Raw genomic sequence first — 57,413 nt, forward strand, 5'->3', positions numbered from 1 at the left:
GCTCTCATAACCTGAAGGCCGCAGGTTCAAATCCTGCCCCCGCAACCAATCCAGCTTCCTTCCACACAACAAAGCCGCCAAAGATCACACACAAAGCCCCACACGGGGCTTTCTGCGTTTTTAGGATGCCGTCGCGGCGACGATATCAAATGGCCCTCGCCAACATAAAGACGCGCCCGCAGCACAGACACCCAGCGTCCAATGGCGCCGCTCCGAACAGGCACAAGTAACGGTCAGCGCCGCAGCCCGGCGTTACCGCATCCAGCCGAACCATCGTCCGACACACAGATCTAGCAACAACATTTCTCACAAATGTCATTGCGAGGAAACATTCAGACATTCTCGACTGCCGGCAATCATCTAAACATCGAGGCTCCATTCAGAGCGGGGACCGCTCAATCGCTTTAGTCAATTCTGACGGACAAAAACATTTATTGCGGAGCCTGATTGCCGATGTTTTTCCCAAATCTGTGGCGGCGAGAACAGCTAAGGCATGTTGTCGTGACGACCTTTCACGAAAAGGGTTATCGCGACTATGGGAAAAGATGCATTGAGACCTTTCTCAAGCATTGGCCCGAGGACATTACGCTCTTGGTCTATGCTGAGGATGTTGATGTCGAAGAGAAGGATTGCAGGCTTCAGATCTTGGATCATAGTGAAGCTCTCCCGCGGCTGCTCGAATTCCGCCAGGCGTTTGCCGACAATCCGCTAGCCAACGGAATTTGTTTATCCGGGTCCAGTCTGCAACGTGATTATCGGTGGGATGCCGTCCGCTTTTCCAACAAGGTCTTCGCCGTCACCGATGCGATCCGGCGATACCGGAAGACGGTTGATCAGTTGATATGGCTGGATGCCGATACGGTCACCCATAGGGACGTTCCGCGAAGCCTAGTCGACAGAATTGCGCCGAGAGGGGAGCAGCTTGCCGCCTACCTTAATCGTCGGATTTACCCCGAATGCGGATGGGTGGGGTACAATTTGCACCATCGGGAAATATTGACCTTCGCGGACCGTTTCGAACGCATCTACTCGTCCGGCTATTTTCTGGCGATGAAAGAAAGCCACGACAGCTTTGTCTTCTGGAAGATCGCCCAGCAAATGGAGCAGGACAAGGAAGCAAGGTTTAAGCTGCTGGGTTCGAACCGCGCAAAATCTCATGTTTTCATCAACAGCGTCCTGGGTGGCTACATGGATCACCTGAAGGGTGACAGGAAAGCGGCGGGCAAAAGTCACAAGAGCGATTTGACACGGCGAAGGCGGGAAGACTGGTGGCGGTAATCAACCGCTTCCAAGAACGCCAAAGACGCTTCGTCTCATGAAATTGAACTGCCAAAACAGTTAGATCGCCTGATCTCGTCATTTTACGAACGACTGAACCACTGCTCTGTCGCTGCGGTAGGGCCGCCTCTGCAGCCATCAATCCGGGCTGTCGAACGATCCTGCAAATTAACTCGGAGAACCGGAGTTGCCCGTCCTCAAAGGAAATTGTCGTAACATATTCCTTTCGGTGATGATGGCGTCCCTGTTCTTATCGAGCTGTGTTGCAACCACGCGCCCGCAATATGACCAGGTGCAATCGACCCTTGCCGAGATACCGGGATTCCCGAACGTCAGGTCCTATCTTGATCAGGATACCAAGTCGCTTGAGGATGCGTTTGATCTGCAGCCGGCTGCGGCGCAGCGAAACTATCTGATGATTTCCGGCGGTGGCGCTGCGGGGGCTTTCAGCGCTGGTGTGCTATCGGCCTGGACGAAAAAGGGATCGCGACCGGAATTCGATGTCGTCAGCGGCGTCAGCACAGGTGCGCTTATTGCGCCCTTCGCATATCTCGGCTCATCCTATGACGACCTGCTGAAAGACCTGTACACCAGCGGCGTGGCCAAGAGCCTTGTCGACCGGAGATTGTTTCCAAACAAAATGCTCAGCGAAAGCCTTCTCAGAGGAGAGGTGCTTCGCAACATGATACGACGCTACGTTACAGCGGATATCCTGCAGCAGGTTGCGAAGGAACATATGAAGGGCAGGCGGCTATTTGTGCTGACCTCGAATTTGGATTCCCAGCGCGCAGTGATCTGGAATATGGGCGCCATTGCGGCCAGCCATCAGCCGGGTGCGCTCCAGCTCTTCCAAGATGTGCTCATCGCATCGGCAAGCATTCCAGGCGTCTATCCGGCCGTCTTGATAAAAGTGCATGCAAATGGTCACGACTTCCAGGAGCTCCATTCGGACGGAGGCTCCTCGTCGCAGATTCTTACATTGCCGTACGCGGTCCTTGCGTCGGCAAACCATCCGCCTCGGCAGAAGCGAGATCAATTCAACCTATATGTCATCGTCAATAACGCTCTGATCCCCGAATTTTCGAATACGAACGGCAGCACCTTGAATGTGATGGCAAGGGCATATTCCACCTTGGTCAAGGCGCAGGAACGAGATTCTCTAATGGCCCTGTACGGCTATACTCGTCGGACTGAAGCCAACCTCCATGTGGCGTCGATAGATTGCCAGCTTCCCTACGATATGACCGATCCGTTCAACGAACCCTATATGCGTTCAGTGTTCGATCTCGGCACACGGGAAATGTTGTCGGACGCCTTATGGAAAGACGAGCCCTTGTTTACGGTCGCTGCATCTCCACACGCTGGTCGCTGTTCACAGTAACGTCTGAGCTAGTCCCCGAGGCAGACACATCTGGCCGCGCTATATGGATTGCCTATCAAATTTGTTGGTGCAGGCGCAGGCAGGGAGAATGCTATAGATTTTGAAATTCCCATTGAGTGAGTGATTACCGCCAAAGGACTATACGTTGCTAGACTACCTCTTCGCGAATATCTCTGGTATGGTAACTCAGGAGTAGTCGCGATGCCTCTGCATATCGGCCGCACGTAGCTTCCATTTCATCCTTTTTTCGATCTCGTTACTTCGGCTGACAGGTTTTGCGATAAGCGCGAAAGTTTTTCTTTTGTGGGGGAGACAATGGGGAAATCTGCGTCTTTTCTGGCGGCCGCCCCGTGTGGACGGCAATACGCTCTGTCGGCATATACGATGCTTTGCGCCTTGCTATGGGTGTTCTGCCTTTCTGCCGGCGTCGCTCATGCGCAACAACCGACCGATGCGCAGCGCAGTGCTATCAAATCGGCATGCCGTTCCGATTTCATAGCACAATGTTCAGGCGTGACGCCGGGCGGCAAGGAAGCGCTGACCTGCCTGCAACAGCATAGCGCGACGCTTTCTCCCGCCTGCCGTAGCGCCGTATCGGCTTTGGACGGGACCAAAAAGAAGTCCAGTGCTGCTACGCCCGCCGAAACGCCGGCAACGGCGCCGGCGCAATCCAGTGCGGCCGCCGCTGGTACGCCAGCGGCCCAGCCGACACAGGCGCAGCGCAATGCGGTGAAATCGGCCTGCCGGTCTGATTTCATGGCGCAGTGCTCGGGTGTGACGCCGGGCGGTTCCCAGGCGCTTGCCTGCCTACAGCAGCACAGTGCAACTCTTTCCCCATCTTGTCAGCAGGCAGTTGCGGCTCTGGGAGGCGCTTCGGCGCCCGCGGGTGCTGCACAGGCGCCGGCAGGGGGTGGCGCGGCGGCGATGCCCGGTGCGCGTGCAGGGATGCCATCTTTCTCACCGCGCGAAGAATTAATCGTCCTGCATCGGACGTGCGGGCCGGACTTCCGCGCTTTTTGCCGCTCCGTGCCGCTCGGCGGGGGCAGGGGTATTGCCTGCCTGCGGAACAATATGCAGCGGCTGTCTCCCGTATGCCAGAGGGTGTTGACCAGCGGGTTATAGAGTGTCGCTTCTCTCCGAGTGTCCCGCTTCAGGCGAATTCACCTTCAAGCGGATAGGATTTTTGTGCGTTCAAAGGAACGCGTGTAGCTCCAACGTCGCGGTCCACGGTCTTCAGAAATCGCAGACCGACATTTCATGGGAACTTGAGCGATACGGGCCTGCCGAGACTGGCAGCCTGCACATTCGATGGATCAACGATGACCCAAACGAAAGGTGTTGCCATGTCATCGATTTCGTACCTTCAGAAATTCAAACGACTGCTGATTTTAAGTTCTTTCGGCCTCTGCTGCGCCTTGCCCACGGCGGCATGGGCGGATGACGCCAAGGATCTTCTGAAAGCCATGTCCGACTATCTGGCGGCGCAGAGGACGATGTCATTTCATTATCAATCCTCGCTCGAGGCAGTGACGCCGGATTTTGAGAAGCTGCAGTTCGTCAGTTCCGGCACTGCCAGCCTGACGCGTCCCGACAAGCTCAGGATCACGAGGACCGGCGGGTTTGCCGATGTGGATGTAAGCTTCGATGGTTCGACACTGACTGTGCATGGCAAGAATCTCGATGCTTATGCCAAGATCGATGCCAAGGGGTCGGTGGACGACCTGCTTGACCGGCTGGTGGGTGCCGGTGTCGAGGCGCCGGGCGCGGACTTGCTGTCAACGGATGTCTACGGTCTGCTGATGTCGGATGTGACCGTCGCCAAACATATTTCCAGCGCCTTCGTCGACGGTGTCGAGTGTGAATATCTCACCTTCCGGACGCCTGAAATCGACTGGCAGATCTGGATACAAACCGGAGAAATACCGATACCGCGGCGCTACGTCATCACCAGCAAGCACGTCGCCCAAGCACCGCAATACACGTTGGAGATCAGCGACTTCAAGAGCGGCTCCGATGTGGCTGCCGTTTCCTACAACATCGATATTCCGACCAGCGCGAAGAAGGTCGATCTCAGCGAACTCCAGTCGCTCGATGAGCTTCCTGCGCCTGCCGATGCGGGAGAAAGCAAATGAGATTTCCAAGATTATTGCTCACTGCGGGCTTGGCGGGCGCTTTCCTTTTCGCCGATGTCAATGTCGAGCCGGGCGCATTGATGCCGCTGTCGTTAGATTTCGCCACACCCGCCGGCGCCGTCATCGGCCGGCCCTTGACCCCGCTTTCCTATGCCGGTGTCGCCCGCAGAACGACGCGCCGCGTTATCGTGGGAACGCCGTCGACCACCGTCATTGCGGTATTGCCGCCGGGCTGCGTTTATGGAGCCTATTATGGCGGCTATTACTACCGTTGCGGATCTGGCTATTATGCCAAGAGCGGCGGCGCCTATGTTCGAGTGGTCGTGCCGTAGAGCGTGGCGCATAGCGCTGGCTGATCGGATAGTTACATCCGCATCCAGACAGCATCTGCCCTCAGTCCGCGGCTTGCGAAACCGGCTGCGTGACTGTTCGGCGTTTCCTATGTTCTTCGATACGCTGCAACACGACATAAAACGAGGGAACGAAAAGCACGGCAAGACAGGTCGAGGCGATCATGCCGCTGAAGACGGATATGCCGATCGACTTGCGGGCGGATGCGCCGGCGCCTGTCGCAAGTACCAGCGGCACGACACCGAGGATAAAAGCGAAGGATGTCATCAGGATCGGCCGGAAGCGCAAGCGTGCCGCCTCGACCGCCGCATCCAGAATTTCCATGCCTTGTTCGCGTTTCTCCCGCGCATATTCGACGATGAGAATAGCGTTTTTCGAGGCAAGTGCGATCAGCAGGATGAGGCCGATCTGCGTGTAGAGGTTATTGGCGACGCCGGCAGCGCTCAAAGCTGCCACCGTCCCAAGCAGGGCGAGCGGCACCGCCAGCAGCACCGCCAATGGCAGGATCCAGCTTTCATATTGGCCGGCGAGCACGAAATAGACGAGAAGCATGGCAAGGGCGAAGATGAAATAGATCTGACCGCCGACAGCCTTTTCCTGATAGGACAGGGCAGTCCATTCGAAGCCAGATCCGGGCGACAGCGTGCGGTCGGCGATCTGTTCCATGACATCGAGCGCCTGTCCGGAACTGAAGCCTTTGGCGGCTCCGCCGACGATCGTGGCGGTCGGATAGAGGTTATAGAGGCTGATGAGGGATGGGCCTTGCATGCTGGTGACATCTATCACCGTGCCGAGCGGCACCATGGTGCCGTCGCCGGCCCTGACCTTCAGGTTGCGGATATCGTCGGGGCGAACACGAAAATCGGGAGATGCCTGCACATAGACCTGGAAGGTGCGCCCGAATTTGTTGAATTGCGTCACGTAGCTTGATCCCACGTAACCCGAAAGCGCTGAGAAGACTTGTCCGACGGTCACGCCGAGCGTCTCCGCCTTGATGCGATCGACGGTAACGGAGAGCTGTGGAACATCAGCCCGGAAGGATGTGCTCAGCCGCTGCAGCGCCGACTGCGCATTGCCGTTCTTGACGATGGTATCGGCCAGACCCTGCAGCAGTGGAAAGTCGAAATTGCCGTTCCGGATCTCGACTTGCATGGTGAAGCCATTGGCATTGCCGATGCCCTGGATCGGCGGGGGCACGACCACCAGCGTCTTTGCCGTCAATATATTCTGCAGGGCGCCGTTCAGATGTTCGTAGATCGACAGCAGGTCCTGTCCCTTTTCCTTGCCGCGGATACCCCAATCCTTGAGGATGACATAGGCGACGCCGGCATTCGGCAGGCTCGCGCTGTTGTCGAGAATGGAAATGCCGCTGATGGTCAGCACCTGGTCGACGCCGGGCGTCTGTTGCGCAATCTTGCCGACCTGTTCCATGACTGCATCGGTGCGCTCCTTCGAGGCGCCGTCGGGAAGCTGGGCGTTGATCAGCACGTAGCCTTGATCCTCGACCGGCAGGAAGGCGGTCGGCAGGCGCGTGAGCCCCCACACGGCAACGCCAATCAGCGCCAAGGCAACGAGGACGGCAATGCCGCTATGATGAACCATGCCGCTGATTAGCCTGGCATAGGCATGTTCTGCCCGATCGTAGACCCTGTTGAAGCCGCGGTAGAAAAAGTTGCGCCTGTCGGGCGGCACAGGCGGGCGCAGCCAGAGTGCGCATTGCGTCGGCTTGAGCGTCATTGCATTGATGGCGCTGATGAAAGCGGTCGCGGCAATGACGAGTGCGAATTGCTTGTAAAGCTGGCCCGTCAGACCGGGGAGGAAGGCGGCTGGAATGAACACCGCCATCAGGACGAGTGTGATGCCGATAACGGGGCCGAACAGCTCGTCCATCGCTTTTTCGGCGGCCAGTCTGCCCGGCATTCCTCCCTCGATATGGCGGGTGACACCCTCCACGATGACGATGGCGTCGTCGACGACGATGCCGATGGCAAGAACAATGGCAAACAGCGTCGAGAGGTTGACGGTGAAGCCGAGCGCCGCCATTGCCGCAAAGGCGCCGATGATCGTCACCGGAACGGTTGTCGCCGGCACGAGCATTGCGCGCCAATCCTGAAGAAAGACGAGGATGACGACGAGCACTAGGATGCCGGCTTCCACCAGCGTTGTGTAAACTTCGTCGATCGAGGCCGTCACGAACTTGGTCGTGTCGAACGGAACTTGATAGGTAAGGCCTGGCGGGAAGCTCTTCGAGAGCTCTGCCATCTTGGCGGCGACGCTTTTCGCGACGGCAATGGCGTTTGCTTCCGGTAATTGGAAAATGCCGATGCCGGCTGCAGGGTGCCCGTTCTGCATGAAGGACTGGCTGTAAGTCTGGGCGCCGAGCTCGACGCGACCGATGTCGCGAATGCGCGTGATGCGTCCGCCATTCTGCTGGTCGACCTTGACGATGATATTCTCATAATCGATGGCGTCGTTCAGGCGCCCGCTGACGTTGAGCGTATATTGGAAATCCTGGCCGGGCGGCACGGGCGGTATGCCCACCTGACCGGCCGTCACTTCCTGGCTCTGTTGTTGCACGACGTTGATGATGTCCTGCGGCGTCAGGCCGCGCGCTTGCAGGAGGTCCGGGTTCATCCAGATGCGCATGGCATATTGGCCGGCGCCAAACACCGAGACATTGCCGACGCCGGGCAGGCGGGCCAGCTCGTTCTGCAGGTTGATCACGGCGTAGTTGGACAGGAAAAGGCTGTCATACCGGCTGTCCGGCGAGGTGAGGCTGACGAATTCGAGAATGGACGTCGATTTCTTCTGTGTCGTGACGCCCTGTAGCTGAACGGCTTGCGGCAGCGAAGGCATGGCTATGGCGACACGGTTCTGCACGAGGACCTGCGCCTGGTCGGCGTTCGTGCCGATTGCGAAGGTCACTATCAGGGAATAGGTGCCGTCGCTGGCGCTCGTCGACTGCATGTACAGCATATTCTGCACGCCGTTGACCTGTTGTTCGATCGGCAGTGCCACCGTATCGATGAGGGTCTTCGCGCTCGCGCCGGGATAACGCGTTGTCACCTGTACCGTCGGCGGGACGACATTTGGATATTGCGCGACCGGCAATTGGAAGAGCGCGACCGCGCCGATGAGGACGAAGACAAGCGCCAGAACGTTCGCGAGCACCGGCCGCTCGATGAAGAAGCGCGAAATCATGCTGTCCTCCTCGGATATTGGCGTGAGAACGAAAGCGAGTTCATGGCGTGTCGGACTTGGCCGTATCAGACTTTGTTGCGTCAGATTGGGTTGTGTCGGCCTTCTGCGCATCGGGCTTGGGCACATCGATTGCGAGCGCGCCATTGTTCGACGTGCTTGCTGCTGCGACCGCGTCCAGTGCGACTTTCTCCGGTGCGACCTTGTTGCCGGGGATGGCCTGTTGAATGCCTTCCGTCACCACCCAATCACCGGCGTCAAGCCCGGATTCGATGACGCGCAGAGGCCCTTCGCGCTGGCCGGTCTTCACCAGCTTCTGCTCGACGGCGTCATCTTTTCCGACGACCAGCACGTAGCTGCCCTGCTGGTTGGTGCCGATTGCATCGTCCCGCACCAGCAGCGCCTTGTCGTCGTGCCCGACGGGAACGCGCACACGTACGAAAAGACCCGGGAGAAGGGCGCGTTCCTTGTTGTCGACGATGCCTCTCACGGACAGAGTGCCGGTGGAGGAATCGACCTGCGGCGCGGCATAATCGAGGTGACCCTTGAAGGGATAACCGGTCTCACTCTGCAGGCCGATTTCAAAGGGAATGGTCGGAAGGTCGGTTTGCCTGAAGGTGTGACCTTCTTTTGCCATGGCCTGCTTGATCATCAGCACCTGCGGCTCGCTGACGTTGAAGTTCACGTAGAGCGGGTCGGTTTGGACGATGGTCGCGAGCTTGGTCGGGCCGGACACGCCGACGAGCGCGCCGACATCGACGAGATGGGCGGTTACGATGCCATCAAAGGGTGCCAGCACCTTCGTATATCCGAGATTGATCACCGCAAGATCGAGACTCGCCTGGGCATTGAGGATGGTTGCGTTTGCCTGATCAAGCGTCGCCTTGGCGCTGTCGAGGGCCGTCTGCGTCGTGACGCTCTGCTTGCTGAGATTGAGCTGCCGCTGGTATTCCTGATTGGCACCGACCTGCGAGGCCTGGGCAGAGGCAAGGGTTGCTTGCGCCTGATCGACCTGGGCTTGGTAGGTATTGCGCTGAAGGCCGAAGAGCTGGGTATCCTTTGTCACCGGCATGCCATCCCGATAGTCGATCGACTCGACGAAGCCCTGGACGCGCGCTTCGATATCGACGGAATTGATTGCCGCGGTATTGCCCGTCAGTTCGAAATATCGGGTGACGGTCTGCTGCAATGGAAGCGCTACGCGCACCTTCGGCGGCGGCGGGGCAACATATGTATTGTTACTGCCGTCGCATGCTTGAAGGGAAATCGTGCTGAGAAGCACGACGCAAAATTGTAGACCTTGAGAAAATCCTCCACGCATTCCTGACACCCCCCATACTTGCGAGTTCCAGTCTTCATGCGCACCTCGCCGGCGGCCAAAAGGCGCCGATGGATCAAGGTATGTGACACTATGAAGCGGCATTGCTGAAAATTGCAATAGCCCCTTGATCTGCAATTCGTATGAGCTTCACCGGTGAAGGCCGACGCTGATTATGCAGGCCGGCGGCTCTTTCGGAATGTCATCATGATAAGAAGCAGGACGACAATGATCCCGGCGGCAATCAGGACGTGGTGGTGAAGCGGCAGATGGCCGAACGTCTGCTCGATGCCCTGTCCGAAGAGATAGCCTATTCCAGTGAAGAGCGATGCCCACACCAAGGCTGCGACGGCGTTGATCATGACGAATTTTATCGCTGAAACGCCGGACATTCCGATGGCGATGGGACTGATCGCTCTCAAACCATAGATGAACCGGAAGGAAAAGATGAAGCCGGTGGGATGGCGCTCCAGAAGATGCGTGACGCGTGCGAATGCCGGTTTCGCGATGATTTTCTGGACGCGCGGATAGTGCCGGGCATAGCGGCCGATGAAGAAGAGCGTCTGGTCCGCGATAAAGGAACCGGCGCAGGCGGCCCCGGCAGCGTCCCAATAGGTCATGAGGTGGCGATGCGAAAACACACCGCCCAGGATCACCATGGTCTCCCCTTCGATGGCGGCTCCCAGGAAAATTGCCAGCAGGCCATATCTTGCGATCAGAAGCTCGATGGTCATGTGGGTGGCCCTGGACCAGGATGATGTCAACCTTACTGCTGAAAGATGAGCAGCACGTAAGACAGGAAAAGGACGAGGTGAACGGCACCCTGCATGACATGGGTCCGGCCGCTGGAGAAGGTGATGATGCTGACGGCAAGCGTCAGGATGAGCATAACGAGATCGCCGCCTTCAAGTCCCAATGTCACGGGATGCGCATAGAGATGACTGACGGCGAGCATGGCTGGGACGGTTATCCCGATCGTCGAGAGGACCGAACCCAGGAAGATATTGATCGAACGCTGCAAGTGGTTGGCGGCGGCGGCGCGCACGGCGCTGATGGCTTCCGGTGTGGCGACCAGCACGGCCATGACGACACCTCCGAAGGCGACAGGGGCGCGCAAGGTTTCAATCACGTAATCGATCGGCTTGGCGAGTTCTTCGACCAGGAAGACCACCGGCCCCATATAAGCGAACAGCATAACGGTATGATACCATATCGCCTTGCGGCCGGGACGGACGGCTCGTTTGACGGGTGCTTCGCCCTCCTCGGCAAAAAAATGGTGATGACGGCCCGCCTGAAGCATCAGGAATATGCTGTAGAGGCCGACTGACATGATTCCGAGCACCACCTGTCTCGGCGTGGAAGGATGCGGGCCTCCGGTGCCGTATAGAAAACTTGGCAAGATCAGGCTTAGCGTCGCCAGAGGCACGATAAGGCCGAGATAGGCGTTGGCGCCCTGCAGATTGTGGGACTGCTCCGGTCGGCGCCAGCCGCCGAACAGCAGCGATAATCCCACCATGCCGTTGAGGATGATCATGATCACCGCAAAAAGCGTATCGCGGGCAAGGGTAGGATTGTTCTCGCCGTGGATCATGACGGCGGAAATGGCCATCACTTCGATCGAAGTAATAGCGAGCGTCAGGATCAATGTGCCGTAAGGCTCCCCAAGTCGTTCCGCGAGGTGGTCGGCATGGCGGACAACCGAAAGCGCGGAACCAAGCACGGCGGCAAAAAGCCCGAAGAAAGTTATTGCGAGCCAAACCGGGTCCGACAATTGCCGAAACAGGTCATCTTCGGAGCTGATGATCACCAGGCAGGTCAGAATGCTGATCGCCAGAAACCATTCCTCGCGGAAAATACGGGTCAGCCCGCGCGGACGGAATGCCAGACTGTCCGTCATCGGAATGACGGCTCTGCGGAAAATTGTAGCTGCGAAGCGATAGTCGATGCCATCATGTCCCCCCAACCCACGTTGCCGGATGCCTACAAACAGCGTGAAGCGTATCGCCTGAGTTCAAAATTCTACACGTCTTTGCCGCTTTCTGCGAGATCGGCCATTGATCCGCCGATCAAGGCGCGTGCCGGCAACTGCATCGCGGTAGATCATGCCCCTTGATGTGGCGGTTGTCTTCTCCGCAAAAAGGGCGAAGAGCGGCGTGATGTCCCGCCCGTAGGACTCGAGGATTGCCACAGCTTTTTCATGCGCACCGTACCGCATTGGTCGGAACTGACCTCGTGCGGTTCGAATAGTCCTGATTTATTACCGCCGCTCCCTTCTCATATCTGAGGGAGCTTTCCCCCCTTGCCCCGCCTCATCCGATTGGCGGGGCTTTTTCATTGGGCGGCACACAATGCTTTCATCTACATGTCAGATGATAGTGTAATATCGCTCTATGCTGTCACATAGGCGATAAATTTAGGTAAATTTATTTAGCTATTGACGATATTTGATTATCGTTTAACTTCAATTCGTTGGATATTTGACGCCCGCCTGTCACCGCTTAGCAGGTGGGCGCTTTTTTGTTTTATGGGCGCGCGAAAGTATTATGATATTATCATGATAATTCTTGAAGCACCTCTCTATCCCCGCCAAAGTGGCGGGGTTTTYTTTGCCGATCGTTGCAATTCGGTCATGCCGGCAGATTCGATGACKACTGTTTTTGCCACCTCATTCAAAGTCCTGCTCGGCTTCCCTTAAGTTAAGCGCGTTCCTGCAAGAGAAAATCCAAGCATCAGTGCAACGCTTTCTCCGGGAAGATTTCCGTCATCGTTTGTCGTTGCCTAAATTACTAAAACGGACAATAACTATACCAAGGAAAAGATTTGATCCTGGGCAAGACTTGCGCAAGGGAGCCGCAGATGATCTTTCGCCAGCTCTTCGACAGTGTATCCGGCACCTACACTTACCTCATCGCCAGCCGGCGGGGCGGCGAGGCGCTCATCATCGATCCCGTGCTCGAGAAAGTCGATCGCTATCTGCAGCTCGTGCATGAGCTTGACCTCAAGCTGGTCAAGGCCGTGGATACGCATTTGCATGCCGACCATATCACCGGATTGGGTGCGCTGCGCGACCGCACCCATTGCATAACAGTGATGGGTGAGCAGACCCTTGCCGATGTCGTTTCCATGCGCGTGGCGGAAGGCGATCGGGTCTCTATCGAAGGTTTGAGCCTCGACGTGCTCTATACGCCGGGCCACACCGACGATTCCTATTCCTTCCTGATGGGCGGCCGTGTGTTCACGGGCGATACGCTCCTCATTCGCGGCACCGGCCGCACCGATTTCCAGAACGGCAATCCGCTTCAGCAGTACGATTCGATCTTCAACAAGCTTCTGAAATTGCCGGACGAGACGCTGGTCTATCCGGCCCATGACTATAAAGGCGATACCGTTTCAACCATCGGCGAGGAGAAGATGTTCAATCCACGCCTCAAGGTTCGGTCGGCCGACGAGTATGCCGACCTCATGAACAATCTGAAACTTCCCAACCCGAAGATGATGGATGTGGCTGTGCCGGCCAATGTGCATGTCGGCTTTCATCAGGATGAGATCGCGCGCAAAGGCTGGGCCGTCTCGGCGGCCGAGGCACTGGCGTTGCGCGGCCGTCCGGATATCGCGATCGTCGATCTGCGGGAGAGGGGCGAGCGCGAAAAGCACGGAACGATCCCAGGCTCGCTGCACGCACCCTATCCGGATTTGCTGGAAAACCTCAGCGACGGCGGCATGCTGCATGAGTTGGCAGCGGCCACTGGCAAGCGGATCGTGTTCTATTGCGCCTTCGGCGAGCGCTCGGCGATGGCCGTACAAGCGGCCCAGGACGCTGGCCTGACAACCGCCTGCCACATCGAGGGCGGCATCGCCGCCTGGAAAAAAGCGAATGGACCGGTGGCCACGCTGTAGGTGAGCACCATGGAGGTGCTTGCCGTTCAGACGACGGCTGGCCCTATTGCGGAACGGACTGCATCAATATTTCGCTACGCAGAATAGGCGCCTCGTCTCCGAAATAGGTCTTCAGCAATTTCGGAAAATCATCGGATTGATAGAATGCGGTGAGCGCCTGGTCGACGAGAAGGCGGAAAGCGGAATCGTCGCGCCGTAATGCGATGCCATAGGGTTCATGCGTGAACAGGCGGTTGCCGATCGCGAGGGCCGAAGGATTGCGCGCATGAGCGGCGAGGCTGATCAGAAGGATCCGGTCGGCGAAATAGGCGTCGATCCGATGGTCTTCGAGGGCTTTGAGCCCGTCCTGATGCGTCGCGAAATCGGCGACCCGGGTCTTCGGTACATCGGGACCGAGCGCTTCTCGTAGCGTCGCGCCGGTGGTCGTGTCGGAGCGGACGCCGATGGTGCTCGCTGAGGGGGATCGCGCGTCGACCGCACGAACGGGGCGCTTGTCGAGGAAGAGTATCTGCAAATATTCGGGCGAATCCTTGCGCAGCAGCGCGCTCGCACCAGTCAGGAAGATCGGCTGGGAGAAATCGACGCTTTCGCGCCTAGCGAGATTGATTGTAGTGGCGCCGCAGAGAAGGTCGATCTGGCCGTTTTTCACCGCGTTGAAGCCGTCGGCAAGTGTGGTTTCGACATATTCCCGCTTGGCGTCGGGAACATTGCGGCCGATTTCATCGGCGATCTTGCCGCAGAGATCGATGGCGTATCCCGTGGGGCTGCCGTCCTTTTTCTGGAAAGAGAACGGTGCCTCGTCGGCAATATAACCGATCCTCACGGCTCCCTTCTGAGCGATAAGGTCGAGCGCTTGCGCAGCGGCGGCTATGTATGCCGAGACGCAAAGGATGAGGCCTGCCAGAACCGGTCGTCTCATGCATTTCGCCAGCATGATCTTCATCTCCGAAAGAATGTGGGATCACAAGCGCTTAGGCGGAGATTATGGTCTGGGTGTCATTTGTCAACGATGGATTGTTTTTGAAAAGTTTCGCCGCAAGCGAGAGCGGATCTCCTAGCGTAGTTGGTGGCGATCCACCCATCGGGAAATGGCGGTGGCAATTGCCTGGGGTTGATCCTCTGGCGCGACATGGCGGGCCGGGCCGCAATTTTCGATATCCAGATTGGCGACGTTCGCTTGGCACCAGGCCGTCATCTTCTCCCCAATCAATAGGGTTTCTGCCGGGCCGTCGAAGGTTAGAAGCAGTTTCGGGACATCCGCGCTCGCCGCCAGCCAGGCGTCATAGGCTTCGATCCGGGTGACCACATCGGCGGGTTCGCCTTCGATCGGCATTGCGCGCGGCCATTCCAATAGCGGTCGCCGGCTTTCGCGGGTTGGGTAGGGGGCGCGATAGATAGCATGATCCTCGTCGCTCAATCCATTGAGGACGGTAGCCGGCAGCGCCTGCTCGATGAAGAAATTCTCGTCAAGAACCTTGGCCTCGCCGGTGGCCGGCGAGCGCAGCGCCTCATAACGCGGTCGCGCGTTCGGCAGGTTGTCCCAGGTCAGCGGTCGCATGATGGTTTCCATGAACGCGATGCCGCGCACCCGGTGGGGATTGCGGGCTGCCCAGTCGAAGGCCAACGCGCCACCCCAGTCGTGGCCAACCAGCACGACGCCGGTAAGTTCAAGTACGTCGAACCAGGCGTCGAGATAGCGGGCGTGATCGGCGAAGCGGTAGGGGATATCCGGTTTGCCCGAGCGGCCCATGCCAATGAGATCGGGCGCGAGACGGCGTGCGGGTGCCCCGATGTTCGGAGAGACATGTCGCCAGAGATGGGAGGAGGTGGGATTGCCGTGGAGAAAGACGAAGGGTGTTCCAGTCCCTGCATCCTCACAGAAGATCGTTGAATCCAGCACATTGATGGAGGGCATATGGGGTATCCTCTCTTCAGCGGAAATGGTAAGGTGCCTGTCTATCTATCATAATAGTCAGGAGCCTGTCTACATCATGGAAAAATGCGCTCCCTCTCATCCGCCCCTCGGCTTATTACTGCGCCTCATGCATCAGCATTGGACACAGGCTGTCGAAGCGGCGCTGGAAGAAGCCGGGTTCGGCGATATTCGTCCATCGCATGCCAACGTCTTTACCTTTGCCCGCCCAGAGGGCATTCAGGTCAGCGAACTCACCAAGCTCGCCCATGTGCGCAAGCAGACGATGACGCAGGCGGTCGAGGAACTCGAACGGTTGGGCTATGTCGAGCGCCGCCCAGACCCCAACGACCGACGCGGGCGGCTGGTGTTCCTCACCGAACGCGGTAAGGGCGTGCGGCCGATCGCCATGGCGACCGGTCGTCTGGTTGACGAACGCTGGGCGGAAATTGCCGGCTCGGAAGAGATCGAACAGATCAAGAATGCTTTACAAAGATTGCTCGGCAAGCTGCAGCGCGGCGACACCACGATCGGGCCTGGAGAACATGGGGAACAGGCCGGCTCCTAAGTCGGTCGTCCGCATCAAGTTCCCGCCTTCGGATGTTCCGTCCGACAACGCCGGGATCACGAAGAGTTTCGTTATCAATCTCCGAGGTTTGACCTATCTAGGTTGCAGCGTCGGGCCAACGGAACCTATGGAGTTCAGAAGAGCGATTTCATGAGACATATCGGTAGTATGGTGCAAAAGGCAGCCTTCGCTTTCGGCATTGGCTTCATTGCTTTGAGCGTGGCCATCGGCCCCTTCGGCACAACGCCGGCTTCCGCCCAGACCATCATCGACGATTGGCAGAAGGTGAAGCCGCCGGCGGCGCCGGAATTGAAGCCGGTGACAGTCGATCCCAAGACGACGGCGTTGCTGATCCTCGATTTTAACGGCGCGCAGAACCCGGCCAAGGGGCCGTGCAACAAGAACACCAAACCGCGTTGCCTCGCCTCCGTGCCGAAGGTCAAGACGCTGCTCGATGAGGCCCGTAGCAAGGACGTGCTCGTGGTCTATAGCCTCGCCGGTGCGGGCGAACCCCAGGACATCGCCACGGATCTTGCGCCGCTGGCAAGCGATCCGATCGTCAAGTCTGGTCCCGACAAGTTCATCGGCACCAATCTCCGCAACATACTCGCCGATAAGGGCATCAAGACCGTGATCGTCACCGGCACGGCGTCCGAAGGCGCAGTTCTTGATACGGCAACCGATGCGGCGCTGAACGGGATGAACATCATCCTTCCCGTCGACGGTATGTCGTCCACCGAGCTCTACGGCGAGCAATATGTCGCCTGGCACATGGTCAATGCGCCAGGCGTTTCACAGAAGACGACGCTGACCAAGATCGACATGATCAAGTTCTGACAGCCGCCTTCCTCTCTTGGGAAAAGGGAGCTGACATCAAGCCAGCGTCTCTTGGAAGTGATTCAACAGGCGCTTCCAGTGCCGTTCGGCGCCGGTCTTGTCATAGACGCCGTGGTCGGGAACGGTCCAGCCATGGGCCATGCCGACATAGTTCTCGATCAGATGGTCCACACCGCCTGTGCGGAGCGCTTCGGCGAGGCGAGCGGATTGCTCTGGCGGGAAGCTGTTGTCGACGCCGGCAACGCCGATATAGACGCGGCCCTTGATATCGGCGGCCAGGCGATGCGGGCTATCTGCCGCGTCGCTGGCAAGATTGCCGCCGTGGAAGGTAGCGGCGGCGGCGATGCGGTCGGAATAGGCGGCGGCTGCCGTCAGTGCGCGGGCGCCGCCCATGCAATAGCCGACGGTGCCGACCGGTCCGGTGGCGCCGGCTGCTGTCAGCGCGTCGAGGAAGGCGGCACTGTCGCGCTTGGTCATCTCCTGCGACGTGCCGCGCAGCATCGCCATGATCACTTCGCGGGAGGCCGGATCACCGAAGGCCGTACCGTCGAACGGGCCATAGGCGCCGAAGCGATAGAACAGATCGGGCAGCAGCACGATATAGCCGCCATCGGCCAGCCGCTGCGCCATGTCGTAGAGCGCTGGGCGCGGACCCATGGCATCCATATAGAAGATGATGCCGCGCTCGGCGGAGGCGCCGTTGTCGGGGCGGAAGATGGCGGCTTTCGCCACACCATCGGCGGCGTTGATTTCAATATCGTGTTTCATCATCAAATTCCTTGCGGTCTGGTTTGAATGTTCGTTTCCCCGAGGCGGCACTTTGGCAAATGGCCTGATGGCGCTCAATGGCCTTTTGCTTTCAAAGGGATGCGGCAGGCGGATCGACGATCAACATCTCTTGAGTTTCCGCCTTCGCTGTCGGTGGAATAGTATCCGAAGCGACGGCGTCGATACGCGGGGCCGATGGAGGATGCGTTCCCATGTCTTTTCGCCAGTTCGTTCCGAGCCTTGCGCTGGTCTTTTCTCTCGTCTCGACGCTCGCCCTTGCCGCGCCGCCGGAACAGGGGCACTCCGGCGGAGGAGGTGGTGGCGGCGTTCTCTCCTTGTTGCCATCGGATGCGGTTAGCGATCATGTGCTGAATGCCGATGGTAAAAGCATTCCCTATACGGCGACGGCGGGAACGCTGGATCTCTTCGGCCAGGATGGCGAACGCACGGCAGCAATCTTCTATACCGCCTATGTCGCCAAGAATCGGGATGCCGGCAGGCCGATCACCTTCGTCTTCAATGGCGGCCCGGGCGCCGCCTCGGCCTTTCTCAGTCTTGGATTGGTCGGACCGCGCATTCTCGATTTCGGCCCCAGCGGGCGCGACGGTGCCAATGCCAAACTGGTCGACAATCCCCATAGCTGGCTGAATTTCACCGACCTTGTCCTGATTGATCCGGTCGGCACCGGCTGGAGCCGAACGGTCAAGCAGGATGATGCCAATGAGTTCTACAATATGCGCGGAGATGCCGAGAGCCTTGCGAAGGCGATCGCGCTTTATATCGCCCACCACGGACGCGCCGCCTCGCCGAAATATATTCTCGGTGAAAGTTATGGCGGGCTGCGCGCGGCGAAAGTCGCCACCAGCCTGCGGCAGGATCAGGGCATCCTGATTTCCGGTATCGTCATGCTGTCGCCGCTGATTGAAGGGCGGCTCGTCTTCGGAGCGAACGACTTAGCGCTTGGCGCGGCGCTCGAACTGCCGTCGCTTGCGGCCGCCGAACTGGAGCGGAAAAATGCCTTCAGCGAGCAGGCGGTCGAAGACGCCCAGAAATTTGCTCTGCACGAATATCTTCCAACGCTCGCAGGTCCGCCCCCGACCGGCGATGCGGGGCGCACTTTTTACGATCACGTTGCCAAGCTGACCGGCATTCCCGAAGATATCGTGGCCAAGAACCAGGGCTTTCTCAGCGGGGTGTATCAGAAACATTCCGATGGTGACGGCGCCGATATCGTCAGCTCCTACGACGCTTCGTTCCTGGCGCCGGACCCTTATCCGGAATCGGAAGCCGGCCGCAGTGATGATCCCGTCCTCGACGGCTTCGTTCGGGCCTATGGCGGTGCCTTTTCGAGCTATGCGCGTGACGAACTCGGCTTTCATACCGACATGACCTACAATCTGCTGTCGAGTTCGGTGAACGAGCATTGGAACTGGGGCGGCCGTAACGGCGGTTCGCGCCTCCATGCAAGCGCGACGGATGACATCAAGGAGATGCTGACCCTCGTTCCGTCTTTCCGGCTGCTGGTGGCGCAGGGCTATAGCGACCTCATCACACCCTTCAGCGTCAACAAATATGTGCTCGATCATATGCCGCCGGCCTTTGCCGACCGCGTGGCGTTGAAGCTCTATCGCGGCGGGCACATGTTCTACACGCGGCCGACATCGCGCGAACAATTCACCGCAGACGCCAGAACATTCTTCACGGCGCCGCCTGTGACGATACCTCCGACGCAGTCCAACTAACTAATCGTGTTGTAGCTGAAACAGATGCTTGATGCGCGAGGTCAGCGTACCGATCGGTGCGCCGTTGACCAACATGTCGCTGCTGCTGAAGAGATGGCGTTCGGCTTCGATGCGCTTCGACATGATCGTCCCTAGCTCTTCGGCGATGGAAGGACGGTCGTGCAGCAGAGGCGATAGGCAATCCTCGCCGATCTCGTAGGTCACCACGAAGGTCAGCGCGCGGATCGTGCCGACTTCGCCGGACCCCATCAGCAGGCCGCCTTCGCCGAAATAGTCGCCGGGAGCGAGCCGCGTCAATTCGATCTGCCGCTGCGCCTCTCGGCGGGTGACGCTGACAACGCCCGAACGCACGATGGTCAGCGCGCGCAGCAGCGAATCCTGTTCGGCGATGACGGCATCCTTGTGATAGGTGCGGCGCTGCATACGCGACGCCAGATGCTCCTTCTCATCCTCGGTGAGCGAGGAGAACAGCGGAATATTGTTGAGCAGCCGCCACGGCGTCCCGGGATGCTGGGCGGCATTGGCCGCCTCGGCCTGAGATTCCGACGGCATGGTGATCGCGTCGGGTGGGCCCGCGAGCTTCAACCCGCCTGCTTTGGAATGACGATAGATGAGGTCGTTGATCTCATTCTTGGCGGCCGTCATCTGCGATATGTCACGGATGCGGAAATTGAGCTGCAATTCGACAGCCTGCCCGTCGATCGAATTGATCATCACGCTGGGCTCGGGCGTCTTCTGGATCGTGTTGCAACTGATCAGCACGTTGCGCATGACATCGGCGATGACCTTCGGCTGCGTGGTCGGCTGGAGGCGGACGGTGATGGTGACGCCGTGGCTTTCGTCCGGGCTTGAGAGATTGGTGATCCGGCTTTTGGCAAGGGCGCTGTTCGGGATGACGACGAGGTCGTTGGTGCCGCTCAGCAGATGCGTGGCCCGCCAGTTGGTCTCGACGACGCGGCCCTGGACGTCATTGTCGAGCACCACCCAATCGCCCACGGAATAGGGCCTGCCGAGATTGAGCGCGATGCCGGAGAAGACGTCGCTAAGGGTGCTCTGCAGCGCAAGACCGAGAATGATGGCGAAGACGCCCGAGGTCGCGATCAGCGTTCCCACCGGTACGCTGAAGACATCGGCGACCACGGAGAGTGCCGCGCCGAGATAGATCACGCCAACGACCAGATCCTGCAGCAGCCTTGCTTCGCGTGGCTTGCGCTCAAAGATCAGGAACAGGCGCACGAAGGCGACCAGCACCCAGGCGCCGTTGATCCACCAGACGATCTTGGCAAAGCCCGTGAAGACCCGCAACGTCACCGTGTCCTGCGGCTGCGGCGGGGTCGGCTCGTAGGGAATGATGCCATGATAGAGCAGAAGCGCGGTCAGGCTGATGAAAAATGCAATCTGTCCGATCAACCGTCCGGCGCGCCGGTGGCGGAGCAGGTAGCGGCTGATGAATGTGCCGATGACCACCAAGATGCAGAACTGGACGATCGGATCGGCGAGAAGCGCAATGGACATGAGGACTTGGCCGCGTTCAGTCTTTCGGGTGGCCGGTAAATTGGCATGAACTTGGCCGCAATACCATACGGCTAACTCCGGGCTTTCCTTAACGCATACGAAATCTCCTCGCGGGCAACGCCGATCAGGCGCTCCATGGCGCTGCGGGCCTCGTCCGGGCGGCGCATGCGGATGGCTTCCAATACGTCCTGATGCATGGCGATCGCCTGTTCATGCGACGGGCTGGCACGGTTGGTCAGGCGGAAGCTGGCGAGCAGTGCTGCGCGGATGGCGGTGGCGAATTGCAGATAGACCCAATTGCCGCTGGCGCGGATGATCGCGGTGTGAAATTCGAGATCGGCCCGGCTCCAGGCCTCGCTGTCGCGGGCATTGGCCTCCACCATCTCCTCGAAGGCTTTCGATATGCGGAATAGGTGGTGAGCATCGGCGTTGGCGGCGGCTTGGGCAGCGGCGGCGGGTTCCAGCAATTGACGGGCCTCGATCAGCGAGGCGTGAAAACGCTCGTCATTGCCGAGCCGCAGGGTGGCGTCGAGCACGAGCGGATCGAGATAGTTCCAGTTTTCCCGCGGCAGCACGGTGGTGCCGGCGCGGGTACGCGAGCGGATCATGCCGAGGGCCGCCAGATATTGCATGGCTTCGCGCAGGCTCGTGCGGCTGACACCGAATTGCTCGGTCAGCTCCGTCTCGTTCGGCAGCGTCGATCCTTCCGCCATTTCGCCAGAGATGATCTTGTCGATGAAGCGCTGCAGCAGCGCTTCGCGCACGCTGCGCTTGCCGCCCTCCGAAAGCCCGGGCATTGCCGCAGTCAATTTTCCCCTTGTTTTGCCGCCGCTCACGCCGCCTCTCCGGTTGTTCCCTACGCGATCACCAAGCACGGCGATCCCAACGCGGACTCTATATAAATACTACCTATGTTGACAATAAATATGATGAAAACTACCGTCCCTGCCGAGTTCACCCATGCACATGGAGGACAAGGGCTGGAGATGACGGTGGTGGAGCTCACGGGCAGCAGCTTGACCGCACGGCTTTCCACACGCGGCGGCATCGTGCTGGGCCTCTGGTGGGAGAGAAACGGCATGCGTCTGCCATTGCTGCGTGAAGCGCGATCCGATGACGCAGATGCGCTCTCCTCCGCTTGCTATCCGCTCGTTCCCTTCGGCAACAGGGTGATGGGCAATCGCTTCACTTTCCGCGGCAAGGACTATGTCCTCAAGCCCAATACGGACTGGGATTCTCACTATCTGCATGGCGAAGGCTGGCAATCCGAATGGGCTGTTCTCAGCCGAAGCGGCAGCGAGGTAGAATTCGGCTTTTCGCATGAAGGTGATGGCACGCCCTACGTCTATGAGGTGCGGCAACGCTTCGCCATTCGTGACGATCGCTTCGACATGCATCTTCACGTCAGAAATCTTGGAGCGGAGGCGCTTCCTTTCGGCCTGGGTTGGCATCCCTACTTCCCAATGACACCTGCCACGACCCTCAAGGCGCCGGCGCGGCGGTTCTGGACGGAAGTGGAGGGCTGGTTGCCGGGAGAGGCGGCGGATATTCCCGGCGACCTCGATTTCGCAACAGCGCGCGGATTGCCGCATCGCTGGGTCAATAACGGTTTCGAAGGATGGAACGGTGTCGCGGAGATCGCCTGGCCCGAGCATGATGCGCGGCTGCATCTGACGGCGGACCGGCGGCTCAAGCACTATTTCATTTTCATTTCGGATGCCGGCTTCGATCCGGGTTTCCAGCGCGACTATTTCTGTTTCGAACCGATGTCGCATCTCGCAAACGGCCAGAACCTGCCGGACCTCGGCGATCTCACCGTGCTGGAGCCGGGCGAGGCGATGACGGCTGGCCTGCAATTGCGCCCGGAAACGATCGCCTAGCGGTTTTCAGTTCAAGAAAGGGACCCCCATGAGCAACCGCCTTTCGGGCAAGCGTATCCTGATCACCGGCGCGGCGCAGGGTATCGGCCTTGCGATTGCCAAGGCCTGTGCTGCGGAAGGTGCGGCCCTATTCCTGATCGATATGGACGACGCATTGTTGACGCGCGAGGCGGAAGCGTTGAAGGCGGCGGGTGCTGTGCTCGGCTATGCGGCGGCTGACATAACTGACGCCGCAAAGATCGAGGCTGTGGTGGCGCAGGCGGGCAGGGAGATTGGTCAACTCAATGCACTGATCAACAATGCCGGCGTGAATGTTTTCTCCGAACCGCTGGCGACGACCGATGAGGAGTGGCAGCGCTGTTTCGACATCAATCTCAAGGGGGCTTGGAATTGCTGCAAGGCAGTGCTGCCCGGCATCATTGCAGGGGGCGGTGGTGCGATCCTCAACATTGCCTCCACGCATGCTTTCACCATCATCCCGCAAACCTTTCCCTATCCGCTTGCCAAGCATGCCCTGCTCGGCATGACAAAATCGCTGGGGCTCGAATATGCGGCTAGGGGTGTCAGGGTGAACGCGCTGGCGCCGGGCTATGTCGCGACGCAGAAGGTCATCGACTATTGGAACAGCTTTCCCGACCCTGAAGCCGCCAGGGCGGAAACGATGCGGCTGCATCCGGGCGGACGCATCGCGACACCGGAGGAGATCGCGCTCGCCGCCGTTTTCATGATTTCCGACGAATGCCCCTTCATGAATGCCACCTGCCTGACCGTCGATGGCGGTTTAAGCGTGCAGCAGCATCCTTGATTTCGAAACGCTGCAGTGCATAAGGTCGCAGCCGCTTTATCTCCCCGGATAAGGCTTGATATTTAGATGACGGTTATCATCTTACATCTGTCATTTCATCTTGCTATCTGCTTCTGAGGGGCGCAACTCCCGGCGCCCTGGCATCATCAAGGAATACCCATGACACAGTCTTTTGTGATTAGCGGCGATCTGCTGATCGGCGCGGATTCGACCGGCGACAACAAATCCGTGCGCGCCATCAACCCGGCGACCGGCGCGAATCTGGAACCAGCCTTCGCAATCGCTAGCGAGGCGGAGGTCGCCCGCGCCTGCGAGCTGGCGGGCAAGGCGTTCGATATCTATCGCGCCACCAGCCCCGAGGCACGCGCGACGTTCCTGGAGACGATCGCGACCAATATCATGGAGATCGGCGATGCGCTGATCGAGCGCGCCACCGAAGAAACCGGCCTGCCGGTCGCTCGCCTTCAGGGCGAGCGCGCCCGTACCGTCGGTCAGCTCCGGCTGTTCGCGCAGGTGGTTCGTTCGGGCGAATGGCTCGACCTGCGTGTCGATCCGGCGTTGCCGGAGCGTAAGCCGCTGCCGCGTTCGGACCTGCGCCTGCGCCAGATCCCGCTCGGCCCTGTCGCCGTCTTCGGCGCCAGCAACTTCCCGCTCGCCTTCTCGGTTGCCGGTGGTGATACCGCTTCGGCGCTGGCCGCTGGCTGCCCTGTTGTCGTCAAGGGCCATCTTGCTCATCCGGGCACTGGCGAACTGGTCGGCCGCGCCATCCGCGCCGCCGTCGTTGCCTGCGGCCTGCCGGAAGGCACCTTCTCGCTCCTGACCGGCGCCAATGAGACCGGTGCCGCGCTGGTGCGCAATCCGCATATCAAGGCGGTTGGCTTCACCGGCTCGCGCGCTGGCGGTGTGGCGCTTGGTGCAATCGCCGCAGCCCGGCCGGAGCCTATCCCGGTCTATGCGGAAATGAGCAGCGTCAACCCTGTCTTCCTGTTCCCGGCAGCGCTTGCGGCTCGCGCGGAAGCGATCGGCACGGGCTTCATCGACTCCCTGACGCTCGGCGCGGGCCAGTTCTGCACCAATCCGGGCCTGCTTTTTGCGATCGAAAGCCCCGATCTCGACCGTTTTGTGCAGGCTGCCAGCGATGCCCTTACCGGCCGCGCGCCGGCACCGATGCTGACGCCGGGCATTCACGCTGCCTTCGACAAGGGCGTTGCCGCACTGGCAGAGCATGACGCGGTCAAGACCGTGGCTCACGGCGCACCGGCCGAAGGCGTCAATCGCAGCCCCGGCATTTTCTTCGAGACGGATGTCGAGCCTTTCTTGGCTGATGAGCGCCTGGGCCACGAAGTTTTCGGCGCGGCAAGCCTTCTGGTGCGGTGCAAGGACATCGAACAGATGATCGCGGTCGCGGAAAAGCTCGAGGGTCAGCTCACTGCGACGCTGCAGATCGAAGCGGATGACCATGCCGTTGCCGCCAAGCTGCTGCCGGTGCTGGAGCGCAAAGTCGGCCGCATTCTCGCCAATGGCTGGCCAACCGGCGTCGAAGTCAGCCATGCCATGGTGCATGGCGGCCCGTTCCCTGCGACATCGGACAGCCGCACGACCTCGGTCGGCACGCTCGCTATCCGCCGCTTCCTGCGCCCGGTATCCTACCAGGACCTGCCGGAGGGGCTGTTGCCGGTCGAGCTTCGCGATGACGGCGTCAAGTCGCTGCCGCATCTGCTGGATGGCGTGCGCGGCGGCAACTGAGGGCGCCATCTCGACCTACCCTCGCCCCATCGGGAGTCCGAAGGACGGTTGAGACCCATGGCTCAACCCCGTTATGGGTAGCGCGGGGTGAGCGGGCGTTAAAGGCAATCTGACAGATAATGGTGCGGCGCTTTTGCGCCGCGCCCTCATCCGCCATCCTGAGTCTGTCGAAGGACGGGCATCTTCTCCCCGAGGGGAGAAGGAGGCTCTCAAACAACCGTAATCGGTGCCATATCGAAAGTGGCCGATATCTGCGATTCCCGCCATCGCCCCGGCGTGAGGCCGACGGAATGCGAAAAGACGCGGGTCAGGTGGCTTTGATCCGAAAAACCGCACATCAGCGCGATTTCGGCAAGCGGCATTCCTGCCCGCATCAGCTCCTTGGCGCGATCGACGCGGCGTTGCATCACCCAGCGATGCGGCGGGATACCGGTGCTGCGCGCGAAGGCGCGGGCGAAATGGCTGGTGGAGAGGCCGCAGTCGCTGGCAAGCTGCGCCAGGGACACATCCTGATCCAATCGGGCATTGATCGTGTCGCGGGCGCGGCGCAACTGCCAAGGCGTCAGGCCGCCGACCACGGTGGATCGCGTCATCTGCATGCGGCCGTAGCGCTGGGCGATATGGGCATTGAAGGCCTTGCCGACATGATCGATGAACAATGCGCTGACGCGATCCGGTTGTTCGAGGGCCGGGGTCAGGCAGGAAAACAGGTTTTCGATGACGGTGTCGCCGCTGGCGATGCCGGGCGCGAGGGGAAGTTCGATGATACGCTCAGTGCCAAGCGTGTCGGCGATCTGGTCGAAGGTCCGGCGCGACAGATAGATATTGGTCGTTTCCTCGCGGCGCATCTTGCCCGGCGGGTCGAGGATGAGGCTGGCAAGCCCTATCGTGCCTTGCGGAAAGGGAATGACGGGAACGAAGTATTCGCCGAGCTTTATCCGGTCCAGCGCCGGCTCCTGACGCTGCAGGCCAAGCACGAAACCGGCTTCACCGGCACGGCCCCCAGCCGTCTCGGGACAGTCCAGGGCAATTCCGTTTTTGCATAGGACAGCTTCCAGCGCAGACGCTGGCGTGCTCAGCCTGAAATAGTCTTCCGACCCCGCACCATGATGCATTGTTGCTACGCCCCAGCCTCACAACAACCGGCCCCTTCTCAGACCGATGCCAGTGACGATTACCAATTTTCGGACCACTATCCTAGATAGAGTGGCGCGAAAGCAGCAAATTGAGTCCAGGTGTGATATAAATGTCCTATCGCTAATATGTCATCCGCGTCAGCAGTCTCACTGCCGCAATCGATGGGGATATCCTCGCTCTGAGGCAGGATAGACGTCATCGGATGGGTGGCACAAACAGCTCGATTTCTTCGTCAAATCCCTTGAGCGGTCGGCTGCCGATCGAGATGCTCGGTTGATAGCCGAGCTTCTTGGCAAAATCCTCTGACATCAGCAGCGGCTCGCCGCTATCGCTGCACACGCCCTGTATCCGGCTGACGAGATTGACGTCGGGGCCGATGACGGTGAAATCCAGGCGGCGGCCTGAGCCGATATTGCCGTAGCTGACTTCGCCATAGTGCAGGGCGATGCCGGCCTGCAGGCGGGCATCGGGGAAATGCAGCGTTTCGAGGCGGGCGAGGATGGTATTGGCGGCGGCGAGCGCGGCATCGCTGGAGCGGGTTGCATCGTAGCCGGGGAAAACCGCGAGAACGGCATCGCCCATGAATTTCAGGACTTCGCCGCCTTCGCGGGCGATTGCCGGCACGACAGCGTCGAAATAGACGTTCAGCAGCTCCAGCACCCGCTCGCCGGGCAGGCGGTTGGAAAGTTCGGTAAAGCCGCGGAGGTCGCAGAGCATGAGCGCGGCCTCCATGGTCTCGATCTCGCCCTTGCGGATATGGCCGGCGAGGATGCGCTGCGCCGTCATCGGACCGATGTAGATATCGAGCAGGCTGAGCTCGACCTGGCGCAGCGTCCGCAGTTCGCAGGCATTGCGCAGCGACGGCATGATGCGCTCGATCAGTTGCCGTTCCGATGCCGTGAAGCCGCCGGGACGTTTGGTGGCGAAAGAGGCAGCACTGACGGGACCGTCGGCATTGCAGAGCGGCACGATCATCAGTTCCACCAGACCACGGCCGGCAAATGTGTCGAGCTGTTCCCACCGGTCGCCATCGTCGCCCCGGCCAGCAATGACGATGTCGCGGGTGTTCATGGCCTTCCATAATGCGCTGTGCAGGAACGTCTCGGTAATGGCCCCATGCTCGCGGTCGCGGATCTGTACAGGCTCGTTCGGTGACCAGGCGATGGAGCGGCCGAGGATTTCCGGATGTAGGGTCATGAGATGCAAGCTCAGCCGGTCGAGGGGAAGGCCGAGGCTCCTTAGGCGACGACCGAGGCCGAAGGTCAGGCCGGCCTCATCCAGCGCGTGGGCCTCGTCGCCCGAGAGCCATTCGATGAGGGCGAGGATGGCGGCCGGGCTGATGGCGCCCCGCTCGGAGACAGGATTTTCGATATCGAGAAGATCAGACAATGAAGCTGCTGCCTGGCGGGTTTTGACGGTGGTCATGATCGTATCTCCTTGGGGGCGGGGGCGCGGCGCTTAGTGAGCGCCGCCGCCTTCGATATGGCCGGGTTTCTTGAGTAACAGGCTGGCGATAAGCGCGGCGACCAGCGCGATGCCGAGTAAGTAGAAGGTGTCGCTGTAGGCCATGATATTGGCCTGTTCCCGCAGGCGCAGCGCGACGGCGACGATGGCCTTGTGCTGGGCGGTCGCAACGTCCGAGACGCCCTGGTTCATGAAATAGGCAGTCAGTCGTGCGATGCGGGCGCGGGTGGCTTCGTCGAAGACCGTGACCGAGTCCGTCAGAATGTTCGAATGGAACTGTTCACGCTTCTGGGCGAAGGTCTGCAGCATGGCGATGCCGACCGCGCCGCCGAGATTGCGCATCATGTTGAAGAGCGACGAGGCGGAACCGGCATTTTCTTTTTCAATGCCCGAAGTAGCGATGGCCGACAGCGGGGTAAAGACGAGAGCTTGGCCGATGGCGCGGACGATGTTCGGCCAGAACAGTTGGTCACTGGCATAGTCGGCGGTCATGTAGATGTTCATGAAGTTCGAGGTAGCGAAGAGGGCGAAGCCGACGACGATCATGATGCGCAGGTCGATACGCTTCATGAGGCGCGGAACCAGCGGGATCAACAGGAGCTGCGGGATGCCGGTCCAGGCGAGCACCATGCCGATCTGCTCGGAATTATAGCCCTGAATGCGGGTCAGGTAGATCGGCAGGATGAAGACTGAGCCATAGAGCGCGATGCCGAGCAGGAAGTTGGCGACGATGCCGAAGCCGAAGTTGCGGCGCAACAGCAGGCGCAGGTTCAAGAGCGGATGGGAGGCGCGCAGCTCGATGATCAGGAAGAGGGTCAGCGAGACGGCGGCGATGACCGACAGGCGGACGATGAAGGGCGAGCCGAACCAATCGTCCTTGTTGCCTTCTTCCAAGACGGTCTGCAGCGCGGCGAGGCCGATCGCCATGGTGACGATGCCGGGCCAGTCGCCCTTGGCGAGTAGGCCAAGGTTCATCGGCGCGCGGTCGAGCGAAGCCCAGAGCATGCCKACCATGATCGCGCCGGGAACCAGGTTGACGTAGAAGATATATTCCCAACCCCAGTTCTCGGTGAGATAGCCACCGATCGTCGGGCCGATGGCCGGCGCGAAGGTGGCCGACAGCGCAAAGAGGGCAAGGCCGATGGGCTGCTTGGCCTTGGGCAGCAGCGTGATGATGATGGTAAAGGCCATCGGGATCAGCACGCCGCCGGAAAAGCCCTGAAAGGCGCGCAGGATGATCATCTGCTGGAGGTTGGCGGCGAAGGCGCAGGCGACCGAGAAGATGAGGAAGAGGATGGCGTTGACCAGGAGATAGGTGCGCACCGAGAACACGCGGACGAGCCAGCCGGTCAGAGGAATGACGACGATCTCGGCGATCAGGTAGGAGGTCGAAATCCAGCCGCCGTCATCCGTGCCGGCGCCGATCGCGCCCTGTATGTCGGCGAGCGAGGCGTTGACGATCTGGATATTCAGGACCGCCATGAAGGCGCCGAGGGTGGAGCCGATGACGGCGGTCCACATCTTCAATGGGCTCATGGTTGCCGCGCCACCGGCGGCGGGCACGGGTTTTGCGGAGGAATTGCTATTTGTGGCGATCTGAAGCGTAGCCATGACGTTTCTCCTCTGGCTCTCTGGGAGAGACAGTCTCACGGGGAGGTCCAAGTGATAATCGAGGAAGGAAGGGAAGGATCATCCAGTCTGGCTGGATAATCCCTCGTCTCAGTGTCCGCCTTGAACTGCGGCCTTGGTGTCGATCTCGGGTTCGACCGACATGCCGGAGCGGAGCAGGCCGGCAAGGCTTGCATCGTCGAGCGTGATCTTCACCGGGATGCGCTGGACGATCTTGGTGAAGTTGCCGGTGGCGTTGTCCGGAGGCAGCAGAGAGAATTCCAGGCCGCTTGCCGGCGATACACTGTCCACACGGCCTTTGATGGCGGCATCAGGGAAGCTGTCGACCTTGATTTCGACCGGCTGGCCGGGGCGGACATAGGTCAACTGCGTTTCCTTGAAGTTGGCGACGACATAGACCGCGTTGAGCGGAACGACGGCCATCAACTGCGTACCTGCCGTGACGAACTGGCCGATCCGCAGCGTGCGGGCGCCGACTGTGCCGCCTACGGGGGCGACGATTTCGGTATAGGAAAGATTGAGCTCGGCCTGATGGGCGGCGGCGGCGCTGCGGTCGCGCTGGGCAACGGCCTGGTCATGCTGGGTTTGAAGGACCGCGATCTTCTTCTGTTCGGCAACGAGAGCGGCTTGATCGCGCTGGAGATTGGCTGCGGCTTGATCACGGGCAGACTGGCTCTGCTCGGCGCGCTGCGTTGTGCCCGCGCCGTTGCGGATAAGGTTCTGCGAGCGTTGGGCATCGGCCTCGGCGAAGGTCAATGACGCCTGCGAGGCGACGATGGTGGCCTTGGCCTGGTCGATGACGGATTGCTGCAGGGCGATCTGCGCATCGAGATTGGTAACGGCCGCCCCGGCTGCCTTGACGTCGGCCTGGGCCTGGGTCAGCGCTGAGCGATAGTCGCGGTCGTCGACATGGGCGAGCACCTGGCCGGCCTTGACGTGATCGTTGTCGTTGACCAGCACCTCGGCGATGTAGCCGGAAATCTTCGGAGCAATGGTGGTGTAGTCAGCCTTCACATAGGCATCGTCGGTCGATTCGATGAAGCGGCCGGTCGTCCAGTAATGATAGCCATAGTTGCCGGCGAAGGCGGCGCCGGCCAGCAATGCGACGGCAATGATGGAGCGCTTGACGATTTTGCTGCCCGACTTGTTCTTCGGGGTTTCGGCGGCGGGGGTTCCAGTAACCGGAGCCTCGGCGACGGCGGGGGTTTTGACATCTGCTTCCAGAACGAACTGTTCCTTGCGCGGCAACTCAACCATTGTCTCTCTCCATGGTCTCGACCTCTGGGCGGAGGCCGGTGTTTCGTTGCCTGGAGAATGCTCCCTGACGCGTCGCGTGATAATGTGCTTAAATCGGGAAGGATCATCAACTCAGAGCGGATAATCGAGGGTCAATATGGACAGGCTGACGAGCCTCCAGGTGTTTGGGCGCGTGGTGGAATGCGGCGGGTTTTCGGCAGCGGCCCGGCGTCTCAACATGTCGGTCACCATGGTCGGCAACCATATACAATCATTGGAGGATCGCCTCGGCGTGCGACTGCTGAACCGCACCACGCGCAAGGTCAGCCTCACCGAAACCGGCAAGCTCTATTACGAGCGTTCCAGCCAGATTCTCGCCGATCTGGAGGAAGCCGACAGCGCCGCGGGCGCTGCGACCTCGACGCCGCGCGGCACACTGAAATTCTACACCAGCACGCATATCACCCGCTTCCTGTCGCCCGTCATCAGCGAGTATCTGAGCCTCTATCCTTCCGTGACGGTCGATTTGAGCATCGGCGAACGGATGATCGACCTGATCGAAGAAGGCTATGATCTCGCCATCCGCACGACGATGCCGCCCGATTCCAGCTTGGTAGCACGGCGATTGACGCCCTGGCGGCATGTACTCGTCTGCTCGCCGGACTATCTCCGGACGCATCCCGCCGTGACGGAGCCTGCCGATCTCGCGAGCCACAATTGCCTGCGTTACTCCTATTACCCCTATGGCGACGACTGGCGTTTTTTCACCGAGACCGAGAAACAGATTGATGTGAAGGTCGGCGGCAATATCGTCACGACGAGTGCCGAGACCTTGCGCTATATGGCGCAGAACGGGCAGGGTGTCTTCCTGGCGCCCAGCTTTCTCATCATGGACGATCTGGCCTCCGGCGCGTTGGTGCGGATGCTGCCGGACTACAAGCCGGCGGAATTCTCGATCAACGCCATCTATCCCAACCGCACCTATCTGCCGACGAAAACCCGGATCTTCATCGATCTCGTCGCGGAGCGTTTTGCGGAACATCGGAAATGGATGAGCTGAGAGGGACAAAAATCCTTCAAATAACTGTCACGGACCTCGGATAAATAGCCGGCCACTCCAGTAGCTCGATATTATCTCGTTGCTGCCGGACCTGAAGCCGGAGGTGCATGAGATCATGTCGACGCTCCAGCAGGTCGCCTTTCGTGCCGGCTGCTCGGTTGCGACGGCCAGCCGGGTGCTGAATCGCAACGGCCCGGTCAGCGACGAAATGGTGCGCCGCGTGCGTCGCGCCGCAGCCGAGATCGGCTATCGGGCGGGCAGCCGCAGCGGTAACGGCCGGCCGGCCATTGGCGTGCTCATTCCCAGCATCACCAATCCTGTTTTTGCGGCATCGCTTTCGAGCATCCAGAACAGGGCGTTGCATGCCGGGCATAGCGTACTGATCGCACAATCGAATTATGATCCGGCCCAAGAGGCCGATGCCGTCGCCTCGCTTCTCCAGCAGCAGCCGACCGGACTGATCCTCACGCTCTGCGATCCCGAACGCAGCCTGGTTTTGCCGTCTGCCCTGCCGCCGACCGTATTGCTCGGCAATCTGCCGACCGCTCGCTTCACCGCAGCCGTCGCGACCGACAATTTCGGTGCGGGCCGGGATTTGACGGGTCATCTCCTGCACAAGGGGCATCGCCGCATCCTGTTCATCTCCGGCCATTTTGCGGCATCGGATCGGGCGAAACTGCGCTATCTCGGCTATGTCAAAGCGATGGAAGCGGCGGGACAGCAGCCTCTCGATGCCCTTGAGATTTCCTTCGTGAGCAGCCTGGAACAGCTCGATCTTTCGGATGCGGTTTCGAGGCTAAGCCCGACGGCGATCATTGCTTCCAACGATCTTCTCGCGCTCGGTGTCATGGGTGCGCTTCGGCGCCAGGGGCTATCGATCCCGCGCGATATTTCCGTCGCGGGCTTCGACGGGCTTTCCCTCGGCCTGTTGGCGGAAGTTTCGTTGACGACGGTGGAAATACCGGACGGGACTATCGGGGCCGCGGCTGCCTCGCTGCTGCTCGACATGGCGGAAAATGCCGCCCCGCCGCGTCATCTGACCGTGCCCTATCGGCTGCGCTCGGGTGGAACAGTACGCAATCTCACCATTCCGTGTTGATGCATCGCCGCAATTGAAAACGCCGCCTCTCCGAGGAGAAGCGGCGCGGATTTTGCGATCAGATATCAGCTACGCGGCAACATGCCTTCGACATCGGAAGCAGCGTCATCAAGTGCTTCCTTCGGCTTGGCCGAGCCGTCGACGATGCGCGATAGGTTGTCGACGATGGTCTGCGTGACCTTGACTCCGTTGGCGCCCGGGAAGGCGTACCAGGGGATCATGACCGACATCTGGCTGAGGCCTGCCTGGAACAGTGGGTTCTTCTTGTAGAAGTCGCCGAGATATTCAGGAGATTTGGCGGCGAGTTCGTTGTTCGGAACATAGCCGGTGCCGGGAACGACGACCGAGGCGCCATAGGGGCCGGCGGCGAACTTGGCGAACTTCCAGGCAGCTTCTTCCTTGACCGGGTCATGGGTCAGGATGACGACGGCGTTGCCGCCGGTCGGCAGGCGGCCGTTGACCGGGTCGATCAGCGGGATCTTGGCGGTGCGCAGGTCGAACTTGGCGCCGACATTCTTGATGGTGTTGACGAGTGCACCGGTGGTCTGGAATTCGAAGCCGACCTTGCCGGCAGCGAAGGCTTGCTCGCCGGCAGGCTTGGTGAAGACCGGCATGCCGCCTTCCTTGACGAAGCGCTCGATCAGATCGACGGCCTTCTGTCCCTCAGGACCGTTGAAGGCAACTTTCGTCTCGTCGTCGCTCAGCATCTTGCCGCCGGCGCCGAAGAGGAGAGCGGAGAACATCCAGTCGTCGCCCTGCCAGCGGAAGTCCATGCCGTCGACGCCGTTGCCGAGCGCCTTGATTTTGCCGGCGAGCGCGATGACTTCATCCCAGGTCTTCGGCGGGTTGTCCGGATTGCCACCGGCAGCCTTCACCAGGTCGGCATTGTAATACATGATCGGGTTCGACGTCGCGAAGGCGAGGCCGACCTGCTTGCCCTTGACCTGGGCGAGCTTCAGGATCGTGTCCGAGAAGCCCTGGTCGGCCATGTTGCCCTCTTTTTTGACGAGGGGGCCGAGATCGACGGCGACATTGCGCTCGTCCATCATGCGCAGGCGGTTGAGGCCGATGAAGGTGACATCGGGCATTTCGCTCGTGCCGGCCTGGCGCAGGATGGTCTGGATGCCTTCCTCATAGGTGGCCGAAGGAGCGGCGAACTGGATCTTGATGTCGGGGTTTTCTTCCATGAACTTCTTCGAGATCGTGTCCATCACGTTCTTGAAGAAGCCGGGCATGGGATAGTGAACAGTCAGGGTCGTTTCGGCGTAGGCCGGGACCGTCACGACCATCGAAATGGCCGCGGCGGCGAGAATCTGGGTGATATGCTTCATCGCTCGTTCTCCTGTCGAGCATGATGCCGAAAAATGCATGCGGTTTTCGGACGACATCATGCTCTACTTCTTTGATTCTAGAGCGGATTCAGATTTTAGATCGATACGATCTAAAATCATCCGCTCTAGGGAACCAGTCAGCCTTTGAGACCGGTCATGGTGATGCCCTCGACGAAACGCTTCTGTGCGAGAAGGAACGCCGCGACGAGGGGAAGGGTGATGATCAGGGTTGCCGCCATGAGGGCGCCGTAGTCGTCGCCGGCTTCGGCGGCGCGGAAATACATGAGGCCCAGCGGCGGGGTGGCGTAGTCCTGCTTGCTGATGACAATCAGCGGCCAGTAGAGGTCGTTCCAATGCGCGACGACCGAGAAGATCGCGAAGGCCGTAACTGCGGGCCAGGCATTCGGCACGATCACACGAGCGACGATGCCGAGTTCCGACATGCCGTCGAGGCGGGCAGCGTGGATCAGATCGTCGGGCATGGCGCGGAAGAACTGCAGGAACATGAAGATCGCGAAGACCGAGATCGAGAAGGGCGCGACGAGGGCCGTATAGCTGTTCAGCAGCGATAGGCTGTTGAAGCCGACATAGAGCGGCAGAGCCGTTGCATGGATCGGAATCAGCAGACCGAGCATGACCAGCACCATCATCATGCGTGCGGCTGGAAATTTCAGCTTCGCCATAGCGTAGGCGCAAGGGATGGCGATCAGCACTTGGAAGAAGAAGATCAGGCCGCAGACGAGGACGCCGTTGAGCAGCAGCGTGCCCATCGGCACCTTGCTCAACGCATGGGTGATGTTCTCGATGTAGAAGAAATGCGTCGGGATCAGCTTCAGGGCGGAGGTGAAGATATCGTCCTGCGCCTTGCCGGCGGTCGAGATCATAAAGATGTAGGGCGCCAGGAAGACGAGCGAGCCCAAGATCAGCGCTGAGAGGCGCAGGATGCGGCCGGGAGTGAAGCCTGTCGAGGTCATGTGTAATGCACCTGCCGGTCTTGAACGCGATATTGCAGGAAGGTCAGCACCACTAGGATGGCGAGAAACACGGTCGTCATCGCCGAGGCGTAGCCGACCCGGAGATAGACGAAGCCTTCCTGGTAGATGGTGAAGAGCAGCACTTCCGAGGCATGGTTCGGGCCGCCGTCGGTCAGCGTCTTGACGGTATCGAAGACCTTGACGGCGTTGATGATGCTGATCGTGGTGACGAAGAGCGTCGTCGGTCCGAGCATCGGCCAGGTGACCAGCCAGAAGCGGTCGAGCGCCGATTTCGCACCATCCACTTCGGCGGCGGCGTAGAGTTCGCGCGGGATGGCGGTGAGGCCGGCGAGGAACAGCACCATGTTGAAGCCGACCGACTGCCAGACGCCGATGATCGACAGGCTGTAGAGCGCGGTCGCCGAGGAGCCGAGCCAGTTCGGGCCGCGTACACCAATCTCGGCCAGAAGCGCGTTGATCGGGCCGATGGTCGGATGGAAGAGATATTGCCAGACGGTCGCCATGGCGACGATCAACGAGGCGACGGGCAGGAAGTAGGCCGTGCGGAAGAAGCTGCGGCCGATGCCTTCACTCTCGATCAGCAGCGCCACGCCGAGGCCGAGTACGATCGAGACGGGCGCGACGATGGCGGTATAGACCGTCGTGTTCCACAGGGATTTCTGGAACGTCCGGTCCCGAAGCAGGTGTGCGAAATTCTCGAAGGCGACGAAGCGGAAGCTTTTGTCGCCGAGCTGGAAATCGGTGAAGCCGAGGAAGACGACGGCGACGATCGGCAGCAAAATGAAAATCACGATCAGGACGATGGCGGGCAGCGCCAGCAGCAGGGCCGTGCGGGCTTCGCTGCGCTCGCGCGCCGCCACCGACTGCATCGGCATCGACGTGGCGGCCATGCTAGCCATGGGCTTTCTCCCTGGCGGCATCGGCCGCAACAGGCACGGCGCGCAGACGGCGGCCATCTTCGGCAAAGACCATGGCCTGTTCCGGCGCCAGCGTCAGGGCGACGGGCATGCCCGCGGATAGGCCATTCGCATCGGCGGGGGTGAGCTTGGCGATCATGCTTTCGCCGATGCCATCGAGCCGGGCGTGCAGGATGACTTCGGAGCCGAGGAATTCCATCCGTTCGATATGGGCGGCGAGTGCATCCTGGCGACTGTCGGCCAAGCGGACGAATTCCGGACGGATGCCGAGCGTGACCGCAGTGCCTGCAAAGCTGGTTTCTGCGAGCGCCAGCCTGATGCCGCCGAAGGCGACGATGCCGTTTTCGGCCAGGGCCGGCAGGAGGTTGATACGCGGCTGGCCGACGAAGCGGGCGACTTCGATATGGGCCGGATCGTCATAGATCGTCTGCGGAGAGGCGAGCTGCAGCAACTGCCCACCGATCATGACGGCGACGCGATCGGCCATGGAAAGCGCTTCGGCCTGATCATGGGTGACGTAAACGGTGGGAACGCCGGCGCGGCGATGCAGGTCGACGATCTCGCCGCGGGCATGGACGCGCAAATTGGCATCGAGATTGGAGAGCGGCTCGTCCATCAAGAAGACGCTCGGCTGGCGCACCATGGCGCGAGCGAGCGCCACGCGCTGACGCTGGCCGCCGGACATCTGGCCGGGCTTGCGGTCGAGCAGATGGTCGATCTTCAGCGAAACCGCCATCTCGCGGACATCGCGGATGATGCCGGAGCGGATGTTCTTTTGACCCGGCAGCAGGGCGCCGATGAAGGGCAGGCGCTGTACGCGCGTCAGGCGGCGCATGGCGAGCGGCACGGCGATGTTTTCCGACGCCGTCAGATGCGGATAGAGCGCGTAGGACTGGAAGACCATGGCGATGTTGCGGTCGGCCGCAGCAACGCCGGAGACGTCGCTGCCGCCAAGGATGATTTCACCGCTGTCGGCGTGATCGAGCCCCGCGAGAATGCGCAGCAGCGTGCTCTTACCGCAGCCGGACGGCCCAACGAGGGCAATGAACTCGCCCTGCTCGACCTCGAGGCTGACGCCCTTGAGGATGGCGTTGCCGCCGAAGGACTTGGCGATGCCGCGAAGCGAAAGCGCGCTCATTCGGTCGGCTCCTTCTGTGCCTTGGGTGCGGCCTGCGGATAGACTTCCATGACAACGTCATCGAGGAAGTAAGCCGTCATGCCGGGCACGGCGACGAGCTCGGTCGATACGGTCTCGCCAAGCTCATGGATAGCGGCGCCGATCAGCCGTTCGCCGGGCATTTCACGTTCCATCTTGTCGAGGATGAAGGCGCCGGGCGGTGCCCATACCAGCTTCGTGTCGTTGAAGCCGCCTTCCCAGGTCCAATGCAAATGGCCGCTGCCGAACAGGGCCACGTCATGGGCCGCGATTAGATCATAGAGCCGGCCGCGCTGCACCGGGCGCACGCTCCAGTAGCCGGTATCGCCCTCATCCGGCGCATCGACGAAGAGCGGCTTGTGGGCGAAAAGGGCAACGCGGCGGTCGCCACGGCTTTCGAGCATATCCTGCAGCCAATCGAACTGCTTCTGTTCCTCGGCATCCTCGAAGCCCATCAGCAGGCTGTTGAGGCCGATCAGCCGCCAATTGTCGACGTCCTTCGCCCAATAGTCGGGACCGACGAGACGACGCCAGCGTTCCAGCCGCTCCGGATTGACGGGCTGATACGAGCCGGGCAGGTGGCCGACATCGTGGTTTCCGGGCACGATGAGCATCGGCGCGGAGACCTGCCGCATCATGTCCATGGAAAAGAGGAGATCTTCGTCCTTGTCGGCGCCGTCGACGCTGAGATCGCCGGTGTGAACGACGAGATCGGCGCCAGTCGCCTCGATCCATTTCGCCAGCGGCTCCCAGTTGCCGTTGAAATGCGGCTTGTTGGGGCTCAAATGCGTGTCGGTGATCTGGATGATCTTCAAGGCGCGTCTCCGAGGTCTTCAGAAAGGGTGCGCCTGCAAAGGGATTGCCTTCAAACTGGCGCGTCTCTGCGCTCTCTTTAGAAGGCCCTGATGTCAGTTAGGTAACGGGTCTTTTCATATGTTTTTCAGTTTTGTCACATCACCGTCAAATGGCGCCGGCGCCCGTCATATGCTTGATTGAGTCACTATACGTCTGCTGTCGGGGTGCTATAGATCGCTGCCGAAGGGAAACAGAGATGTCAGACGAACAAAGTCGTATCACCGCACTCGAAGAATTGGTGGCCTATCAGGCAAAGACGATCGAGGAACTGTCCGATCAGGTGGCGGAGCAGTGGAAAGTGATCGAGCAGACGCGGCAGAAGCTCGACCGGCTGACCGAACGCTTCCTGACGCTGGAAGAACAGAGCCTGGACGCTCCGGCCATCACGAAGCCGCCGCATTACTGAGCGGCTTTGTCGGCGCAATCAGATCGACGGCCCGCGCTTCCGGCTGTGGCGTACCATCACGTTTCGGTGTTTCACGCGCCCGTGTGTAACAAAATGCCCGGTCCTCCCGTATCCCCTGGTGACGAGAGATTTTATAATCTCCGCTGAAAGGAGATCATCATGAACCGTGCATCGAAAGATACGATCCGCAAACGCCTGCCGCGTCTTGCCCGTCCAGCGGCTTTCGCAGCCGGTGCAATCTTGCTTGCCGGCGTGGCGTTCCAGTTCGTTACCAGCGCCTCGGCCGAAGACGCGCGTGTCATTCCGGCGCCGACGGTCGATGAAAAGCCGGGTTCCGGCGGTACGGAGACCACCGTGCTCGCTGGCGGTTGCTTCTGGGGCGTGCAGGGCGTGTTCCAGCATGTCAACGGCGTCATCAGTGCCACGTCGGGCTATACCGGCGGCAACAAGGATGCGGCGCATTATGAGATGGTGAGCACCGGCGATACCGGCCATGCCGAATCCGTGCGCATCGTTTTCGATCCGCACAAGATCAGCTACGGGCATCTGTTGCAAATCTACTTCTCGGTCGCCCATGATCCGACGGAGCTCAACTATCAGGGGCCGGACAGCGGCACGCAATATCGCTCGGCAATCTTCCCGACCAATGCCGAACAGGCCAATGTCGCCAAGGCCTATATCGACCAGCTCAATCACGCCAAGGTTTTCGACGCGGCTGTCGTCACCAAGATCGAGCCGGCACGGCAATTCTATGCTGCCGAGGACTATCATCAGGACTTCCTGACGACACATCCCAATTATCCCTACATCGTCATCAACGATCTGCCGAAGATCAAAAACCTGCAGCGCATTTTCCCGAAAGACTATCGCGCCGATCCAGTTTTGGTCGAAGCGAATGCCTCGGCGAATTGACTGAGTTCTATTTCACGCCGGCGGCGAGCTGCTGCCGGTGAGTGGGCAGGATCTGGTGTTCCGTCAGGGGTGCTAAAGGGATATCGCCGGGATTGGTCGGAGATATCCACCGTATTTCTTCGATCTCGGCGGCGGGCTGAATGACATCGTCGCCGATATCGAGGCGGAACACCTCGGCAATCACTTGATGATCCGGCTCGTTGGCGGCCTCGGCTTCGAAACGGCCGATAGGACTTAACTGTGTCTCGGCAAAGCGCAGGCCGATTTCCTCACTCAGTTCGCGGATCAGTGCGGCCGCGGCGGTTTCTCCGGCTTCGATCTTGCCGCCCGGCTGCATGAAGGCTGACGTTCCCCGCTTGCGGACCAGTAAGGTGTCGCCGTTGCCCCGCAGGATCAAGGCGGCTGCAATACGGATGCTCTTCATCAAGTCGTCCTCTGTCGTTTCCGTGCCCCCTCGTCGATATATCCAACTATGATGGCTGGTGACAGTCGCTACCAATTGCGGAAGAGTGGATTGTTTCCTGCTTGTCTGATGTATTGCTCGGCAAATCAAATCCTAGCCGAGAGTTCTTGCCACAATGATCGTCCGAGACAGGCCGAGTCTTTTTCAGCTTTTTTCATCGTCCGCGGTTCGGTCATTCGCCGGATACTGCCGCAGATCGTGGTGATTTTCCTGTTGTCGGCGTTGATCGTCTGGGGGCATGAAGAGCGTCCGAATGTAATCCTCTCGTTCAATGGATCGCCTTTTGCCCTGCTCGGCATCGCGCTTTCGATCTTCCTCGGCTTTCGCAACAATGCCTGCTACGACCGCTGGTGGGAGGGCCGGCGCGTTTGGGGTCAGCTCGTTTATGTTGCCCGCGGTTTTGCGCGGCAGACGCTCATTCTGGAATCGGCGGGAGAGAATGGTCGCCAGGCGCGCAGGAATTTGTTGCGGCTGACGATGGCTTTCACGCAGGCGCTGGTCTGCCATTTGCGGCCCGGCGGCAACGAGAACAAAGTGTTGAACCACCTGTCGCCCAGCGAAGCCGATTTCTATCATATGGCTCAAAATCGGCCCGATCTCTTGCTGCGCCTCATGTCGACGGACCTTGCACGACTCAAGGCTGCGGGTGACATTTCGGACATCCAATATCAGATGCTCGATGCCAGCGTCGGTCAGATGGGAGTGGTGCAGGCGGCTTGTGAGCGCATCCGCAACACGCCGCTTCCCTTCGGCTATACGCTGCTCTTGCACCGCACGGCCTATCTCTTTTGCTTCCTGCTGCCCTTCGGTTTCGTAGACACGCTCGGCTGGGGTTCACCCTTCGTGGCCGCTTTGGTGGCCTATACCTTCTTCGGTCTGGATGCCCTCGGTGATGAGCTTGAAGATCCTTTCAGCAATCGCCCGAATGCGCTGGCGATCGGCGCGCTGGCCGATACGGTCGAAATCAACCTTCGCGAAGCGCTCGGCGAAGCCGATCTTCCTCCAATGCCGCAGCCGAAGGATTTCGTGCTGATGTAGCGTTCAAAAAATATTTGCCGGGCGATGGAATAGGATCGGCTCGGCTTCCGTATATTGGGGTATGGAACGCAAAGGACGAACATTCGATGTTTTGGGGCAGCTCGGTTCGCTGAGACGCTATGCCCGTTCGCTCGTCCATAATGCGGATGAAGCGGAAGACCTGGTGCACGATGCGCTGGTCAAGGCCTATGAGCGAAAATCCTCTTTCCGGCGCGGCGCGAACCTGCGCACCTGGCTGCTTTCGATCCTGCACAATGCCCATATCGACCGGCTGCGCCAGACGCGTTCGCTCAATCGCCGCCATGAAGAGGCGGCTGCCGAATTCGACCAGGCCCTGCCGGCTTCGCAGGATCATGCCGTGCGCCTGAAGCAGGTGCGAGACGCTTTCTTCAACCTGCCGGAGGAGCAACGCGAAGCGCTGCATCTCGTGGCGATCGAAGACCTTTCCTATCAGGAAGCGGCATCTGCACTCGGTATTCCCGTCGGTACGTTGATGTCGCGCATCGCCCGCGCCCGCGCCAGCTTGAGAGATTTCGAGAACACATCACCCACGGTTTCGCATCTTCGACTGATCGGAGGCGGCAATGAAAACAATTGATCCCGTCATCGACGCCGATCTCGACGCCTATGTCGATGGTGAGCTGACCGTCGCGCGCCGCGTCGAGGTGGAATCCTACCTCTCGGAACATCCTGCGATCGCCGCCAAGGTGATGGCCGATATGAGTATCCGTGGCGAGCTGCGCATGGCACTGGCCGGCGGAGGACTGGCGGCGAAGGCGGAAACCCGCGAGGCCGCGCGGCGGCTGGAACGCGGGCTGGCTTATGGCCGGGTGCTGAGCTCGTTCCAGCGGGTTGCCGCCGTTGCCATGCTGATGGCCGCCGGCTGGGTCGCGCATACGTCCTTTGGCGCTTTCACCGCGAGCGAAGTCAACGCGTCCGTTCCGGTGCCGGCTTTCGTCGATGATGCGGTACAAGCTTACCGGGCGACAGCCTTGCGCGAAACGATGAAGTCGCAGCCGGCGCAGGCTGCCTTTAATCCGGATGAAATCCGCGCATCGACGGCGATCGTCCTGCCGGAACTGCCGCAGGGCTGGCGTGTCACCGATGCGCAGATCTATCCGTCCGGTTTCGGCCCGAGCGTTGAAATGACGATTGATGCCGGCAAAGGCGGTCAATTGTCGCTGTTTGCCGTCCGTCCGGGCAGTTTCGGTGTCCAGAAGGTCAGCCATGTCAAGCGTGACGATGTCCAGGCTGCCTATTGGCAGATCGGCGAGGTCGCTTACGCGCTGATCGGCGACGGCAAGGCGGCCGAACTCGATGGCGAGGCCGAAAAGCTCGCCCGCAGTCTGTACTAGTTTTGAATCAAAGGAGAACGACCATGAACCCGACCAATCCGCGATACGGCTATGGAGCCGCCGCTGGCTCGCAGGCGCTCTTCGACGAAGGTCTGCGCAAGCATATGCTGCGCGTCTACAATTACATGGGCATCGGCCTTGTGGTGACCGGTATCGTCGCGCTGATCGTCGGCACGACGCCGGCGCTCTATGTGCCGATCTTCCAGACGCCACTGAAGTGGGTCGTCATGCTGGCGCCGCTCGCCTTCGTGCTGTTCTTCTCGTTCCGCATCCAATCGATGTCGGCAAGCACGGCGCAGACAATGTTCTGGGCCTTCTGTGCGGTCATGGGCCTGTCGCTCGCTTCGATCTTCCTGGTATTCACCGGCACCAGCATCGCGCGAACCTTCTTCATTGCCGCAACGATGTTCGGCGCGACGAGCCTTTACGGCTACACGACCAAGCGTGATCTTTCCAACATCGGCTCGTTCCTGATGATGGGCCTGTTCGGCGTGGTCATCGCCAGCGTCGTCAATATCTTCCTGGGTTCGAGCGCGCTGCAGTTCGCGATCTCGGTCATCGGTATCGTCGTCTTCGTCGGCCTGACCGCCTGGGATACGCAGAACATCAAGGAACAGTATGCCGAAAACTACGATCAGGAGTCGTCGCAGAAGCTGGCCGTCTTCGGTGCGCTGTCGCTCTACCTGAACTTCGTCAACATCTTCCAGCTTCTCCTGAACTTCACGGGCGAGCGGGAGTAACACCGACAAAGATTGCGTCCTGGGGGTTCAAAGGGACGCATGACGCGCCTGCGGTATCTGCGCCGATACCGCAGGCGCAACTTTTTTGGGGGATCAGGAAACGGCGCGTTCGTCCATCCGGTCGCGCAGCATGCTCCAGGGGAGCAGCATATTCGGCGCGTTTCTATCGATGCGATCTGGCCGGAAAGCTTGGCGATTTAGATCGTTCCAAATTTTGATGCAATATTTCGAAAAATTGACTGCCGAGCAGATAATGCCTTTCGGGCATTGAAGGCAAATTAAATCCTATATTTTCCATGCGGTTCGCGAGCGCGCTCGTTCATCTTCGTATTTCTTCATTGACAAAATTTGGAACGTTCCAAATAATCACCGCAACAAAAGAATTTGAATCTCGCGGGGAGACGGATGAACAAGGGACGTGTCACGGTCATCGATATTGCGCATGCCGCCGGCGTGTCGAAATCGACCGTGTCGCTCGTTCTGCAGGGCAGCTCGCTCGTCAATGAGGCGACGCGAGCCAAGGTGAATGCGGTGATCCGCGAGCTTGGATACGTCTACAATCGCGGCGCCGCCAATCTGCGGCAGGCGAAGTCGAAGATCGTGGGTATCGTCGTCAACGATCTCACCAACAGCTTCTTTGCCGAGCTGGCCGTCGGCGTCGATATGGTTGTGCAGTCGGCAGGCTATGTGCAGTTCCTGTCCAATACCGGCGAGAGCATAGACCGGCAGCGCGAGGTCGTTGCCTCCATGCGCGAGCACGGTATTTCCGGCCTGATCGTCTCGCCGGCGCGCGGCACGGAAGCGGCGGACTTCAAGTCGCTGACCAATGCCGGCATTCCGGTGGTGATCGTCGTGCGCAATATTCCCGGGGCGAAGGTCTCGTCGCTGGTGTCGGACAATTTTGCCGGCGCATCGGCGGCGGTGGAGCATCTGGCCGGTCTCGGTCACCGCCGCATCGCCTTCATGGGCGGCTTTGCCAATACCGCCGTTTTTGCCGAACGGCTCGGCGGCTATCGCGATGCGCTGGCCAAGGCGGGAATAGCTTTCGACGATGATCTCGTCGTTGCCACCGCGCCGTCGCGTGCCGGCGGCGTGGAAGCGGTCGGCCGTGCCATGTTGCTCGCCAATAAGCCGACTGCGGCCGTGTGTTTCAACGATGCGGTCGCCTTCGGCGTCTGCGATGGACTGAGGGCGCGGCGGCTGGAGCCGGGCGTCGATTTTGCAGTGGTTGGTTTCGACGATGTGATCGAGGCCGAAAGTGCGGTGCCTGCACTGACGACGGTTTCCGTGGATCCGCAGGGCATGGGCCGGCGGGCAGCACAGTTGCTCCTGAAGCAGATCAATTCCGGCAAGGTGGAGGCAGAGGCGATCGTCAGCGCCGTGCGGCTGGTGGTGCGCCAGAGCTGCGGAGCCGGGCTGGATACAACGGCTAGGAGGGTCGTGTCATGAGCGGAGGTGTGAAATGGGGCTTGATCGGCGCAAGCACGATCGCCCGTGAATGGATGATCGGCGCAATTCGCGCGACCGGCGGCGACGTCGTCTCCGTGATGAGCACGGATGCGGAGCGCGGCCGTGCCTATGCGGCAGAGAATGGCATTGCCCAATCGGTGACGGATGTCGCCGACCTCGTGAGCGATCCCGATGTCGATGCCGTCTATATTTCGACGACCAACGAATTGCATCGAGACCAGACCTTGGCGGTGGTCAAGGCCGGCAAGCATGTGCTCTGCGAAAAGCCGCTGGCGCTGACGGTGGAAGATGCGCGGCTCATGGTGCAGGCTGCGAAGGGAGCCGGTGTGGTCATGGGCACCAACCATCATCTGCGCAACGCAGCCAGCCACCACGCGATGCGGGAGGCAATCGCCGCCGGCCGGATCGGCAAGCCGCTGAGCGCCCGCGTTTTCCACGCCGTCTATCTGCCGGCGCATTTGCAGGGTTGGCGGCTGGACAAGCCACAGGCGGGCGGCGGCGTCATTCTCGACATCACCGTTCATGACGCCGACACGCTGCGCTTCGTGCTGAACGATGATCCGGTGGAAGCGATCGCGCTCGGCCAGAGCGGCGGCATGAGCAAGGCCGGGCTTGAGGACGCCGTGATGGGCGCTTTGCGTTTCAAATCCGGCGTCATCGCCCAGTTCCACGACGGCTTTACCACGAAATATGCGGAGACCGGCTTCGAGGTGCACGGCACAGATGGATCGCTGATCGGCCGCAATGTCATGACGCAGCAGCCTATCGGTCATGTCTTCCTGCGCAACAGGGATGGTGAGACGGAGCTGCCGCTCCATCACCACAATCTCTACGAGACGGCGCTTGCCGCCTTTCATGCCGCGATCGAGGGCCGGGGAAAACCGTCGGCTACCGGCGAGGATGGAGTGTGGTCGCTGGCAACGGGGCTTGCCGTCGTCAAATCGGCTGCGACCGGCGAAGCCGCCAAGATCGTTCCAGGACTTTGAGCGTCACGATGAACAAGCACATCCCCCCCGCCGAGGCGGCTGCCCTGATCCCGGATGGCGCCATCGTTTCCGTCTCATCCTCCAGCGGTCTCGGCTGCCCGGACCTGATGCTGAAGGCGATCGGCGCGCGTTTCGACGCGACCGGCCATCCGCGTGACCTGACGACGCTGCATCCGATCGCCGCGGGCGATATGAGCGGCATCAAGGGCGTCGATCATATCGCCAAGAAAGGCCTGCTGAAGAAGATCATCGGGGGCTCCTATCCGTCCGGGCCGTCCAGTTCCGAGCCGCCGCTGATCTGGCAGATGATCGGCAGCAACGATGTGGCGGCCTATAATATTCCCTCCGGCATTCTCTTCGACATGCATCGCGAAGCAGCGGCCAAGCGTCCTGGCGTGTTGACCAAGGTCGGCCTCGATACATTCGTGGACCCGGAGCGCGAGGGCTGCGCCATGAATGCGGCAGCCGAGGCTGAGCCGGTGGTGAAGCGAACCCGTTTCGAGGGTGAAGACTGGCTCTACTTCAAGGCGATCGCGCCGCAGGTGGCGATCATCCGGGCCACGACCGCCGATGAGCGTGGCAATCTCACTTATGAACATGAAGGTGCCTATCTCGGCGGGCTCGATCAGGCACTCGCCGCCCGCAACAATGGTGGCATCGTGATCGCTCAGGTCAAGCGCCTTGCCAAGGAAGGCTCGCTGAAACCGCATGACGTGCGCGTTCCCGGTGTTCTCATCGACTATATCGTCGTCGATCAGGATCAGAAACAGACGACGCAGACGCTTTACGATCCGGCGATCTCGGGGGAAATCTTTCGGCCGCTCGACAGCTTCCGTGTGCCGGAATTCAATATTCAGAAGGTCATTGCCCGGCGGGTGGCGCAGGAGCTGCAATCCGGCAGCGCCGTCAATCTCGGCTTCGGCATTTCGGCCAATGTGCCGCGTATCCTGATGGAAGAGGGGTTGCATGGCGCGGTCACCTGGGTGATCGAGCAAGGAGCAGTCGGCGGCGTGCCGCTGCTTGATTTTGCCTTCGGCTGTGCCTCCAACGCAGATGCCTTCATGCCGTCGCCCTATCAGTTCACCTATTTCCAGGGTGGTGGCTTCGACGCCTCGCTTCTCTCTTTCCTGGAGATCGACCGCGACGGATCGGTCAATGTCTCCCGGCTTAGCTTCCGCCCGCATGTGACGGCGGGCGCCGGCGGCTTTGTCGATATCACGGCGCGGGCGAAGAAGATCGTCTTCTCCGGCATGTTCAATGCGGGTGCCAAGCTCGGTGTCGAGGATGGACGGCTCATCATCGAGAAGGAAGGCAAGCTCAAAAAGCTGGTGAACGCCGTCGAACACGTCACCTTCTCCGGCCCACGCGGCGTCGCGCAGGGGCAGGATATCACCTATGTCACCGAGCGCTGCGTGATGAAGCTGACGCCGGATGGTTTGTTGCTGACGGAGATTGCGCCCGGCGTCGATTTGGAGGCGCATATTCTCGATCAGTCGGAATTTCCGCTGCTCGTCTCCGACCGGCTGAAGGTGATGGATGCAGCTCTGTTCCATGAGACGCCGATCGGTCTGACGCTGCCTGCGAAGGCGAGCCGTGTTCTGGAAGGAGCACGCCATGGGTGAGATCAAGGTTTCCGTTGAGGGTTTCATCGCGACCATCATGGTCTCGCGGCCGGAGAAGCTTAACGCCTTCGATATCGACATGCTGAAGGCGCTGGCGGCTGCCTGTGACGACGTGGAGGCGAATGGTGCTGTGCGGGTCGCGATCCTCACAGGCGAAGGCAAGGCCTTTTCAGCCGGGGGTGATGTCAAGGCCTGGAGCGATATGGCGGCCAATGAGTTCGGTCATGCCTGGGTGCGCTTCGGCCATCGTGTCTTCGATCGGCTGGCGACGCTGCGCATGCCGGTGATCGCGGCATTGAACGGTCACGCGCTCGGCGGTGGGCTGGAGCTGGCGGCGGCGGCAGATATCCGCATTGCGGAAAGCCAGATCAGGATCGGCCTGCCGGAGACAAGCCTCGGCATGGTGCCCGGCTGGTCTGGTACGCAGCGGCTTACCAAGCGGTTTGGCGCCCAGATCGTGCGCCGCATGGTGTTGGGCGGGGAGATGTTTTCCGCCGAGGAGGCACGCGGCTACGGTCTCGTGGACGCCGTCGTCGAAACCGGAACGGTGCTTGCCGCGGCGAGGGAGTATGCAGCACGTATTGCTGCGCGCGGACCGGCGGCGTTGGAGATTGCGAAGCTGATGATCGCTTCGGCCAATGGCGAGGATAATGGCTCGGCTGTCGAGGCGTTGGGATCGATCTTGGTCGCCAAGACCGGCGACCTCAAGGAGGGCGTTGCGGCCTTTGCCGGCAAACGCACTGCCGAATTCAAGGGAGAATGGTGATGACGGTCCTTGTGAAGCCCCAAGCGCTTCCAGATGTCAAAGTGCGTGACTTCAAGATGCTGATCGACGGCAAATGGGTCGAAGGCGTCGAGACCGGTACGATCGAGCGTGTGGCGCCGAGCCATGGCGTCACCGTCAGTCGGTATAAATCCGCGACCAAGGACGATGTGCATAAGGCGATTGCCGCTGCGCGCAAGGCGTTCGACCACGGTCCCTGGCCGCGCATGACGGCGGCGGAACGCTCTAACATCCTATTGAAAGTCGCCGACATGATCTCGGCACGAGCCGAAGAGCTCGCCTACCTCGATGCGATCGAAGCGGGCAAGCCAATCACCCAGGTGCGCGCCGAGATCAGCGGTTCGGCCGATATCTGGCGCTATGCGGCCGCCCTTGCCCGAGACCTGCATGGCGAGAGCTACAATACGCTCGGCGACGGCACGATGGGCGTGGTGCTGCGCGAAGCGATCGGGGTCGTCTCGATCATCACACCCTGGAATTTCCCATTCTTGATCGTAAGCCAGAAATTACCATTCGCGCTTGCGGCGGGCTGCACGGCAGTGGTCAAGCCATCCGAGTTGACGTCAGGTTCGACACTGGTGCTCGGTGAGATCCTGATGGAGGCCGGCGTGCCGGCCGGCGTCGTCAATATCCTTGTCGGCACGGGTGCCGATGTCGGTGCGCCGATGACCAGCCATCCGGATGTCGATATGATCTCCTTCACCGGTTCGACCGGCGTTGGGCGACTGACCATGGCGAATGCGGCGCAGACGCTGAAGAAGGTCTCGCTCGAACTCGGCGGCAAGAACCCGCAGATCGTCTTTCCGGATGCCAATCTCGACGAGTTCGTCGATGCCGCGGTGTTCGGCGCTTATTTCAACGCCGGCGAGTGCTGCAATGCCGGTTCGCGGCTGATCGTCCATCGGGATATCGCTGAGGACGTTACGGCGCGTATCGCCAGCCTGTCGGAGAAAGTGAAGGTCGGCGACCCGCTCGACCCCTCAACGCAGGTCGGGGCAATCATCACGCCGCAGCATTTGCAGAAGATTCAAGGTTATATCTCCGGCGCGGCAAAGAGCGGCGCAACCGTGGCGCATGGCGGCAGCCAGATCGACTTCGGCTTCGGCCAATACATGGCGCCGACCATCCTTTCGGACGTCAAGCCAGAGATGGCGGTGGCGAAGGAGGAGGTGTTCGGGCCCGTCCTTTCCGTGCTGACGTTCGACACGACCGAAGATGCGATCCGCATCGCCAATTCTGTCGACTACGGCCTTTCCGCCGGCGTCTGGAGCCGCGATTTCGATACGTGCATGACGATCGGGCGGCGGGTGCGGGCCGGCACGATCTGGATGAATACCTTCATGGATGGCGCGGCGGAACTGCCCTTCGGCGGCTATCGCCAATCAGGGCTGGGGCGTGAGCTCGGCCGGCATGCGGTGGAGGACTATACCGAGACAAAAACGCTCAACATGCATATCGGCCGACGCACCGGCTGGTGGATGCCGAGGTAGGATCGGATCGATGGCGGTTTGGGCGCGAACAACCCGACAAAACAGCGACGCGATAGCGGCATCAGCCGGTCGTCGTCGTCGTGGGAAAGCCGATTTGCGGCGGCTGCAACAATTGCAGGTCGTCGGCTTCCGGGTTGGCGATGCGCTTCAGCAGGATACGGCCGAGCTGTTCGCCCGCCGCCGTCAGGTCTTCATAAATCGTATCGACCTTCGGCTGAATCTGGCTGAGCAGCCGCGAGGTCTGCTTGGCAACGATATCGTAATTCACGCTCAGGGTGTGCCCGAGATCGCTCAGGGCACTGATGGCGGCGAGTGCGGAAACTTCGCCGGGACAGATGAAACCATCCGGGGCATCCGATGCCTCGGCGCGACGACGGAAGTGATCGCGCACCATATCGGCCGGCGAATCGAGGTTGATATTCTCGGGGATCTCATAGGCGATGCCGGCCTGGCGGACGGCCGTCATGAAACCGTGCAGCATGTGCTGGTGGAAGGTGAGGCGCTTTGGCGGCAGCACGATCGTCACCTTGCGCCGACCCTTGGCGATCAGGCGGCGTGTGGCCTCGTAGGCAAAGGCGAAATTGTCGTAGTCGACGAAGGGATGCGGTGTCGAGAATTCCGTGCGTCCATGGCACACGAAGGGAAAGCCGTGTTCCAGCAGCCGGCGCACACGCGGGTCGAGCGGCTCGGTTCGCGAGAAGATCAGCCCGTCGGCGAGATTGTTGCGCAGGATATAGTCGACCGCATCGATGTTGCTGGTCGCCAGGGAGTTGGGCATGACGATCAGGTGGTAGGAGGTCTTCTGCAGGGCCTTAGTGATGCCGTACATGATCGAGGTGCCGAAGCCGACGACCTCCTCGTGGGGGTCGAGAAGGATGCTGATCACATTGGTGCGCCCCGTTTTCAAACGCTGGGCGGCGCGGTCAGGCATATAGCCGATGTCACGAGCGACTTGATGCACCCGCTGCCGCGTCTCCAGCGAGATCTGCGGCGCATCACTCAGCGCTCGCGATACCGTGGTCACAGCGAGACCGGTCAATTCCGCAATCGTCCGCAAAGTCGGTTTGGCACTTCCAGGCTTAGTTGGAGAGGAGGGTAGGTCGGTCAAACTCACGGTCCTGTCATGGCTCGGTCCTGGCAATCTACCGCGAGTATCGGCAGTACACAATCCAACGAATGAAAACGTTTTAAATTTACGCTTCGCCTCGAAGTTCCCAGGAGAAGTAGCGTAATACGCTAGTTTTAAAGCGATTTCTGCATAGATCGACAGTTGAATTGGATGCTTGACATAGCTCATTTATAACGTTTTAAATTGAGCGTCTGACCCTGAAAGGCCATGACGAGTTTTGTTCTTTACGGGGAGTGAAGGGCAGGGGCGGCGGGAGGAGGTCTTGCTGCTCATCTAACGAAAACCGGGAGGAAAATATGCGTAAATTGATGACATCAGTGGCTGCTGCTGCCCTTTTGATGACGGGCGCGGTGACCATGGCGCATGCTGGCGAAAGCGTCGAAGTCCTGCATTGGTGGACCTCGGGCGGCGAGGCGACGGCACTGGAAGTGCTGAAGAAGGACCTGGAATCGAAGGGCATAAGCTGGGTCGATATGCCGGTCGCAGGCGGTGGCGGTAGCGAGGCCATGACCGTGCTGCGCGCCCGCGTCACCGGCGGCAACCCGCCGACCGCCGTGCAGATGCTCGGCTTCGACATTCTCGACTGGGCCAAGGAAGGCTCGCTCGGCAATCTCGATGCAGTCGCCAACAAGGAAGGCTGGGACAAGGTCGTCCCGACCGCCCTGCAGAAGTTTTCCAAATATGACGGCCACTGGATCGCCGCGCCTGTGAACGTCCACTCCACCAACTGGGTGTGGATCAACAAGGAAGCGCTGGACAAGGCCGGCGGCAAGGTGCCTGCGAATTGGGACGAGCTGATCGCGCTGCTCGACAACTTTAAGAAACAGGGCATCACGCCGATCGCCCATGGTGGCCAGCCGTGGCAGGATGCGACGATCTTCGATGCCGTCGTGCTCTCGTTTGGCAACGACTTCTACAAGAAGGCCTTCATCGATCTCGATCCCGATACGCTCGGCAGCCCGAAGATGAAGGAAGCTTTCGACCGCATGACGAAGCTGCGCTCCTATGTCGACGACAACTTCTCCGGCCGCGACTGGAACCTTGCTTCCGGCATGGTCATCGAAGGCAAGGCCGGCCTGCAGTTCATGGGCGACTGGGCCAAGGGCGAGTTCCTGAAGGCAAAGAAGGTGCCGGGCAAGGATTTCGTTTGCATCCGCTTCCCGGGAACGCAGGGCTCGGTAACCTTCAACTCTGACCAGTTCGCGATGTTCAAGGTGTCCGCCGACAAGGTCCCGGCCCAGATGCAGATGGCGTCCTCGATCGAAAGCCCGACGTTCCAGTCGGCCTTCAACGTCGTCAAGGGCTCGGTCCCGGCCCGCACCGACGTGCCGGATACCGCCTTTGACGATTGCGGCAAGAAGGCGATCAAGGATCTGGCCGAAGCCAACAAGAACGGCACGCTGTTTGGTTCCATGGCCCATGGCCATGCCAATCCGGCCGCCGTCAAGAATGCGATCTACGACGTCGTAACCCGCGAATTCAACGGCGATCTGTCGTCTGACGATGCGGTCAAGGAACTCGTCTCGGCGGTTGCGGCTGCGAAGTAAGGKATTCGGAGCGAGCCCCCCCCCTCATCCGCCCTTCGGGCACCTTCTCCCCGAGGGGAGAAGGGAATAGGGCGCCCTCGACGGTCTCTCGGCTTCTTTGGAATCGAGAGGATGCGGCGATCGAGGTCGTCCCCTCTCCCCTCGGGGAGAGGGCTAGGGTGAGGGGGCGTTCCGTTCGCAGTTCGCATGTTTGGAACCCGCGTCCATTCGGGACGCGTTAAAACTGGTGTTCGACCCATGAACAGTCGCAGCCGAATGCAGGAGCTGTTGCCCAAGCTGGTGCTGGCCCCGAGCTTCGTTGTCATTCTAATCTTCGTATATGGCTTCATCGCCTATACCGGCTATCTGTCGCTAACCGACAGCAAGATGCTGCCGTCCTATAACCTCGTCGGCTTTGCCAACTACAGCAAGCTCTGGGCGCTGCCGCATTGGTGGCGGGCGATCACCAATCTCGGCATCTTCGCCTCGTTCTATATCATCATCTGCTCGGTCCTCGGCGTCGCTTTGGCGATCCTGCTCGATCAGAAAATCCGCGCCGAAGGGCTGTTGAGGCCGATCTATCTCTATCCGATGGCGCTGTCCTTCATCGTCACGGGGACGGCGTGGAAATGGTTCCTCGATCCCGGCATCGGGCTTGAGAACACCATGCATCTCTGGGGCTGGGAGAGTTTTTCCTTCACCTGGATCAAGGATTCGAAGATGGCGATCTATTGCGTCGTCATCGCCGCCGTCTGGCAGTCCTCGGGCTTTGTCATGGCGATGTTCCTCGCCGGACTTCGCGGCGTCGACAATGAGATCATCAAGGCGGCGCAGATCGACGGCGCGTCTGCCATTACCACCTACCGCCGTATCATCATTCCGCTGATGCGGCCGGTGTTCCTTTCGGCCTTCGTCGTGCTCGCCCATCTCGCCATCAAGGCCTACGACCTGATCGTGGCGCTGACCGGCGGCGGGCCGGGGCAGGCGACCGAACTGCCGGCCACCTTCATGTATTCCTACACCTTTACCCGCAACCTGATGGGCATCGGCGCCTCGTCGGCGATCATCATGCTGGCGATGATCTTTGCCATCATCATTCCCTATCTCTATTCGGAAATCGGCGGAGGGAAACGCACATGAGCAGCCCCAATCCGCAAAACGCCATCTCGCACGGCAAGCTGACCCGCGGGCTGATCTATGCGGCACTGATCCTTTTTGCCGTCTATTACCTGCTGCCGCTCTATGTGATGTTGGTCAATTCCTTCAAGCCGCTCGAAGAGATCCGCCAGGGCGGGATGCTGAACCTGCCGAAGACCTGGACGGTCGAGCCATGGATTTCGGCTTGGTCGACGGCACAGATCGGCGTGCAGCCGACGGGGCTCAGGCCCTTTTTCATCAACTCGATCCTGATGGTCGTGCCCGCCGTTGCGATCTCCACCATGGTCGGAGCGCTGAATGGCTATGTGCTGACGAAGTGGCGCTTCCGCGGCGCTGAAATCTTCTTCGGCATGCTGCTGCTTTCCTGCTTCATCCCGTTCCAGATCGTGCTGATCCCGATGGCGCGCATTCTCGGTTTCTTCGGCATCGCCGGAACCATCTGGGGACTGATCCTCGTCCATATCGTCTATGGCCTCGGCTTCACCACGCTTTATTTCCGCAATTATTACGAGGCGTTTCCCACCGAGCTGGTGCGCGCTGCGCAGATCGACGGGGCGAGCTTCTTCCAGATTTTCCGGCGTATCCTGCTGCCGTCCTCCGGGCCGATCATCGTCGTCTCCGTCATCTGGCAGTTCACCAATATCTGGAATGACTTCCTGTTTGGCGCTTCGTTCTCCGGACCCTATTCGACGCCTATGACGGTTGCGCTCAACAACCTCGTTTCGTCGTCGACAGGGGTCAAGGAATACAATGTCCACTTCGCCGGCGCGATCCTCGCCGCCCTGCCAACCCTCATCGTCTACATCGTCTCCGGCCGGTTTTTCGTCCGTGGACTGATGTCCGGCGCCGTCAAGGGATAAGACCATGTCCTTCCTGAAAATCACCAATCTGCGCAAGTCCTATGGATCGCTCGAAATCCTGAAGGACATCAATATCGAGATCGAAAAGGGCGGGTTTCTTGTGCTCGTCGGCCCATCCGGCTGCGGCAAGTCCACCCTGCTCAACACCATTGCCGGGCTGGAGCCGATCACCTCGGGCGACATCGCCATTGCCGGCCGTTCGGTCAACGGCCTGCCGCCGTCTCAGCGCGACATTGCCATGGTGTTCCAATCCTATGCGCTCTATCCGAACATGACGGTTGCCGGCAACATCGCCTTCGGCATGGAAATCCGCAAAGTTCCAAAGGAGGAGCGCGAGAAGGCGATCAAGCAAGTGGCCGACATGCTGCAGATCGGCCACCTGCTCGACCGCAAGCCGAGCCAGCTTTCCGGCGGCCAGCGCCAGCGTGTCGCCATGGGCCGGGCGCTGGTGCGCGATCCGCAGGTCTTTCTGTTCGACGAGCCGCTCTCCAACCTCGACGCCAAGCTGCGCGTCGACATGCGCACCGAGATCAAGCGCCTGCACCAGCGCATGAAGACGACGATCGTCTACGTTACGCATGACCAGATCGAGGCGATGACGCTAGCGACGAAAATCGCTGTGCTGAAGGATGGCGTCCTGCAGCAATTCGGCACGCCGGCGGAAATCTACAATCATCCTGCCAATATGTTCGTCGCGGACTTCATGGGCTCGCCCGCCATGAACCTGCTGACTGCGACGGTCGAGAGCGGGCCGACGGGATTGCAGGTGTCGCTAGATCGGCCGAACGGTGCCGCGCCCTTGAAGTTGCCCGTCAACGGGAGCGGCGCTGCTCTCGGCGCCCATGCCGGCAAGGATGTGATCTTCGGCATCCGGCCGGAGGCGCTGACCGACCTTGACGGTGCAGACCGCAATGCCCATTCGCTCGCCGAGGGTGATTGCCTGATCGAGGTGGTCGAGCCAGCGGGTTCGGATACTTTCGCGATCGTCCGCCTCGGCGGCAAATCCGTGGTGGCGCGGCTGCGCGCCGACGCCCGTATCGCTGCCGGCCAGACGACGCGGCTTGCCTTCAATCTCGACAAGGCGGTGTTCTTCGATCCGCAGAGCCAAATTCGGATTGGATGAGCGGCCGCATGGAAGAACCGGATATCGTCATCATCGGCTCGGGAATTGGCGGCTCGACCATTGCTTCCGGCCTTGGCGCCTCGGGCGCCAATATATTGATCCTCGAGGCCGGCGAGAGACTGGAGGATCGGCCGGAAAACCGCGACCAGCGGGCGATCTTTGTGCGCGGCCATTTCCGCCCGAAGGAGACGTGGTACGAGAAGGGCGGCAAGGGGTTCAATCCCGGCAACTACTACAATGTCGGCGGCAATTCGAAATTCTATGGCGCAGTGCTGATCCGTTACCGGCGCGAGGATTTCGAGGAGATGCGGCATCTGGATGGCGTATCACCGGCCTGGCCCTTTCCCTATGAGGAGCTGGAACCCTGGTATAGCGAGGCGGAACAGCTCTACCAGGTGCGCGGCAGCCTCGGCGACGACCCGTGGGAACCACCGCATTCGCGCCCCTATCCGTTTCCACCCGTTCCCGATGAGCCGGCGATCGCCAGTGTCCGCAAGCGGCTGAAGCAAAACGGCATGCATCCGCATCCGCTCCCGCTCGGCGTCGATATCGATAAATGGCTTGCCAAGGGCCGTACGCCCTGGGATGCGCATCCCCATAGCGCCGATGGCAAGATGGATGCCGAGACGGTGGCGCTTGCCAAGGCTCTGCAATATCCGAACGTCAAGCTGAAGACCGGCGCGCGCGTCACGCGGCTTCAGGCCGCCGCTGATGGCCGGATGATCGCCGCCGTGCATTATTCCGCCTATGGGGAGGCGCATGTCGTGCGGCCGAAGCTGGTGATCCTTGCGGCCGGGGCTGTGCAGTCGGCGGTGCTACTGCTGAGATCGGCTGATGATGCCAATCCGCGCGGGCTTGCCAATCGCTCGGATCAGGTCGGCCGCAACTTCATGAACCACAATTCCTCGGCCTTGCTGGCGATTTCGCCCTGGTATCGCAACGATTCCATCTATCAGAAGACCTTCGGCTTCAACGATTTCTATCTCTCGGATGGTGAAGGCGGGCCGCCGCTTGGCAATGTGCAGCTTTTGGGGCGTGTTTCCGGCACGATCCTCAAGGCTAATATGCCGACCGTGCCGGAATGGCTGCTGAACAGGCTTTCCGCGCATGCCATCGATTTCTACGCCATGAGCGAGGATCTGCCGTCGCCGGAAAGCCGGATCATGGTCGAAGGCGACCGTATCGTGCTGCAATGGGTGCGCACCAATTGGCAGGCGCATCTCGATCTGGTGAAGAAGCTGAAGGGTGTGCTGCGCAAGGCCGGTTTCCCGATCGTTCTATCCCGTCCGTTCGACAAGCGCACGCCGTCGCATCAATGCGGCACGGTCAAGATCGGCACTGACGGCTCAAGCGCGCCGCTCGATGTCTATTGCCGCGCCTTCGATCACCCCAATCTTTTCGTTGTCGACGCCAGCTTCCTGCCGACGTCTGCGGCGGTGAATCCGGCGTTGACGGTGGCTGCTCAAGCGCTGCGCGTCGCGGACCATATCGTGCGGGAGGAGCTTCGGTCATGAAGGCAAGGCGCCCGGTCGCCGTCGTTACCGGCGGCCGCAAGGGGATCGGTTTCGGTATCGCGCAGGCACTGGCCGGGTGTGGTTTCGATCTGGCGATCACCGGTATCGAGACCGAGCCGCCGCTGGCGGAGCTCGTGGAATTGAAGGCAAGCGGCGGGCGGGCGATCTATCTACGGTCCGATCTTGCCGAGCTCTCGGGACACGCAGCAACCGTCGAGGCGATCCGGGCGGCTTTGGGCGAGATCGATTGCCTGGTMAACAATGCCGGCATCGGCCCCGTCGTGCGCGGCGATTTCCTGGATTTGGCGCCGGAAAATTTCGACCGGATCATCGACGTCAATCTGCGCGGTACGGTGTTTTTCACCCAGGCCGTCGTTCGTTCGATGCTGGTGGCGAAGACATCGCCGACGCCGCGTTCGGTGATCAACATCACCTCGGTCTCGGCAGCGCTGAGCTCGCCGGAGCGGCTGGATTACTGCATCAGCAAGGCCGGCCTTTCGGCCTTTTCGCAGGGGTTGGCGCTGCGGCTGGCGAAGACCGGCATTGCCGTCTTCGAAGTTCGCCCCGGCATCATCCGCACCGACATGACGGCGCAGGTGTCGGAGAAATATGACGCATTGATCGACGGGG

The 57,413-nt window shown here is 60.4% G+C and carries 50 protein-coding genes and 1 pseudogene (1 of these 51 running past the window's edge); 31 read left to right on the forward strand and 20 right to left on the reverse strand.

Annotated features, from left to right (window positions below; genetic code table 11):
- Nucleotides 1–501: 501 nt before the first annotated feature.
- The 5 genes from QD357_RS11240 (at nt 502) to QD357_RS11260 (ending at nt 5,123) form a co-directional block, all read left to right on the forward strand.
- Entirely contained in the window at nt 502–1,278 is a 777-nt protein-coding gene (locus QD357_RS11240) for a hypothetical protein (RefSeq protein WP_245407510.1), read from the forward strand.
- A 187-nt stretch (nt 1,279–1,465) separates the two neighbouring features.
- Entirely contained in the window at nt 1,466–2,659 is a 1,194-nt protein-coding gene (locus tag QD357_RS11245; protein WP_245407509.1) for a patatin-like phospholipase family protein, read from the forward strand.
- Nucleotides 2,660–2,974: 315 nt separating this feature from the next.
- Nucleotides 2,975–3,781 carry a hypothetical protein gene (locus QD357_RS11250; RefSeq protein ID WP_107109392.1) on the forward strand — a complete coding sequence of 269 codons (807 nt, stop codon included), beginning with the start codon at nt 2,975–2,977 and terminating at the stop codon, nt 3,779–3,781.
- A 221-nt stretch (nt 3,782–4,002) separates the two neighbouring features.
- Nucleotides 4,003–4,791: a DUF2092 domain-containing protein gene (locus QD357_RS11255; RefSeq protein ID WP_107109391.1), complete on the forward strand. Its 789-nt coding sequence runs from the start codon at nt 4,003–4,005 to the stop codon at nt 4,789–4,791.
- A complete protein-coding gene (locus QD357_RS11260) occupies nt 4,788–5,123 on the forward strand; it encodes a hypothetical protein (RefSeq protein WP_107109390.1) in 336 nt (111 codons plus the stop codon). Before QD357_RS11255 ends, QD357_RS11260 begins: the two co-directional genes overlap by 4 nt.
- 61 nt (nt 5,124–5,184) lie before the next feature.
- On the opposite strand, the gene QD357_RS11265 is transcribed toward QD357_RS11260, so the two are convergent.
- The 4 genes from QD357_RS11265 to QD357_RS11280 all read right to left on the reverse strand — a co-directional run bounded on the left by QD357_RS11265 (nt 5,185) and on the right by QD357_RS11280 (nt 11,555).
- Nucleotides 5,185–8,343 carry an efflux RND transporter permease subunit gene (locus QD357_RS11265; RefSeq protein WP_414124342.1) on the reverse strand — a complete coding sequence of 1,053 codons (3,159 nt, stop codon included), beginning with the start codon at nt 8,341–8,343 and terminating at the stop codon, nt 5,185–5,187.
- Nucleotides 8,344–8,383: 40 nt separating this feature from the next.
- Complete coding sequence (locus QD357_RS11270) at nt 8,384–9,661, reverse strand: efflux RND transporter periplasmic adaptor subunit (protein ID WP_414124343.1); 1,278 nt, start codon at nt 9,659–9,661, stop codon at nt 8,384–8,386.
- 170 nt (nt 9,662–9,831) lie between these two features.
- Nucleotides 9,832–10,392 carry a DedA family protein gene (locus QD357_RS11275; RefSeq protein WP_107109387.1) on the reverse strand — a complete coding sequence of 187 codons (561 nt, stop codon included), beginning with the start codon at nt 10,390–10,392 and terminating at the stop codon, nt 9,832–9,834.
- A 32-nt stretch (nt 10,393–10,424) separates the two neighbouring features.
- The gene (locus QD357_RS11280) at nt 10,425–11,555 is read right to left on the reverse strand and encodes a calcium:proton antiporter (RefSeq protein ID WP_107109486.1); all 1,131 of its coding nucleotides are present in this window, start codon (nt 11,553–11,555) and stop codon (nt 10,425–10,427) included.
- 959 nt (nt 11,556–12,514) lie between these two features.
- Between QD357_RS11280 and QD357_RS11285 the strand changes: the two genes are divergently transcribed.
- The gene (locus QD357_RS11285; RefSeq protein ID WP_107109485.1) at nt 12,515–13,555 is read left to right on the forward strand and encodes an MBL fold metallo-hydrolase; all 1,041 of its coding nucleotides are present in this window, start codon (nt 12,515–12,517) and stop codon (nt 13,553–13,555) included.
- Between the two features lie 43 nt (nt 13,556–13,598).
- Here the strand turns inward: QD357_RS11285 and QD357_RS11290 are convergent, their stop codons facing one another.
- Both QD357_RS11290 and QD357_RS11295 read right to left on the reverse strand, forming a co-directional pair.
- Nucleotides 13,599–14,489, reverse strand: coding sequence for an amino acid ABC transporter substrate-binding protein (locus QD357_RS11290; protein ID WP_107109386.1), 891 nt, complete (start codon nt 14,487–14,489; stop codon nt 13,599–13,601).
- Between the two features lie 120 nt (nt 14,490–14,609).
- On the reverse strand, nt 14,610–15,470 hold the full coding sequence (locus tag QD357_RS11295) for a haloalkane dehalogenase (RefSeq protein WP_107109385.1): 861 nt from the start codon (nt 15,468–15,470) through the stop codon (nt 14,610–14,612).
- A 76-nt stretch (nt 15,471–15,546) separates the two neighbouring features.
- Here QD357_RS11295 and QD357_RS11300 point away from each other — a divergent pair, with 76 nt between their 5' ends.
- Together QD357_RS11300 and QD357_RS11305 are read left to right on the forward strand one after the other, a co-directional pair.
- Nucleotides 15,547–16,035 (forward strand): MarR family winged helix-turn-helix transcriptional regulator, encoded by a 489-nt coding sequence (locus QD357_RS11300; protein ID WP_107109384.1) that lies wholly within the window; start codon nt 15,547–15,549, stop codon nt 16,033–16,035.
- Between the two features lie 150 nt (nt 16,036–16,185).
- A complete protein-coding gene (locus QD357_RS11305) occupies nt 16,186–16,872 on the forward strand; it encodes an isochorismatase family protein (protein ID WP_107109383.1) in 687 nt (228 codons plus the stop codon).
- Between the two features lie 36 nt (nt 16,873–16,908).
- Here QD357_RS11305 and QD357_RS11310 read toward each other — a convergent pair whose 3' ends face one another.
- Nucleotides 16,909–17,640, reverse strand: a complete 732-nt coding sequence (locus tag QD357_RS11310) for a dienelactone hydrolase family protein (protein ID WP_107109382.1) — start codon at nt 17,638–17,640, stop codon at nt 16,909–16,911.
- Between the two features lie 212 nt (nt 17,641–17,852).
- Between QD357_RS11310 and QD357_RS11315 the strand changes: the two genes are divergently transcribed.
- Nucleotides 17,853–19,382 (forward strand): S10 family peptidase, encoded by a 1,530-nt coding sequence (locus QD357_RS11315; RefSeq protein WP_414124344.1) that lies wholly within the window; start codon nt 17,853–17,855, stop codon nt 19,380–19,382.
- On the opposite strand, the gene QD357_RS11320 is transcribed toward QD357_RS11315, so the two are convergent.
- Nucleotides 19,383–20,897, reverse strand: a complete 1,515-nt coding sequence (locus QD357_RS11320) for a mechanosensitive ion channel family protein (RefSeq protein WP_414124345.1) — start codon at nt 20,895–20,897, stop codon at nt 19,383–19,385.
- 71 nt (nt 20,898–20,968) lie between these two features.
- Complete coding sequence (locus QD357_RS11325) at nt 20,969–21,694, reverse strand: FadR/GntR family transcriptional regulator (protein ID WP_107109379.1); 726 nt, start codon at nt 21,692–21,694, stop codon at nt 20,969–20,971.
- 132 nt (nt 21,695–21,826) lie between these two features.
- Between QD357_RS11325 and QD357_RS11330 the strand changes: the two genes are divergently transcribed.
- The 3 genes from QD357_RS11330 (at nt 21,827) to QD357_RS11340 (ending at nt 25,328) form a co-directional block, all read left to right on the forward strand.
- Nucleotides 21,827–22,777, forward strand: a complete 951-nt coding sequence (locus tag QD357_RS11330) for an aldose 1-epimerase (RefSeq protein ID WP_331371032.1) — start codon at nt 21,827–21,829, stop codon at nt 22,775–22,777.
- A gap of 28 nt (nt 22,778–22,805) precedes the next feature.
- Nucleotides 22,806–23,582 carry an SDR family oxidoreductase gene (locus QD357_RS11335; protein ID WP_107109377.1) on the forward strand — a complete coding sequence of 259 codons (777 nt, stop codon included), beginning with the start codon at nt 22,806–22,808 and terminating at the stop codon, nt 23,580–23,582.
- A gap of 159 nt (nt 23,583–23,741) precedes the next feature.
- The gene (locus QD357_RS11340) at nt 23,742–25,328 is read left to right on the forward strand and encodes an aldehyde dehydrogenase (NADP(+)) (protein WP_107109376.1); all 1,587 of its coding nucleotides are present in this window, start codon (nt 23,742–23,744) and stop codon (nt 25,326–25,328) included.
- A 209-nt stretch (nt 25,329–25,537) separates the two neighbouring features.
- On the opposite strand, the gene QD357_RS11345 is transcribed toward QD357_RS11340, so the two are convergent.
- From QD357_RS11345 to QD357_RS11360, 4 genes are all read right to left on the reverse strand, one after another.
- Nucleotides 25,538–26,443 (reverse strand): AraC family transcriptional regulator, encoded by a 906-nt coding sequence (locus QD357_RS11345; protein ID WP_107109375.1) that lies wholly within the window; start codon nt 26,441–26,443, stop codon nt 25,538–25,540.
- A 217-nt stretch (nt 26,444–26,660) separates the two neighbouring features.
- Nucleotides 26,661–27,890, reverse strand: coding sequence for an adenylate/guanylate cyclase domain-containing protein (locus tag QD357_RS11350; RefSeq protein WP_107109374.1), 1,230 nt, complete (start codon nt 27,888–27,890; stop codon nt 26,661–26,663).
- A gap of 33 nt (nt 27,891–27,923) precedes the next feature.
- Nucleotides 27,924–29,540: a DHA2 family efflux MFS transporter permease subunit gene (locus tag QD357_RS11355; RefSeq protein WP_414124347.1), complete on the reverse strand. Its 1,617-nt coding sequence runs from the start codon at nt 29,538–29,540 to the stop codon at nt 27,924–27,926.
- Between the two features lie 108 nt (nt 29,541–29,648).
- Nucleotides 29,649–30,815: an HlyD family secretion protein gene (locus QD357_RS11360; protein WP_107109372.1), complete on the reverse strand. Its 1,167-nt coding sequence runs from the start codon at nt 30,813–30,815 to the stop codon at nt 29,649–29,651.
- Nucleotides 30,816–30,951: 136 nt separating this feature from the next.
- Here QD357_RS11360 and QD357_RS11365 point away from each other — a divergent pair, with 136 nt between their 5' ends.
- Entirely contained in the window at nt 30,952–31,854 is a 903-nt protein-coding gene (locus QD357_RS11365; protein ID WP_107109371.1) for a LysR family transcriptional regulator, read from the forward strand.
- Nucleotides 31,855–31,969: 115 nt separating this feature from the next.
- Complete coding sequence (locus QD357_RS11370) at nt 31,970–32,953, forward strand: substrate-binding domain-containing protein (RefSeq protein ID WP_107109484.1); 984 nt, start codon at nt 31,970–31,972, stop codon at nt 32,951–32,953.
- 65 nt (nt 32,954–33,018) lie between these two features.
- Here QD357_RS11370 and QD357_RS11375 read toward each other — a convergent pair whose 3' ends face one another.
- The 5 genes from QD357_RS11375 to QD357_RS11395 all read right to left on the reverse strand — a co-directional run bounded on the left by QD357_RS11375 (nt 33,019) and on the right by QD357_RS11395 (nt 38,167).
- Nucleotides 33,019–34,284: an ABC transporter substrate-binding protein gene (locus tag QD357_RS11375; RefSeq protein WP_107109370.1), complete on the reverse strand. Its 1,266-nt coding sequence runs from the start codon at nt 34,282–34,284 to the stop codon at nt 33,019–33,021.
- 137 nt (nt 34,285–34,421) lie between these two features.
- The gene (locus QD357_RS11380) at nt 34,422–35,258 is read right to left on the reverse strand and encodes a carbohydrate ABC transporter permease (protein ID WP_107109369.1); all 837 of its coding nucleotides are present in this window, start codon (nt 35,256–35,258) and stop codon (nt 34,422–34,424) included.
- Nucleotides 35,255–36,178, reverse strand: coding sequence for a carbohydrate ABC transporter permease (locus QD357_RS11385; RefSeq protein ID WP_107109368.1), 924 nt, complete (start codon nt 36,176–36,178; stop codon nt 35,255–35,257). The genes QD357_RS11380 and QD357_RS11385 overlap by 4 nt, the downstream gene beginning before the upstream one ends.
- Nucleotides 36,171–37,334, reverse strand: a complete 1,164-nt coding sequence (locus tag QD357_RS11390) for an ABC transporter ATP-binding protein (protein WP_107109367.1) — start codon at nt 37,332–37,334, stop codon at nt 36,171–36,173. The genes QD357_RS11385 and QD357_RS11390 overlap by 8 nt, the downstream gene beginning before the upstream one ends.
- Nucleotides 37,331–38,167: a metallophosphoesterase family protein gene (locus QD357_RS11395; protein ID WP_107109366.1), complete on the reverse strand. Its 837-nt coding sequence runs from the start codon at nt 38,165–38,167 to the stop codon at nt 37,331–37,333. Before QD357_RS11395 ends, QD357_RS11390 begins: the two co-directional genes overlap by 4 nt.
- 236 nt (nt 38,168–38,403) lie before the next feature.
- Here QD357_RS11395 and QD357_RS11400 point away from each other — a divergent pair, with 236 nt between their 5' ends.
- Together QD357_RS11400 and msrA are read left to right on the forward strand one after the other, a co-directional pair.
- On the forward strand, nt 38,404–38,613 hold the full coding sequence (locus QD357_RS11400; protein ID WP_107109365.1) for a SlyX family protein: 210 nt from the start codon (nt 38,404–38,406) through the stop codon (nt 38,611–38,613).
- Between the two features lie 159 nt (nt 38,614–38,772).
- The gene (gene msrA, locus QD357_RS11405) at nt 38,773–39,525 is read left to right on the forward strand and encodes a peptide-methionine (S)-S-oxide reductase MsrA (protein ID WP_107109364.1); all 753 of its coding nucleotides are present in this window, start codon (nt 38,773–38,775) and stop codon (nt 39,523–39,525) included.
- 7 nt (nt 39,526–39,532) lie between these two features.
- On the opposite strand, the gene QD357_RS11410 is transcribed toward msrA, so the two are convergent.
- Nucleotides 39,533–39,949, reverse strand: coding sequence for an NUDIX hydrolase (locus tag QD357_RS11410; protein ID WP_107109363.1), 417 nt, complete (start codon nt 39,947–39,949; stop codon nt 39,533–39,535).
- 154 nt (nt 39,950–40,103) lie between these two features.
- On the opposite strand from QD357_RS11410, the pseudogene QD357_RS11415 reads away from it, so the two are divergent.
- The 9 genes and pseudogenes from QD357_RS11415 to QD357_RS11455 all read left to right on the forward strand — a co-directional run bounded on the left by QD357_RS11415 (nt 40,104) and on the right by QD357_RS11455 (nt 49,473).
- Nucleotides 40,104–41,026: pseudogene (locus tag QD357_RS11415) on the forward strand (bestrophin family protein).
- A 61-nt stretch (nt 41,027–41,087) separates the two neighbouring features.
- Nucleotides 41,088–41,624: a sigma-70 family RNA polymerase sigma factor gene (locus QD357_RS11420; protein ID WP_107109362.1), complete on the forward strand. Its 537-nt coding sequence runs from the start codon at nt 41,088–41,090 to the stop codon at nt 41,622–41,624.
- Nucleotides 41,611–42,381, forward strand: coding sequence for an anti-sigma factor family protein (locus tag QD357_RS11425; RefSeq protein ID WP_107109361.1), 771 nt, complete (start codon nt 41,611–41,613; stop codon nt 42,379–42,381). Before QD357_RS11420 ends, QD357_RS11425 begins: the two co-directional genes overlap by 14 nt.
- Before the next feature lie 23 nt (nt 42,382–42,404).
- Nucleotides 42,405–43,121: a Bax inhibitor-1/YccA family protein gene (locus QD357_RS11430; protein ID WP_107109360.1), complete on the forward strand. Its 717-nt coding sequence runs from the start codon at nt 42,405–42,407 to the stop codon at nt 43,119–43,121.
- Between the two features lie 405 nt (nt 43,122–43,526).
- Nucleotides 43,527–44,570: a LacI family DNA-binding transcriptional regulator gene (locus QD357_RS11435; RefSeq protein ID WP_107109359.1), complete on the forward strand. Its 1,044-nt coding sequence runs from the start codon at nt 43,527–43,529 to the stop codon at nt 44,568–44,570.
- Nucleotides 44,567–45,577, forward strand: coding sequence for a Gfo/Idh/MocA family protein (locus tag QD357_RS11440; protein WP_107109358.1), 1,011 nt, complete (start codon nt 44,567–44,569; stop codon nt 45,575–45,577). The genes QD357_RS11435 and QD357_RS11440 overlap by 4 nt, the downstream gene beginning before the upstream one ends.
- An 8-nt stretch (nt 45,578–45,585) precedes the next feature.
- Nucleotides 45,586–47,199, forward strand: a complete 1,614-nt coding sequence (locus QD357_RS11445) for an acyl CoA:acetate/3-ketoacid CoA transferase (protein WP_107109357.1) — start codon at nt 45,586–45,588, stop codon at nt 47,197–47,199.
- Nucleotides 47,192–47,965, forward strand: coding sequence for an enoyl-CoA hydratase/isomerase family protein (locus QD357_RS11450; protein ID WP_107109356.1), 774 nt, complete (start codon nt 47,192–47,194; stop codon nt 47,963–47,965). Before QD357_RS11445 ends, QD357_RS11450 begins: the two co-directional genes overlap by 8 nt.
- Nucleotides 47,965–49,473 (forward strand): aldehyde dehydrogenase family protein, encoded by a 1,509-nt coding sequence (locus QD357_RS11455; RefSeq protein ID WP_107109355.1) that lies wholly within the window; start codon nt 47,965–47,967, stop codon nt 49,471–49,473. Before QD357_RS11450 ends, QD357_RS11455 begins: the two co-directional genes overlap by 1 nt.
- Before the next feature lie 61 nt (nt 49,474–49,534).
- On the opposite strand, the gene QD357_RS11460 is transcribed toward QD357_RS11455, so the two are convergent.
- Nucleotides 49,535–50,587, reverse strand: a complete 1,053-nt coding sequence (locus QD357_RS11460) for a LacI family transcriptional regulator (RefSeq protein ID WP_414124348.1) — start codon at nt 50,585–50,587, stop codon at nt 49,535–49,537.
- 311 nt (nt 50,588–50,898) lie between these two features.
- On the opposite strand from QD357_RS11460, the gene QD357_RS11465 reads away from it, so the two are divergent.
- The 6 genes from QD357_RS11465 to QD357_RS11490 all read left to right on the forward strand — a co-directional run.
- On the forward strand, nt 50,899–52,149 hold the full coding sequence (locus QD357_RS11465; RefSeq protein WP_107109353.1) for an ABC transporter substrate-binding protein: 1,251 nt from the start codon (nt 50,899–50,901) through the stop codon (nt 52,147–52,149).
- Nucleotides 52,150–52,386: 237 nt separating this feature from the next.
- Entirely contained in the window at nt 52,387–53,268 is an 882-nt protein-coding gene (locus tag QD357_RS11470) for a carbohydrate ABC transporter permease (protein ID WP_107109352.1), read from the forward strand.
- Nucleotides 53,265–54,146, forward strand: coding sequence for a carbohydrate ABC transporter permease (locus QD357_RS11475; protein WP_107109351.1), 882 nt, complete (start codon nt 53,265–53,267; stop codon nt 54,144–54,146). The genes QD357_RS11470 and QD357_RS11475 overlap by 4 nt, the downstream gene beginning before the upstream one ends.
- A 4-nt stretch (nt 54,147–54,150) precedes the next feature.
- Nucleotides 54,151–55,269 carry an ABC transporter ATP-binding protein gene (locus tag QD357_RS11480; RefSeq protein ID WP_107109350.1) on the forward strand — a complete coding sequence of 373 codons (1,119 nt, stop codon included), beginning with the start codon at nt 54,151–54,153 and terminating at the stop codon, nt 55,267–55,269.
- A gap of 8 nt (nt 55,270–55,277) precedes the next feature.
- A complete protein-coding gene (locus QD357_RS11485; RefSeq protein WP_414124349.1) occupies nt 55,278–56,783 on the forward strand; it encodes an FAD-dependent oxidoreductase in 1,506 nt (501 codons plus the stop codon).
- Nucleotides 56,780–57,413: the 5' portion of a 3-ketoacyl-ACP reductase gene (locus tag QD357_RS11490; RefSeq protein WP_107109348.1), read on the forward strand. Its footprint extends 137 nt past the window's final position; 634 of the gene's 771 nt are visible here — the first part of the coding sequence; the start codon lies at nt 56,780–56,782; its stop codon lies beyond the right edge, outside the window. Before QD357_RS11485 ends, QD357_RS11490 begins: the two co-directional genes overlap by 4 nt.

This window comes from Rhizobium sp. BR 317 (genome assembly GCF_047445835.1).
GTDB classification, from domain to species: Bacteria; Pseudomonadota; Alphaproteobacteria; order Rhizobiales; family Rhizobiaceae; genus Rhizobium; species Rhizobium paranaense.

Excerpts from the sequence above, each read along its gene's own strand:
- QD357_RS11250 (WP_107109392.1), top strand. The coding sequence starts at position 2,975 with ATGGGGAAATCTGCGTCTTTTCTGGCGGCCGCCCCGTGTGGACGGCAA.
- QD357_RS11255 (WP_107109391.1), top strand. The coding sequence starts at position 4,003 with ATGTCATCGATTTCGTACCTTCAGAAATTCAAACGACTGCTGATTTTA.
- QD357_RS11260 (WP_107109390.1), top strand. The coding sequence starts at position 4,788 with ATGAGATTTCCAAGATTATTGCTCACTGCGGGCTTGGCGGGCGCTTTC.
- QD357_RS11265 (WP_414124342.1), bottom strand. The coding sequence starts at position 8,343 with ATGATTTCGCGCTTCTTCATCGAGCGGCCGGTGCTCGCGAACGTTCTG.
- QD357_RS11270 (WP_414124343.1), bottom strand. The coding sequence starts at position 9,661 with ATGCGTGGAGGATTTTCTCAAGGTCTACAATTTTGCGTCGTGCTTCTC.
- QD357_RS11275 (WP_107109387.1), bottom strand. The coding sequence starts at position 10,392 with ATGACCATCGAGCTTCTGATCGCAAGATATGGCCTGCTGGCAATTTTC.
- QD357_RS11280 (WP_107109486.1), bottom strand. The coding sequence starts at position 11,555 with ATGACGGACAGTCTGGCATTCCGTCCGCGCGGGCTGACCCGTATTTTC.
- QD357_RS11285 (WP_107109485.1), top strand. The coding sequence starts at position 12,515 with ATGATCTTTCGCCAGCTCTTCGACAGTGTATCCGGCACCTACACTTAC.
- QD357_RS11290 (WP_107109386.1), bottom strand. The coding sequence starts at position 14,489 with ATGCTGGCGAAATGCATGAGACGACCGGTTCTGGCAGGCCTCATCCTT.
- QD357_RS11295 (WP_107109385.1), bottom strand. The coding sequence starts at position 15,470 with ATGCCCTCCATCAATGTGCTGGATTCAACGATCTTCTGTGAGGATGCA.
- QD357_RS11300 (WP_107109384.1), top strand. The coding sequence starts at position 15,547 with ATGGAAAAATGCGCTCCCTCTCATCCGCCCCTCGGCTTATTACTGCGC.
- QD357_RS11305 (WP_107109383.1), top strand. The coding sequence starts at position 16,186 with ATGAGACATATCGGTAGTATGGTGCAAAAGGCAGCCTTCGCTTTCGGC.
- QD357_RS11310 (WP_107109382.1), bottom strand. The coding sequence starts at position 17,640 with ATGAAACACGATATTGAAATCAACGCCGCCGATGGTGTGGCGAAAGCC.
- QD357_RS11315 (WP_414124344.1), top strand. The coding sequence starts at position 17,853 with ATGTCTTTTCGCCAGTTCGTTCCGAGCCTTGCGCTGGTCTTTTCTCTC.
- QD357_RS11320 (WP_414124345.1), bottom strand. The coding sequence starts at position 20,897 with ATGTCCATTGCGCTTCTCGCCGATCCGATCGTCCAGTTCTGCATCTTG.
- QD357_RS11325 (WP_107109379.1), bottom strand. The coding sequence starts at position 21,694 with ATGCCCGGGCTTTCGGAGGGCGGCAAGCGCAGCGTGCGCGAAGCGCTG.
- QD357_RS11330 (WP_331371032.1), top strand. The coding sequence starts at position 21,827 with ATGAAAACTACCGTCCCTGCCGAGTTCACCCATGCACATGGAGGACAA.
- QD357_RS11335 (WP_107109377.1), top strand. The coding sequence starts at position 22,806 with ATGAGCAACCGCCTTTCGGGCAAGCGTATCCTGATCACCGGCGCGGCG.
- QD357_RS11340 (WP_107109376.1), top strand. The coding sequence starts at position 23,742 with ATGACACAGTCTTTTGTGATTAGCGGCGATCTGCTGATCGGCGCGGAT.
- QD357_RS11345 (WP_107109375.1), bottom strand. The coding sequence starts at position 26,443 with ATGCATCATGGTGCGGGGTCGGAAGACTATTTCAGGCTGAGCACGCCA.
- QD357_RS11350 (WP_107109374.1), bottom strand. The coding sequence starts at position 27,890 with ATGACCACCGTCAAAACCCGCCAGGCAGCAGCTTCATTGTCTGATCTT.
- QD357_RS11360 (WP_107109372.1), bottom strand. The coding sequence starts at position 30,815 with ATGGTTGAGTTGCCGCGCAAGGAACAGTTCGTTCTGGAAGCAGATGTC.
- QD357_RS11365 (WP_107109371.1), top strand. The coding sequence starts at position 30,952 with ATGGACAGGCTGACGAGCCTCCAGGTGTTTGGGCGCGTGGTGGAATGC.
- QD357_RS11370 (WP_107109484.1), top strand. The coding sequence starts at position 31,970 with ATGTCGACGCTCCAGCAGGTCGCCTTTCGTGCCGGCTGCTCGGTTGCG.
- QD357_RS11375 (WP_107109370.1), bottom strand. The coding sequence starts at position 34,284 with ATGAAGCATATCACCCAGATTCTCGCCGCCGCGGCCATTTCGATGGTC.
- QD357_RS11380 (WP_107109369.1), bottom strand. The coding sequence starts at position 35,258 with ATGACCTCGACAGGCTTCACTCCCGGCCGCATCCTGCGCCTCTCAGCG.
- QD357_RS11385 (WP_107109368.1), bottom strand. The coding sequence starts at position 36,178 with ATGGCTAGCATGGCCGCCACGTCGATGCCGATGCAGTCGGTGGCGGCG.
- QD357_RS11390 (WP_107109367.1), bottom strand. The coding sequence starts at position 37,334 with ATGAGCGCGCTTTCGCTTCGCGGCATCGCCAAGTCCTTCGGCGGCAAC.
- QD357_RS11400 (WP_107109365.1), top strand. The coding sequence starts at position 38,404 with ATGTCAGACGAACAAAGTCGTATCACCGCACTCGAAGAATTGGTGGCC.
- msrA (WP_107109364.1), top strand. The coding sequence starts at position 38,773 with ATGAACCGTGCATCGAAAGATACGATCCGCAAACGCCTGCCGCGTCTT.
- QD357_RS11410 (WP_107109363.1), bottom strand. The coding sequence starts at position 39,949 with ATGAAGAGCATCCGTATTGCAGCCGCCTTGATCCTGCGGGGCAACGGC.
- QD357_RS11420 (WP_107109362.1), top strand. The coding sequence starts at position 41,088 with ATGGAACGCAAAGGACGAACATTCGATGTTTTGGGGCAGCTCGGTTCG.
- QD357_RS11425 (WP_107109361.1), top strand. The coding sequence starts at position 41,611 with ATGAAAACAATTGATCCCGTCATCGACGCCGATCTCGACGCCTATGTC.
- QD357_RS11430 (WP_107109360.1), top strand. The coding sequence starts at position 42,405 with ATGAACCCGACCAATCCGCGATACGGCTATGGAGCCGCCGCTGGCTCG.
- QD357_RS11435 (WP_107109359.1), top strand. The coding sequence starts at position 43,527 with ATGAACAAGGGACGTGTCACGGTCATCGATATTGCGCATGCCGCCGGC.
- QD357_RS11440 (WP_107109358.1), top strand. The coding sequence starts at position 44,567 with ATGAGCGGAGGTGTGAAATGGGGCTTGATCGGCGCAAGCACGATCGCC.
- QD357_RS11445 (WP_107109357.1), top strand. The coding sequence starts at position 45,586 with ATGAACAAGCACATCCCCCCCGCCGAGGCGGCTGCCCTGATCCCGGAT.
- QD357_RS11450 (WP_107109356.1), top strand. The coding sequence starts at position 47,192 with ATGGGTGAGATCAAGGTTTCCGTTGAGGGTTTCATCGCGACCATCATG.
- QD357_RS11455 (WP_107109355.1), top strand. The coding sequence starts at position 47,965 with ATGACGGTCCTTGTGAAGCCCCAAGCGCTTCCAGATGTCAAAGTGCGT.
- QD357_RS11465 (WP_107109353.1), top strand. The coding sequence starts at position 50,899 with ATGCGTAAATTGATGACATCAGTGGCTGCTGCTGCCCTTTTGATGACG.
- QD357_RS11470 (WP_107109352.1), top strand. The coding sequence starts at position 52,387 with ATGAACAGTCGCAGCCGAATGCAGGAGCTGTTGCCCAAGCTGGTGCTG.
- QD357_RS11475 (WP_107109351.1), top strand. The coding sequence starts at position 53,265 with ATGAGCAGCCCCAATCCGCAAAACGCCATCTCGCACGGCAAGCTGACC.
- QD357_RS11480 (WP_107109350.1), top strand. The coding sequence starts at position 54,151 with ATGTCCTTCCTGAAAATCACCAATCTGCGCAAGTCCTATGGATCGCTC.
- QD357_RS11485 (WP_414124349.1), top strand. The coding sequence starts at position 55,278 with ATGGAAGAACCGGATATCGTCATCATCGGCTCGGGAATTGGCGGCTCG.